At 69.6% G+C, this 53,863-nt stretch carries 58 protein-coding genes and 1 riboswitch (1 of these 59 cut by a window edge); of the genes, 18 read left to right on the top strand and 40 right to left on the bottom strand.

Going from position 1 to position 53,863, the window contains the following annotated elements; all coding sequences use genetic code 11:
• The 7 genes in view from cobM to DEIPH_RS04445 are tightly spaced (each overlapping or abutting the next) and all read right to left on the bottom strand, a layout consistent with a single transcriptional unit that may run on beyond the window.
• Positions 1-589: the 5' portion of a precorrin-4 C(11)-methyltransferase gene (gene cobM, locus DEIPH_RS04475; RefSeq protein WP_034354496.1), read on the bottom strand. Its footprint begins 179 nt before the window's first position; only the first 589 of its 768 coding nucleotides appear in the window; the start codon lies at positions 587-589; its stop codon lies beyond the left edge, outside the window.
• Complete coding sequence (cobI, locus tag DEIPH_RS04470) at positions 586-1,311, bottom strand: precorrin-2 C(20)-methyltransferase (RefSeq protein ID WP_034354493.1); 726 nt, start codon at positions 1,309-1,311, stop codon at positions 586-588. Before cobI ends, cobM begins: the two co-directional genes overlap by 4 nt.
• Positions 1,308-2,438 carry a cobalt-precorrin-5B (C(1))-methyltransferase CbiD gene (cbiD, locus tag DEIPH_RS04465; RefSeq protein WP_235183173.1) on the bottom strand — a complete coding sequence of 377 codons (1,131 nt, stop codon included), beginning with the start codon at positions 2,436-2,438 and terminating at the stop codon, positions 1,308-1,310. The genes cobI and cbiD overlap by 4 nt, the downstream gene beginning before the upstream one ends.
• On the bottom strand, positions 2,435-4,003 hold the full coding sequence (locus DEIPH_RS04460; RefSeq protein WP_034354491.1) for a precorrin-8X methylmutase: 1,569 nt from the start codon (positions 4,001-4,003) through the stop codon (positions 2,435-2,437). The genes cbiD and DEIPH_RS04460 overlap by 4 nt, the downstream gene beginning before the upstream one ends.
• Positions 4,000-4,686, bottom strand: a complete 687-nt coding sequence (locus tag DEIPH_RS04455; RefSeq protein WP_034354488.1) for a cobalt-precorrin-7 (C(5))-methyltransferase — start codon at positions 4,684-4,686, stop codon at positions 4,000-4,002. The genes DEIPH_RS04460 and DEIPH_RS04455 overlap by 4 nt, the downstream gene beginning before the upstream one ends.
• Positions 4,686-5,300 (bottom strand): cob(I)yrinic acid a,c-diamide adenosyltransferase, encoded by a 615-nt coding sequence (cobO, locus tag DEIPH_RS04450; RefSeq protein WP_034354485.1) that lies wholly within the window; start codon positions 5,298-5,300, stop codon positions 4,686-4,688. Before cobO ends, DEIPH_RS04455 begins: the two co-directional genes overlap by 1 nt.
• Positions 5,297-6,166: an ABC transporter substrate-binding protein gene (locus tag DEIPH_RS04445; protein WP_034354482.1), complete on the bottom strand. Its 870-nt coding sequence runs from the start codon at positions 6,164-6,166 to the stop codon at positions 5,297-5,299. Before DEIPH_RS04445 ends, cobO begins: the two co-directional genes overlap by 4 nt.
• Positions 6,167-6,312: 146 nt before the next feature.
• Positions 6,313-6,429: riboswitch (cobalamin riboswitch) on the bottom strand.
• A 248-nt stretch (positions 6,430-6,677) separates the two neighbouring features.
• Here DEIPH_RS04445 and DEIPH_RS04440 point away from each other — a divergent pair.
• Positions 6,678-8,021 carry an MATE family efflux transporter gene (locus DEIPH_RS04440; RefSeq protein WP_034354631.1) on the top strand — a complete coding sequence of 448 codons (1,344 nt, stop codon included), beginning with the start codon at positions 6,678-6,680 and terminating at the stop codon, positions 8,019-8,021.
• A gap of 22 nt (positions 8,022-8,043) precedes the next feature.
• On the opposite strand, the gene DEIPH_RS04435 is transcribed toward DEIPH_RS04440, so the two are convergent.
• From DEIPH_RS04435 to DEIPH_RS04420, 4 genes are read right to left on the bottom strand one after another with little or no spacing between them, the layout of a single operon-like run.
• On the bottom strand, positions 8,044-8,874 hold the full coding sequence (locus DEIPH_RS04435; protein ID WP_034354479.1) for an exodeoxyribonuclease III: 831 nt from the start codon (positions 8,872-8,874) through the stop codon (positions 8,044-8,046).
• Positions 8,875-8,898: 24 nt separating this feature from the next.
• Positions 8,899-9,477 (bottom strand): histidine phosphatase family protein, encoded by a 579-nt coding sequence (locus DEIPH_RS04430; RefSeq protein ID WP_152544792.1) that lies wholly within the window; start codon positions 9,475-9,477, stop codon positions 8,899-8,901.
• Positions 9,474-10,220, bottom strand: a complete 747-nt coding sequence (locus tag DEIPH_RS04425) for an adenosylcobinamide-GDP ribazoletransferase (protein ID WP_034354472.1) — start codon at positions 10,218-10,220, stop codon at positions 9,474-9,476. The genes DEIPH_RS04430 and DEIPH_RS04425 overlap by 4 nt, the downstream gene beginning before the upstream one ends.
• Positions 10,217-10,888 carry a metal-dependent transcriptional regulator gene (locus DEIPH_RS04420; protein ID WP_034354469.1) on the bottom strand — a complete coding sequence of 224 codons (672 nt, stop codon included), beginning with the start codon at positions 10,886-10,888 and terminating at the stop codon, positions 10,217-10,219. The genes DEIPH_RS04425 and DEIPH_RS04420 overlap by 4 nt, the downstream gene beginning before the upstream one ends.
• Before the next feature lie 140 nt (positions 10,889-11,028).
• Here DEIPH_RS04420 and DEIPH_RS04415 point away from each other — a divergent pair, with 140 nt between their 5' ends.
• The 6 genes from DEIPH_RS04415 to DEIPH_RS04390 all read left to right on the top strand — a co-directional run bounded on the left by DEIPH_RS04415 (position 11,029) and on the right by DEIPH_RS04390 (position 15,797).
• Positions 11,029-11,577: an RNA polymerase sigma factor gene (locus tag DEIPH_RS04415; protein WP_034354465.1), complete on the top strand. Its 549-nt coding sequence runs from the start codon at positions 11,029-11,031 to the stop codon at positions 11,575-11,577.
• Positions 11,578-11,742: 165 nt separating this feature from the next.
• Positions 11,743-12,018: a hypothetical protein gene (locus tag DEIPH_RS04410; protein ID WP_034354462.1), complete on the top strand. Its 276-nt coding sequence runs from the start codon at positions 11,743-11,745 to the stop codon at positions 12,016-12,018.
• On the top strand, positions 12,015-12,785 hold the full coding sequence (locus tag DEIPH_RS04405) for a LolA-like protein (RefSeq protein WP_235183172.1): 771 nt from the start codon (positions 12,015-12,017) through the stop codon (positions 12,783-12,785). Before DEIPH_RS04410 ends, DEIPH_RS04405 begins: the two co-directional genes overlap by 4 nt.
• A gap of 37 nt (positions 12,786-12,822) precedes the next feature.
• A complete protein-coding gene (locus tag DEIPH_RS04400) occupies positions 12,823-14,094 on the top strand; it encodes a DUF1800 domain-containing protein (protein ID WP_034354458.1) in 1,272 nt (423 codons plus the stop codon).
• Positions 14,095-14,163: 69 nt separating this feature from the next.
• Entirely contained in the window at positions 14,164-15,348 is a 1,185-nt protein-coding gene (locus DEIPH_RS04395) for a DUF1501 domain-containing protein (RefSeq protein WP_034354455.1), read from the top strand.
• The gene (locus tag DEIPH_RS04390) at positions 15,345-15,797 is read left to right on the top strand and encodes a hypothetical protein (RefSeq protein ID WP_235183171.1); all 453 of its coding nucleotides are present in this window, start codon (positions 15,345-15,347) and stop codon (positions 15,795-15,797) included. The genes DEIPH_RS04395 and DEIPH_RS04390 overlap by 4 nt, the downstream gene beginning before the upstream one ends.
• Before the next feature lie 72 nt (positions 15,798-15,869).
• On the opposite strand, the gene DEIPH_RS04385 is transcribed toward DEIPH_RS04390, so the two are convergent.
• The 5 genes from DEIPH_RS04385 to DEIPH_RS21010 all read right to left on the bottom strand — a co-directional run bounded on the left by DEIPH_RS04385 (position 15,870) and on the right by DEIPH_RS21010 (position 19,169).
• Positions 15,870-16,073, bottom strand: a complete 204-nt coding sequence (locus DEIPH_RS04385; protein WP_034354452.1) for a hypothetical protein — start codon at positions 16,071-16,073, stop codon at positions 15,870-15,872.
• A 63-nt stretch (positions 16,074-16,136) separates the two neighbouring features.
• The gene (locus DEIPH_RS04380; RefSeq protein ID WP_034354449.1) at positions 16,137-17,027 is read right to left on the bottom strand and encodes a GNAT family N-acetyltransferase; all 891 of its coding nucleotides are present in this window, start codon (positions 17,025-17,027) and stop codon (positions 16,137-16,139) included.
• The gene (locus tag DEIPH_RS04375; protein ID WP_034354447.1) at positions 17,024-17,932 is read right to left on the bottom strand and encodes a GNAT family N-acetyltransferase; all 909 of its coding nucleotides are present in this window, start codon (positions 17,930-17,932) and stop codon (positions 17,024-17,026) included. Before DEIPH_RS04375 ends, DEIPH_RS04380 begins: the two co-directional genes overlap by 4 nt.
• Before the next feature lie 515 nt (positions 17,933-18,447).
• Positions 18,448-18,807: an IS1 family transposase gene (locus DEIPH_RS20935; RefSeq protein WP_034354443.1), complete on the bottom strand. Its 360-nt coding sequence runs from the start codon at positions 18,805-18,807 to the stop codon at positions 18,448-18,450.
• A 257-nt stretch (positions 18,808-19,064) separates the two neighbouring features.
• Entirely contained in the window at positions 19,065-19,169 is a 105-nt protein-coding gene (locus DEIPH_RS21010; RefSeq protein WP_456072957.1) for an IS1/IS1595 family N-terminal zinc-binding domain-containing protein, read from the bottom strand.
• Between the two features lie 150 nt (positions 19,170-19,319).
• On the opposite strand from DEIPH_RS21010, the gene bshB1 reads away from it, so the two are divergent.
• A complete protein-coding gene (gene bshB1 / locus DEIPH_RS04365; RefSeq protein ID WP_034354440.1) occupies positions 19,320-20,039 on the top strand; it encodes a bacillithiol biosynthesis deacetylase BshB1 in 720 nt (239 codons plus the stop codon).
• Positions 20,040-20,048: 9 nt separating this feature from the next.
• Here the strand turns inward: bshB1 and DEIPH_RS04360 are convergent, their stop codons facing one another.
• On the bottom strand, positions 20,049-21,221 hold the full coding sequence (locus DEIPH_RS04360; protein WP_034354439.1) for an MFS transporter: 1,173 nt from the start codon (positions 21,219-21,221) through the stop codon (positions 20,049-20,051).
• Positions 21,222-21,252: 31 nt separating this feature from the next.
• Positions 21,253-21,864: a cyclodeaminase/cyclohydrolase family protein gene (locus DEIPH_RS04355; RefSeq protein ID WP_034354438.1), complete on the bottom strand. Its 612-nt coding sequence runs from the start codon at positions 21,862-21,864 to the stop codon at positions 21,253-21,255.
• A gap of 72 nt (positions 21,865-21,936) precedes the next feature.
• On the opposite strand from DEIPH_RS04355, the gene DEIPH_RS04350 reads away from it, so the two are divergent.
• A complete protein-coding gene (locus DEIPH_RS04350; protein ID WP_034354435.1) occupies positions 21,937-23,328 on the top strand; it encodes a 3' terminal RNA ribose 2'-O-methyltransferase Hen1 in 1,392 nt (463 codons plus the stop codon).
• Positions 23,325-25,856 carry a polynucleotide kinase-phosphatase gene (locus tag DEIPH_RS04345; protein WP_034354434.1) on the top strand — a complete coding sequence of 844 codons (2,532 nt, stop codon included), beginning with the start codon at positions 23,325-23,327 and terminating at the stop codon, positions 25,854-25,856. Before DEIPH_RS04350 ends, DEIPH_RS04345 begins: the two co-directional genes overlap by 4 nt.
• A 64-nt stretch (positions 25,857-25,920) precedes the next feature.
• Here DEIPH_RS04345 and DEIPH_RS04340 read toward each other — a convergent pair whose 3' ends face one another.
• Positions 25,921-26,490, bottom strand: a complete 570-nt coding sequence (locus DEIPH_RS04340) for a hypothetical protein (RefSeq protein WP_034354430.1) — start codon at positions 26,488-26,490, stop codon at positions 25,921-25,923.
• Between the two features lie 166 nt (positions 26,491-26,656).
• On the opposite strand from DEIPH_RS04340, the gene DEIPH_RS04335 reads away from it, so the two are divergent.
• Together DEIPH_RS04335 and DEIPH_RS04330 are read left to right on the top strand one after the other, a co-directional pair.
• Entirely contained in the window at positions 26,657-27,631 is a 975-nt protein-coding gene (locus DEIPH_RS04335) for an alpha/beta hydrolase family protein (protein ID WP_034354428.1), read from the top strand.
• A gap of 40 nt (positions 27,632-27,671) precedes the next feature.
• On the top strand, positions 27,672-28,730 hold the full coding sequence (locus DEIPH_RS04330) for an alpha/beta hydrolase family protein (RefSeq protein WP_034354425.1): 1,059 nt from the start codon (positions 27,672-27,674) through the stop codon (positions 28,728-28,730).
• Positions 28,731-28,778: 48 nt separating this feature from the next.
• On the opposite strand, the gene DEIPH_RS04325 is transcribed toward DEIPH_RS04330, so the two are convergent.
• Together DEIPH_RS04325 and DEIPH_RS04320 are read right to left on the bottom strand one after the other, a co-directional pair.
• Positions 28,779-29,306, bottom strand: a complete 528-nt coding sequence (locus DEIPH_RS04325) for a hypothetical protein (RefSeq protein WP_034354622.1) — start codon at positions 29,304-29,306, stop codon at positions 28,779-28,781.
• Between the two features lie 124 nt (positions 29,307-29,430).
• A complete protein-coding gene (locus tag DEIPH_RS04320; protein ID WP_034354422.1) occupies positions 29,431-30,585 on the bottom strand; it encodes a tetratricopeptide repeat protein in 1,155 nt (384 codons plus the stop codon).
• Positions 30,586-30,772: 187 nt separating this feature from the next.
• On the opposite strand from DEIPH_RS04320, the gene def reads away from it, so the two are divergent.
• From def to DEIPH_RS04305, 3 genes are read left to right on the top strand one after another with little or no spacing between them, the layout of a single operon-like run.
• Positions 30,773-31,423: a peptide deformylase gene (gene def / locus DEIPH_RS04315; protein ID WP_034354419.1), complete on the top strand. Its 651-nt coding sequence runs from the start codon at positions 30,773-30,775 to the stop codon at positions 31,421-31,423.
• 2 nt (positions 31,424-31,425) lie between these two features.
• A complete protein-coding gene (gene fmt / locus DEIPH_RS04310; protein WP_407636495.1) occupies positions 31,426-32,376 on the top strand; it encodes a methionyl-tRNA formyltransferase in 951 nt (316 codons plus the stop codon).
• Between the two features lie 16 nt (positions 32,377-32,392).
• Positions 32,393-33,007 (top strand): hypothetical protein, encoded by a 615-nt coding sequence (locus DEIPH_RS04305; protein WP_034354414.1) that lies wholly within the window; start codon positions 32,393-32,395, stop codon positions 33,005-33,007.
• A gap of 3 nt (positions 33,008-33,010) precedes the next feature.
• Here the strand turns inward: DEIPH_RS04305 and DEIPH_RS04300 are convergent, their stop codons facing one another.
• From DEIPH_RS04300 to DEIPH_RS04275, 6 genes are all read right to left on the bottom strand, one after another.
• On the bottom strand, positions 33,011-33,685 hold the full coding sequence (locus tag DEIPH_RS04300) for an endonuclease III domain-containing protein (protein WP_081790778.1): 675 nt from the start codon (positions 33,683-33,685) through the stop codon (positions 33,011-33,013).
• 58 nt (positions 33,686-33,743) lie between these two features.
• The gene (locus DEIPH_RS04295) at positions 33,744-33,941 is read right to left on the bottom strand and encodes a hypothetical protein (protein WP_034354407.1); all 198 of its coding nucleotides are present in this window, start codon (positions 33,939-33,941) and stop codon (positions 33,744-33,746) included.
• A 183-nt stretch (positions 33,942-34,124) separates the two neighbouring features.
• Positions 34,125-34,646 carry a macro domain-containing protein gene (locus tag DEIPH_RS04290; RefSeq protein ID WP_034354404.1) on the bottom strand — a complete coding sequence of 174 codons (522 nt, stop codon included), beginning with the start codon at positions 34,644-34,646 and terminating at the stop codon, positions 34,125-34,127.
• A gap of 39 nt (positions 34,647-34,685) precedes the next feature.
• Positions 34,686-35,414 carry a guanylate kinase gene (gene gmk, locus DEIPH_RS04285; RefSeq protein ID WP_034354402.1) on the bottom strand — a complete coding sequence of 243 codons (729 nt, stop codon included), beginning with the start codon at positions 35,412-35,414 and terminating at the stop codon, positions 34,686-34,688.
• A gap of 222 nt (positions 35,415-35,636) precedes the next feature.
• Positions 35,637-36,092 carry a hypothetical protein gene (locus tag DEIPH_RS04280; protein ID WP_034354400.1) on the bottom strand — a complete coding sequence of 152 codons (456 nt, stop codon included), beginning with the start codon at positions 36,090-36,092 and terminating at the stop codon, positions 35,637-35,639.
• A gap of 303 nt (positions 36,093-36,395) precedes the next feature.
• A complete protein-coding gene (locus DEIPH_RS04275) occupies positions 36,396-36,689 on the bottom strand; it encodes an Lrp/AsnC family transcriptional regulator (protein WP_034354398.1) in 294 nt (97 codons plus the stop codon).
• Between the two features lie 135 nt (positions 36,690-36,824).
• On the opposite strand from DEIPH_RS04275, the gene ahbA reads away from it, so the two are divergent.
• On the top strand, positions 36,825-37,880 hold the full coding sequence (gene ahbA / locus DEIPH_RS04270) for a siroheme decarboxylase subunit alpha (RefSeq protein ID WP_051517149.1): 1,056 nt from the start codon (positions 36,825-36,827) through the stop codon (positions 37,878-37,880).
• 53 nt (positions 37,881-37,933) lie between these two features.
• On the opposite strand, the gene DEIPH_RS04265 is transcribed toward ahbA, so the two are convergent.
• The 5 genes from DEIPH_RS04265 to DEIPH_RS04245 form a co-directional block, all read right to left on the bottom strand.
• Entirely contained in the window at positions 37,934-38,848 is a 915-nt protein-coding gene (locus tag DEIPH_RS04265) for an SDR family oxidoreductase (RefSeq protein WP_081790773.1), read from the bottom strand.
• A gap of 233 nt (positions 38,849-39,081) precedes the next feature.
• Positions 39,082-41,076: a transketolase gene (tkt, locus tag DEIPH_RS04260; protein WP_034354396.1), complete on the bottom strand. Its 1,995-nt coding sequence runs from the start codon at positions 41,074-41,076 to the stop codon at positions 39,082-39,084.
• 72 nt (positions 41,077-41,148) lie between these two features.
• On the bottom strand, positions 41,149-41,829 hold the full coding sequence (locus DEIPH_RS04255) for a tRNA (adenine(22)-N(1))-methyltransferase TrmK (RefSeq protein WP_034354393.1): 681 nt from the start codon (positions 41,827-41,829) through the stop codon (positions 41,149-41,151).
• Positions 41,810-42,367 carry a YqhA family protein gene (locus DEIPH_RS04250; RefSeq protein WP_034354388.1) on the bottom strand — a complete coding sequence of 186 codons (558 nt, stop codon included), beginning with the start codon at positions 42,365-42,367 and terminating at the stop codon, positions 41,810-41,812. The genes DEIPH_RS04255 and DEIPH_RS04250 overlap by 20 nt, the downstream gene beginning before the upstream one ends.
• A 26-nt stretch (positions 42,368-42,393) precedes the next feature.
• Entirely contained in the window at positions 42,394-42,972 is a 579-nt protein-coding gene (locus tag DEIPH_RS04245; RefSeq protein WP_034354385.1) for an MOSC domain-containing protein, read from the bottom strand.
• A gap of 310 nt (positions 42,973-43,282) precedes the next feature.
• Between DEIPH_RS04245 and tyrS the strand changes: the two genes are divergently transcribed.
• Complete coding sequence (gene tyrS / locus DEIPH_RS04240; RefSeq protein WP_034354382.1) at positions 43,283-44,518, top strand: tyrosine--tRNA ligase; 1,236 nt, start codon at positions 43,283-43,285, stop codon at positions 44,516-44,518.
• A 255-nt stretch (positions 44,519-44,773) separates the two neighbouring features.
• Here the strand turns inward: tyrS and pyk are convergent, their stop codons facing one another.
• From pyk to DEIPH_RS04210, 6 genes are all read right to left on the bottom strand, one after another.
• Positions 44,774-46,222 (bottom strand): pyruvate kinase, encoded by a 1,449-nt coding sequence (gene pyk, locus DEIPH_RS04235; RefSeq protein WP_034354379.1) that lies wholly within the window; start codon positions 46,220-46,222, stop codon positions 44,774-44,776.
• 89 nt (positions 46,223-46,311) lie between these two features.
• A complete protein-coding gene (gene eno / locus DEIPH_RS04230) occupies positions 46,312-47,580 on the bottom strand; it encodes a phosphopyruvate hydratase (protein WP_034354377.1) in 1,269 nt (422 codons plus the stop codon).
• Positions 47,581-47,744: 164 nt separating this feature from the next.
• Positions 47,745-48,827, bottom strand: coding sequence for a DNA polymerase III subunit beta (dnaN, locus tag DEIPH_RS04225; protein WP_034354374.1), 1,083 nt, complete (start codon positions 48,825-48,827; stop codon positions 47,745-47,747).
• A 390-nt stretch (positions 48,828-49,217) separates the two neighbouring features.
• A complete protein-coding gene (gene dnaA / locus DEIPH_RS04220; protein WP_051517148.1) occupies positions 49,218-50,630 on the bottom strand; it encodes a chromosomal replication initiator protein DnaA in 1,413 nt (470 codons plus the stop codon).
• Between the two features lie 40 nt (positions 50,631-50,670).
• Entirely contained in the window at positions 50,671-51,636 is a 966-nt protein-coding gene (locus DEIPH_RS04215) for a mechanosensitive ion channel family protein (RefSeq protein WP_051517147.1), read from the bottom strand.
• A 4-nt stretch (positions 51,637-51,640) separates the two neighbouring features.
• Positions 51,641-52,636 carry an SDR family oxidoreductase gene (locus tag DEIPH_RS04210; RefSeq protein WP_034354371.1) on the bottom strand — a complete coding sequence of 332 codons (996 nt, stop codon included), beginning with the start codon at positions 52,634-52,636 and terminating at the stop codon, positions 51,641-51,643.
• A gap of 62 nt (positions 52,637-52,698) precedes the next feature.
• Here DEIPH_RS04210 and DEIPH_RS04205 point away from each other — a divergent pair, with 62 nt between their 5' ends.
• Positions 52,699-52,986, top strand: a complete 288-nt coding sequence (locus DEIPH_RS04205; protein WP_034354368.1) for a hypothetical protein — start codon at positions 52,699-52,701, stop codon at positions 52,984-52,986.
• Between the two features lie 169 nt (positions 52,987-53,155).
• Here DEIPH_RS04205 and DEIPH_RS04200 read toward each other — a convergent pair whose 3' ends face one another.
• Positions 53,156-53,431: a hypothetical protein gene (locus tag DEIPH_RS04200; protein WP_034354365.1), complete on the bottom strand. Its 276-nt coding sequence runs from the start codon at positions 53,429-53,431 to the stop codon at positions 53,156-53,158.
• Between the two features lie 11 nt (positions 53,432-53,442).
• Positions 53,443-53,826, bottom strand: a complete 384-nt coding sequence (locus DEIPH_RS04195) for a DNA-processing protein DprA (protein ID WP_267134641.1) — start codon at positions 53,824-53,826, stop codon at positions 53,443-53,445.
• Between the last annotated feature and the right edge of the window lie 37 nt (positions 53,827-53,863).

The raw sequence follows: 53,863 nt of genomic DNA, 5'->3' as shown, positions 1-53,863 counted from the left end.
CCGGCTGGGTGGCGCGCTGCACCAGGGCCACCGGTGTCTCGGGCGGGTAGGCAGTCAGCAGGTCCGCCACGATTTGCGGAAGCTGGTTGCCCCCCAGGAACAGGCACAGACTGGCCCCGTGCGCCGCGAGACTGGGCAGGTTCTCCCGCTCGGGAACGGGACTCGCCCGGCCCGACACCCGCGTCAGGATGACCGTCTGGGTGACGTTGGGGCGGGTCAGTTCCGCGCCCAGCACGGCCGCGCTCGCGGTAAAGCTGCTCACGCCCGGCACCACCTCGTAGGGAATATTCAGTTCGCGCAGTGCCCGCATCTGCTCGGCGGTCGCGCCGTAGATGGCCGGGTCGCCGGAATGCACGCGGGCCACGTTCAGCCCCTCGGCCTGGGCGCGGCGGTAGAGGGCCACCTGCTCGTCGAGATGCATGCCCGCCGTGTTGAACGTCTCGGCCTCCGGGTGCGCGTGTTCCAGCACGGCTTCAGGCACCAGGGACCCGGCGTAGAGAATCAGGCGGCACTCACCCAGCAGCCGCGCGCCGCGCAGCGTGATGAGGTCGGGGGCACCGGGGCCAGCGCCGATAAAGTAGACCTTCAAGCAAACCTCCGGGGAGCCTCGCGGCGAATCAGGACGACGCTCAGGTAGCCCAGGCGTCCGGGGTCGGGGGCGGGCGCGAGCGAGGGCAGGACAACTTCCCCGTCCAGCCCCAGGCGGTGCGCGAGGGCGCAGTGTTCCGCGATGCCCAGCTCTTGCAGCAGCGCCAGCACGTCCGCCATGCGCCGCCCCACCTTCATCAGGGCCACCACGTCGTGCACGAGGATGTCGGCGCGCAGGGCCGCCATATCGTCGGGACAGGGCAGGATGAGCACCCGCTCCTTGCCCTCGCCCAGGCTGAAGCCGGTGAGGGCGGCGGCGGTGGCATAACTGGTCACGCCGGGGAACACGCGGCGCGGGAGGTCAGGGGCCTCACGGGTCAGGGCCGCCACCAAGTAGCCCAGCGTGCTGTAGGTCATCGCGTCCCCGATGGTCAGGTAGGCGACGCTGCGCCCGGCCCGCTGGTGGGCAGCTATTTCGTGGGCCAGCGCGGCGTAATGCTCCCCAATCCGCGTGTCGTCGCCGTCCATCAGAAACTCGACCTCGCGCACGCGGTCGCGGGGAAAGGGTAGGCCGTCCAGCGCGGCGAGGGCCACCGAATCGGGCGAAACGCGGGAGCGGGGGGCGTAGATGAGGTCGGCGGTCTGAAGAATCTCCAGCGCCGTGACGGGCAGCAGGCCATAGGGGCCGGGGCCGACGCCGAGGCCGTAGAAGGTACCGGTCACGCCTCCGCCTCCCCCAGCCCGGTGCCGTCCAGCGCGAAGAGGGCCACCCGGACGTGGCCTACACCGGGCGCGCGCTCATGCAGGGTGCGGGCCACCTGCCGGGCTGTTTCCTGCCAGACTTCCGGGCCGCGTTCATGCCCCGCGAGGAGCGTCACGCAGGCGTCCACGGTGTTCGCCTCCGCCAGCGCCCGCACGGTTTCCCCCTCCACCCCCAGCCCCGCCGCCACCCGCGCCAGCACGTTCATCGCCATGCCGCTGTGCCCGCTGTGGGTGTTCCAGTCGCCGTTGAGGACCTTGGCGAGCTTGCCGGGGTGCCCGGCGACGAGCAGCAGGGGGAGCGGGTGCCCGGTTTCCGCCAGTGCCCCTTGCAGCGCGTCCAGCGCCGCCCCCACGAAGTTGCTCATCTGCACGATGGCCTGCGGGGGCACGTTCAGGGTGTCCCGCGCATAGTCGCGGCCCAGCTTGCCGGGCGTGAAGACCACCGCGTCGGGGCGGGCGTGGACGGCCACGCGGGCGTAGACCTCCACCGACGCGGCGTAGGCTTCCAGGCTCATCGGCTCCACGATGCCGGTCGTGCCCAGGATGGAGATGCCGCCCAGGATGCCCAGCCGGGGGTTGAAGGTCTTGCGGGCAATCTCTGCCCCGTTCAGGCAGCCCACCGTCACGGCGAAGCCCTCGTGGCCCGCGAGGTCGAGCGCCGCCCGCCGCAGCATCTCGCGCGGTACCGGGTTGATGGCCGGTTCGCCCACCGGCACGCGGATGCCGGGGGCGGTGACGGTGCCCACGCCCTCTCCGGCGTGGAAGGTCATGTGCCCGCCGCCGTTCGGCACGACCGTCACCCACAGGGTCGCCCCGTGGGTGGCGTCAGGGTCGTCGCCGCCGTCCTTGACGACCTCGGCGTAAGCGCCCGCATCGGTGAGACGGACATTTTGCACGGGGATGTCCAGCGTCAGGTCGTCCGGGAGGCGGATGGTCACGTGCCCAGGCATCTCGCCGCGCAGCAGCAGGCGCAGCGCCGCCGCGGCGGCCGCCGTCGCCGCGCTGCCGGTGGTAAAGCCCCGCCTGAGGCCGTTGGCGGCAGGCAGCGAGAGGTCGAGGCGCTGGGTCGGCGTCATGGCGAGGCTCACGCCTCCGTCCCGGTGGGGGCAGCGGCGACGGCGGCGAGGCGATTCTGGGCCTCGATCATCAGCGCGTTCACCACACTGCTGGCCCAGGGGCTGCCCCCCCGCGTCCCCGCGTTGGTGACGCGCGGCACGCTGAGGCAGGCGCGTAGCGCCGCCTTGCTCTCGCGGGTGCCCACGAAGCCCACCGGCAGGCCGACCACCAGACCCGGCCGCCAGTGCCACTCCCGAATCAGGCGCACCGCCTCGAAAATCGCGGTGGGCGCGTCGCCAATCGCCACGATGCAGTCGTTGCCGAACTTCTCGTAGGCGCGGCGGATTCCGGCCGCCGAACGGGTGATGCCCGCCTCTCGGCTCAGCAGGTAGGTTTCGGGGTCGTGGACGCCGCACCACACGGGCACGCCCAGCGTCCGCAGCACCTCGCGCTTGAGGCCGCTCTGCACCATCGTCACGTCGGTCACGACGGTCAGGCCGCGCAAAATCGCCATCACGCCCGCTTCCGTCGCGCCGGGCGAGAAGTACAGGTCGTCCACGATGTCGGGCGTGCCCGCCGTATGCACCAGCCGTTGCATCGCGTAGCGGTCGGCGGGGTTCACGGCCGACCAGTCGCGCAGCGTCTCGATGATGTCGAAGGACTGGCGCTCGATGGGGTGCGGTTCGTAGGGGGCAATGGTTTTGCGTTCGGGAGCTTCTCCCCCGGCCAGCAGCCCGCGCACCGCCCCGTGGTGTCCCACCTGCGGCGCACCCACCTGCGCCTCGTAGCCGACCACGCCCACGCGGTACTTGCACAGCGAGCAGTTCATGTGGCCCTGGCCCTGCACGCCCTCCCGCGCCCGTTCCAGAAAGACCTGCGCGACCTTCGGATGCGGCCCCAGGTGCCCGGCGGTCAGGAACTCGGTGCCCGGCCAGCGCTGGGCGGCGGCGGCCACCGCCTCGCGCACCCGGCGGGCCAGCACCCCGTCGAACAGCAGGTAGGGCAGCACGACCACCCGCGTAAAACCCAGGCGGGCGGCGCGGGCGAGGCCGGTGGGCAGGTCGGGTTTGGCGGTGCCGCTGTAGCACACCAAACTCGCGCCGTAGCCCAGGCCCTCCTCCAGAAAGCGGGCGAGCTTATGAACGTCGCCGTTCGCGTCGGGGTCGGTGGTGCCGCGCCCGACAAGGAGGAGCAGCGTCTCGTCCCGGCGCACCTCGTGGGGAGCGGCGGCCTCTGCTTCAATTAAGCGCTCGCGGCAGACTTCCAGCAGGGCCGGGTGCAGGTCCATCGCCGCGCCGTAGTGGAAGGTGACGTGCGGGAACTCCTGGCGCAGCGCGTTCAGTTCGCTGGGCAGGTCGTTCTTGGCGTGGGTGGCGGCCAGCAGAACGCCGGGCACCAGCACGATTTCCCGCGCTCCCGCCGCCACCGCTTCCCGCGCGGCCTCATCGAGGGTGGGCGCGTTGAACTCCAGAAACCCGTGGGTGATGACTCGCCCGGGGTCAAGCGCCCGCACCCGCGCGGCGAGCTGCTCGAACTGCGCGGCACTCGCCGGGTCGCGGCTGCCGTGCGCGGCGAGGACGATGGCGTAGTCGTTCACGCCTCGCCCTCCAGCCCGGTCAGCATCGGCATCAGCGCGCGAATCAGCAGGATGCTCATGTCGGAAAAGTCGCGGCCCTCCAGCTCGGCCAGCGTGCCAGTCCATTCCGCCTCGGCGCGGGAGAGGTTCTCCCAGACCTCGACTTTGTGCGCCGGATTCGCGCCGTGGGTGAGCAGGTAAGCGGCCACGTCCTTCGGCATGAAGTCCCAGGGGCGCGGAATCACGATCGCGTTGCGCCCCGCGTGCAGCACGTCGCGCAGGTGCGTCTTGAAGGGCGTGAGGTCGCCCCGGCGGTGAAAGGTGAGGAAGGTGGTCTCGTCGAAGCACACGCGGCCTTTGCTGGCGAGCATCTGCGCGCTGGAGATGCCCGGCACCGTCTCCACCGGATGTCCGCAGGCCGTCTCCACCCGTTCCAGAAACTGAAAGCCGCTGAAGTGGATGTCGCCCATGAACACCACCACGCAAGTTTTCCCAGCGTGGTGCAGGGCGGCGACCTCCGCCAGTTTCGCCACCTGGTCGCGGTAGCCCATCGTGACGACCTGCTGGTCCCCCAGCAGCAGAGGCCGCACCACATCCACCACGGCGTCGAAGCCCGCGACCACGTCGGCGTTGGAGACGAGTTCCGCGCCGCGCCGCGTCAGGAAGTCGAGGTGGCCGGGGCCAGCACCGACACAGGTGAGCATCAGTGCTCGATGCCCGGCTGCGCGCCGATGCCCGCCTCGTAGGCGTGCTTGACGGGCTGAATCTCGCTCACGGTGTCGGCCAGCGCCACGAGTTCCGGCAGCGCGTCGCGGCCGGTGATGACCACGTGCAGCCGCGGGTCACGCGCCTTCAGGGTCGCCTCCACGTCGGGCCAGGGCACCCAACCGTATTTCAGGGCATAGGTGAACTCGTCGAGCACGATGAGGTCGTACTCGCCCGCCTCGATGGCCGCCTTCGCCAGTTCCCAGCCGTGGGCGGCCAGGCTCGCGGAGTTTTCCAGGTCGCGCGAGCGCCAGGTGAACCCGTCGCCCAGGCCCTCGTAGGGGATGCCCAGCAGGTCGAGGGTGCGGTGTTCCCCGAACTTGGCCTTCTCGTGCTTCAGGAATTGGAACATCCGGACCTTCAGGCCCCGCCCGTGCGCCCGCAGCATCAGCCCCAGCGCAGCGGTGGTCTTGCCCTTGCCCTTGCCGGTGTTGACGATGAGGAGGCCCCGGCGGCCCCGGCTCAGGTCCTCGCGCTTCTGGTGGCTGTCGCGGGCCTCCGCGAGTTCGCGCATGGCGGCCTCGCGGCGTGCCTGTGTAGCATCGTCGGTCACTTGACCGCCTCCGGGTGCAGCCAGCGAATCAGGGCGCGCAGGGCCACCGGCAGGCGGGGGCCGGGGCGCGAGAGGGCATCCCGTTCCTCGGGCGTGGGCAGGAACACGCGCCCCGCCTTCACCGCCTGAAGTCCCTGCCAGCCGGGGCGCTTGCGGGCGTCGTCCAGGCTCAGGCCAATCATCGTCTGGGGGTTAGCCTTGACAATCAGTTCGGGGTCCAGCTTGGGAAAGTCCCCGAGTTTCGCGGGCACGATGGTCTGCCCGCCCGCCTTGGTCAGCAGCGTGCCGATGAAGGAGCTGGGGCCGACGCTGTAGGGCGCGGGGTCCACCTCGTAGTAGGCGCTGACTTTCGGCAGGCCCACCACGCTCTTTTGCAGCGCGTTCAGTTCCGAGCGCATCGAGGTAATGAGGCGCGTGGCCCCGGCCTCGTGGTTGGTCAGCTTGCCCAGCACGCCGATTTTTTCGAAGACCTCGTTGTAGGTCTGAGCGGTGCCGCCGTACACGGTGAGGCCCGCCGCCGCCAGCTTCTCGGTGAGGCGCGACCCCGCCGACTCGTCGGCCAGCACCAGGTCAGGCTTGAGGGCCAGGATGGCTTCCAGATTGGGCTGGAAGGCGCTGCCGACCTTGGGAAGCTTGTCGGTGACGCTCTTGGGATAGTTGCTGAAGCGGTCCACCGCCACCAGCCGGTCGCCGGCCCCGATAGCCATCAGCGTCTCGGTGTGGCTGGGCAGCATGGCGATGATGCGCTTCGGCTCCTGGCGCAGGGTGACGGTGCGCCCCAGGTCGTCGGTAACGGTGAGGGGATATTTCGTGGCGGCGGCGCAAGGCAGCAGCGCGAGGGCCGCGAGCAGGGCGAGGTGACGCATAGAAAGGCTCCGCAGCGTGCGTGGAGGCGGCAGCAGGGGCGGGCGCACAGCGAAAACCCGCTCCAGCCGGGGCCAGAGCGGATGCAGAACAAAGCAGGCTCAGTACGTGGCCCTCTGACGGCGAGAGGTGCCTCTCACCCGCAGATGCGGGCGGGGCGTCCCTGGGGGGCATTCGGGCTTGCAGGGCGTTGGCCTGCTTACCGTTGCGCGACAGCGCCGGACTCTCACCGGACTTCCCCACTCCCAGGTAAAGACAGGATAGCAGCAAGCCTTTCTCCGGGGGGCCTGGGCCGGGGCTGGGGAGAAGTGGTCGGGAGGAGGAGCAACAGCGCCTCCCCTGTCTGTTTCAGCTTTGCCACTGCTGTCCGGGTTCCACTTTTCCGGTGGGCGGGAGAAACCGGTGCGGAGCCTGGCAACACCAGAACCGTCTGGAACCTCCCTTGCCTCCCCGCAGCAAGCTGCTCTGCCACACTCCCCTCCCACTCCTCCCCGGGGTGCTAGCGTGCCCGGCGTGTCCGCCGTTTCTGCTCCCACCTCCCCGGGCACCCCGCCGCAGGGCAGCACCCGCGAACTGCTGCGACTGGCCTGGCCGCTGATGCTCTCCAATCTCGCCTACACGGCGGTCGGCCTGACCGACACGCTGCTGATGGGCCGCCTGGGCGTGGTGGAGGTCGGGGCGGTGGGCTTTGCCAACATCTGCTTGCTGACGCTGGTGCTGCTGTTCCGGGGTGGCCTGAACACCGCCGCGACCTTCGTGGCCCGCAGCCTGGGGGCGGATGACCCGGCGGGCGTGCGCCGCTGGGCCAGCGTGTTCCTGAGCTGCGCGCTGGTGGGCGTGCCGCTGGCGCTGGTCGGCCCGGCGCTGCTGGACGGCCTGTTCGCGCTGCTGCGGCCCGGCCCCGGCATCACCGAAGTGGCCCGGACCTACGCGCACATCCGCGTCTGGGAAATCCCGCTGATGCTGCTGGGCAGCGCGGCCCTCTCGGTGATGGTGGGTCTGGGCAACACCCGCACGCCCATGCAGCTCGCCTGGCTGGTGATGGTGGTTAACGCCGCGCTGGCGGTGCTGTTCATCTTCGGGTTCGGGTGGGGGGTGGCGGGCGCGGCGTGGGCCGCCGTGGTGGCCGTGAGCCTCCAGAACGTGCTGGCACTGGCGCTGCTGCGCCGCCTGCATGGGCCGCGCTTCGGGCCGTTCGGGCTGGTGCGGCCCGCGCGGTCGGAACTGGCGCGGCTGGCGCGGGTCAGCCTGCCCGCCGGCGTCACCGAACTGGCCGAGGTGGGGGCCTTCACGGTCTTTCAAGGCATCATCTCGCGGCTGGGGGCGGTGGAACTCGCCGCGTCGCAGATTGCCAACCAGCTCGCCAGCCTGGGGTTCCTGCCCGCCTTCGCGCTGGCGTCGGCCACCGGAAGCCTGCTGTCGCGGGCGCTGGGGGCGGGTCGCCCGGACATCGCCGCCCGCATCGGCTGGCGGGGCGCGGGCATCGCCGCCGCCGTGATGGGTGTGCTGGCGCTGCTCTTCGTGGTCCTGCCTGGCCCCCTCATCGGCCTGTTCAGCCGTGACCCGGAGGTGCTGGCGGTGGGCCGCACCGTCCTGGCCGTCATGGCCGCCTATCAGGTCTTCGACGGCGTGGCGATTGTGCTGGGCGGGGCGCTGGGCGGCGCGGGCGACACGCGCTTTCGCCTGCTCGTGACCCTGGCCGGGGCGTGGCTGGTGATGGTGCTGGGCGCGGCGTGGCTGGCCCCGCGTGCGGGCGTGACGGGCGCGTGGGCGTCGGCGCTGGTCTTTATCGCCCTGGCGGCGGCCGCCTATGCCTGGCGTTTCGCGTCGGGACGGTGGCGCGGGGTGAAGTTGTGAGAGGAGGGGCAGCCGTCTTGCCTTATCCCGCTGCCCCGGCTGGGGTGGCCTCCTCCAGAAGGGTCGAGAAGGTCGCCAGCACGGGGGCGTGGTCGGAGGGGCGCTCGTGGGCGCGGGGGCCAGAGTCCACGGTGCAGGACTGGCATTCGGCGGCCAGGGCGGCGGAAACGAGCACATGGTCGATTCTCAGGCCCCAGTTGCGCGGGAAGGCCAGCCGTCCGTAATTCCACCAACTGAAGACGCGCTCGGGCTGGGGCAACAGGCGGAAAGCGTCGTGCAGGCCCAGGGCGAGCAGGTCGCGGAAGGCGGCGCGTTCCGGTTCGCTGACCAGCACCTGCCCCTCCCAGCGTTTCGGGCTGTGAACGTCGCGGTCTTCGGGGGCCACGTTGAAGTCGCCCATCACGGCGAGGCGCGCGTACTGCCGCAGTTCATCCCGCAGCCATTCCCGCACGGCGGCCAGCCACGCCAGCTTGTAAGCGTACTTCTCGGAGCCGACCGCCTGCCCGTTGGGGACGTACAGGCACACCACCCGCACGCTGCCCACTGTGGCGGCCAGCACGCGGCGCTGCTCGTCCGCGAAGCCGGGGATGCCCACCTGCACGTCCGTCAGCGGCAGGCGCGACAGCAGCGCGACCCCGTTGTAGGTCTTCTGCCCGGAGTAGGCGGCCCGGTAGCCCAGCGCCTCCAGTTCCGCCAGGGGAAAGCGGTGGTCCTCCAGCTTGGTTTCCTGAAGGGCCAGCAGGTCGGGCCGCTGCGCCTCCAGCCAGGCGAGGACCTGGGGCAGGCGCACATTCAGCGAATTGACGTTCCAGGTCGCCAGCTTGAGCGGGGGCCGCGTGGGGAGGGCGGGCATGGGGGAATGGTAGCGGCCCGCGGGTCAGGCGAGGTCGGGGGGCACGCGCAACTCTGTCAGCCACCACGCCCCGCCCGCCCGCCGCAACGTGGCGACGGTGCCCGGCCTCACCTCGGCGGCGCGCAGGCCCACCGTCAGGCGCAGGGCGGCCAGCAGCGGCCCCGCGTGGGTAAAGGCGACCACCCCGCTCGCGTCAGGCAAGGAAGCCAGCCAGCCCTCCAGCCGCATGTGAAAGGTCCGGCCTGTCTCCCCTTCCGGCGGCCCCTGGGCAGAGGCCGGGTCGGCCAGGGCGTCTATCCAGGCGCGGGACGCTTCCCCGTGGGCGGCTTCCAGTTCGGCCCAGGTGCAGCCCGCCATGACACCGAAGCTCGCCTCCGCCAGTGCCGGGACGGGCCGCGCGTGGGGAAATCCGGCCAGCGCCGCCGTCTGCCGGGCACGCAGGCTGGGCGAGGTGAAGGCCAGGGCCGACTCCGGCAGCCTCATTGCGAGGGCGAGCGCCTGACCCGCCTCCGACAGCGGCGCGTCCTCCCCGGCACGCGGATACCGGCGCTCGGCATTCGGGAGGGTCGGCGCGTGACGGACGAGGTGGAGGGTGAGCGTCAACCCCGCCCCCACGCATAAGCCCCCAGCGCCACCAGTTCCGCCGTCACCACCAGCAGGCCGTACACGTCGCCGTTCAGGCCCCCGCCCAGACGCCCGGCGGCGAAGCGGGCGGCCAGCAGCACGGCCACCAGCGCGGCCAGGGCTGCCGCCCACGCCCCCGGCAGCAGCAGGGCGGGCAGGGCCAGCCCCAGCGCCGCACCCCAGCGTCCCTCGCGTGAGCGTGCCCCCAGCGACTCCTGCCGCGCCGCCGGGTAGAGGTTCATGGGCAGCAACACCAGCAGCCGCGCGGCGACCGCCGCCACCAGCGGGGCAAACGCGGGAATCGGCGCGGCCAGCAGGCTCCACAACACCAGCAGCGCCAGCACCCCCGTCGCCAGCCCGAAGGCCCCCACATGCACGTCGCGCAGAATCTCCAGCCGCCGCTCCGGGCTTTTCATGGCGAAGAGGGCGTCGGCGCTGTCCACCAGCCCGTCGAAGTGCAGCATTCCGGTGACGGCCAGCCATGCCCCCACCGCGAGGGCCGCGCGCACCCCGTCGGGCAGCGGAAGCGGCAGCCACAGCAGCGACGCCACCAGTCCGCCCACCGCGTATCCCGCCAGGGGGTAATAGGCACTGGCCCGCGCGAAGTCGCCCTCGCGGACCTCGCGGACGTGGGGCAGGGGCAGCGTGGTCAGGAAGGTCAGGGCCAGGTGCGCGGCCTGAAGCTGCCGCCGCCAGCCGGGGCGGGGGTCGGGGGTGGTCAATCCCGGTCCCCGTGGACCTGCACCTGCGCGGCCACCGCCAGGGCCAGGGTGAGGGCCTCGCCGCCCCGCAGCGTGACGGTCAAGGTGCCCAGCGGCGCGTCCCCCTGCCGCAGCGTGACGGGCCCCCCCGGCGTCAGGCCCGCCGCGACCAGCGCCCGCAGCCCCGCCGGGTCACTGTCGGGCACGCGGGCCACGGTGGCGGCCTCTCCGGGCGCGAGCTGGGTCAGGCGGCGCTCGGCGCGGGTGGGCAGCTCGCCCGCCAGGGTGGGAATCGGGTCGCCATGCGGGTCGTGCGTGGGATCGCCCAGCCAGGCCGCGATACGTGCCTCCAGCCGCTCGGAGAGGGCATGTTCCAGCCGCTCGGCCTCCTCGTGGACCTCGTCGAGCGGCACGCCCAGCGCCCGGTGCAGAAACAGTTCCAGCAGCCGGTGATGCCGCAGCACCTCCAGCGCCACCCGCTGCCCCTCGGCGGTCAGGCTCGCGCCCTGATACGGCGCGTGGGCCACCAACCCCTGCTCGCTGAGCTTGCGGAGCATCCCCGTCACACTGGCGGGCATCACGCCCAGGGCGTCGGCCAGGGCCTGCGTGTTGACCTTGCCGCGCTGCCCCAGCAGGTACAGGTGCTTGAGGTAATCCTCGGCGGAGGGAGAGAGCGCGCGGGCCGTCATGGGAGGCAGTTTAGGTCAGGGGTCTGAGGGGAGTGGGCGGTGGGGAGTGGTGAGTGGAGGTTGCTCAGGCTTTCAAGGGCCGCCCTCTAGCCTCCGGGAACTTTTCCCCCCCTTCCCGCCTCTTACCCTGTGAGGTGGCCTTGAACGACCTGACGGACGCGCAACTGGTGCGCCTCGCCGCGCAGCCCGGACCCCACCGGGAGGCGGCCTTCGAGGCGCTGGTGCGGCGGCACGCGGGGCGGGTTCACCGGGTGGCGGCGGGGACGGTCGGGGCGGGGGCGGCAGACGACGTGGTGCAGGAGGTGTTTATCAGCGTGGAGCGGCATCTGGGGGGCTTTCGGGGCGAGGCGCAGTTCACGACCTGGCTGCACCGCGTCACGCTGAACGCCTGCCACAAGGCGCTGGCCGCCCGCCACCACCTCCCGCTGGAAGACGCCCCCGAACCCGTGGCCCCCCACAACCCGGTCCGGGCAGGCGAACAGGCCGACCTGCGTGAACGCCTCGCCTGGGCCATGCGCCAGCTTCCGCCCGAGCAGCGCGACGTGCTGACCCTGCGCGAACTGTCTGGGCTGGACTACGCCGAGATTTCGGAGGTGCTGGGCGTGGAACTGGGCACCGTAAAAAGCCGCCTGAACCGGGGCCGCGCCGCACTGCGGGCACTGCTGAGCGGAATCGGGGTGACGCCGTGAAGGGGCGGCCGACCCGCCTCAAAAACCCGTGCCGAGGCCCTTTTCTCCTCCCCCTTGACTTGCAAAGCTGCGCAGCAGAGGGGGGAGGCCGGGTGGGGGTGAACGGGCATGGCATCCCAGCAACCCCCAAAACTGTCCCCCACCCCCCAACCAAAGGCCCCACCCATGAATGACACCGAACTCGACACCCTCCTGGCCCACGCCAGAACAGAAACCCCCGCCGATGCCGGGGCCGCCGACCGCTTCCTGGCGTGGCACCGGGCAGAACAGGCGGGCACCGCTCTCCCCTCCCCCGCGCCACGCGCCCGCCCGGTGTGGTGGCCCGCGCTGCTGGGCGCGGCGGCGGTGCTGACCGGGGCGCTGGTGCTGCGGCCCGCGCCCGACCTCCCCGCCAGTGCCGCTTACGACGCCTACCAGGGCGCACTCGGGGAGGGCTGGTGAGGCGAACGCTGGGGCTAGCCGGGCTGCTGCTGACCGGCGCGGCCCACGCCGCCGACGTGGACGACCTGACGGCGGCGCTGCGGCAGGCGCGCACCCTGGCGGCACGCGGCACGGCCGAGGTGAGCGTGTTCTTTCCGCCCCGCGCCGTGCCCACCCGCACCGCCGCCACGCTGCCCGCCGTGCCCTTTCGCCCCGCCCTGCTGGCCGCGCACTTCACCGTCACGCGGGCAGACGCGCCGCCGGTCGCGGGCCGGGACGTGACCCGCTTCGACCTGGTGCCAAAAGTCGGGCAGGCCGCCCGCTGGACGCTGTGGGTGGACCGGGCCTGGAATATCCCCCTCGCCTACGAGGAACGAATGCCGGACGGCACCCTGGCCCGCCGCGCCACCTTCACGCAGGTGCAGCCCCAGGCGGTGAAGGTCAAGCGGGGCGTGCCTGCCATCCCCGCCGGTCTGCGCCCCGCCGTCCTCGCCGCGCTGCCGGGCCTGCGTCTCCCACCGGGCTTCGTGCCCACAGGCGTCAAGGTCAGGCCCGCCGGGGGCCTGGAGGTCACGCTCAGCGACGGGGCCAACGTCCTCGCGCTGGTGCTGGCCCCGCGCAATGTCCGCGCCGCGCCCGGTGTCGCCTCCCGCCGCGTGGGGGACGGGTTCGTCTGGCTGGTGGGCAACCTGCCTGCCGCGCCGCTGCGCTCGGCCCTCGCGGGCATCAAGTCGGTGGACCTCGCGGGTCTGGGAACTTTTCTGGCCCCCGCCGCCTCCAATCCCTGAAGCCTGCCCATGCCCCTCACCCCTTTCCGGAGAAGCCATGTCCCTGACCCCCTACGCCCCCAAACTCACGCCCGAGGACGCCGCGCACCTGCTGAGGCGCACCTCCTTCGGGGCCAGCGACGCGCAGATTCGTGCGCTGGCCGGTAAGGACGCCCGCGAGGCAGCCCGCGGCCTGCTGAACTTCACGGACGCGCGCGCCCCCGGCAACCCCTTCGACCCCATGCAGGGCGCGACGCCCGGCGCGGGCATCCAGCTCACGCGCGGTGCGTGGCTCTTTGAGATGATGTACGGCCCGCACCCGCTGCGCGAGAAACTGGCGCTGACTTGGAGCAACCATTTCGTCATCGGCACCGACAAGGTGCGGAACATGCCCATGCTGGCCGCCTACCTGAACCTGCTGCGGCGGCACGCGGCGACCCCCGACTTTGCCCGCTTCGCGCTGGAGATGGCGCAGTCGCCCGCCATGCTGCGCTACCTCGACAACGACCAGAACCGCAAGGGCAAGCCCAACGAGAACTTCAGCCGCGAGTTGCTGGAACTGTTCACGACCGGCATCGGCCACTACACCGAAGACGACGTGCGCGAGGGCGCGAGGGCGCTGACCGGCTGGACCTTCGAGGGCGGGCGCGGCAACCAGAAGTACCTGGAGGAACCCCGCTTCGTTTTCCGGGCGGGCCAGCACGACGCGGGCCGCAAGACGTACCTGGGTAAAACCGGCGACCTCAGCGGCGAGGACGTGGTGCGCCTGGCTGCCACCCACCCGCAAACCGCCGTGTTCGTCTCGCGCAAGCTGCACCGCGCCTTCGTGCGCGACACTCCCGACGAACGCGCGGTGGCCGCCAGCGCCGAGACGTTCCGTCGCACGAACGGCAACATTCGCGCCGTGCTGGAGGAACTGCTGTCCAGCGCCACCTTCTACGCCCCCGAGAACCGCGCGGCCATCATCCGCAGCCCGGTGGAATTCATCGTGGGCGCGGTGAGGACGCTGGGGCAGCCGAAGCTGGAAGCCAAGCAACTCCTCAACCTCGCCCAGACGGCCGGAAAGATGGGGCAACTGCTCCTCCAGCCCGACACCGTGAAGGGCTGGGACGGCGGGCGCGAATGGATCAACGACTCGACCCTGCTGACGCGGATGCAGGTCGCGGCGGCCCTGACCCTGGGCGGCCAAGCGCCCAAGCTGGAGGAGCAGCCCACGCCCCTGGCCCTGCTGGGCACCGAACGCAGCCTCCTGCGCGCCGCCCTGGACGGCCTGGCCCCCAAGCAGCGCACGTACCTGACGCTCATCAGCCCGGAATTTCAGCTCGCTTGACGGGCGTGAGGAGCAAAACTCTTCCCTTTCCTCATGCCTGACCCCTCAACCCCTCCCCCGAGGTCCCCCATGTCCCCAACCCGCCGTGAATTCCTCAAATACTCCGCCCTGGCCGTCGCCGCGACGAGCGGGATGCCCGGCTTTCTGGCGCGGGCCGCGACGCAGGCGGCCGGGTCAGGCAACACCAAAACGCTGGTCGTGATTCAACTGACCGGCGGCAACGACGGCCTCAACACCCTGATTCCGTACTCCAACGGGGCGTACTACGCCGCGCGGCCCAACATCGCCATTCCGAAAAAGGACGTGCTGACTCTCACGCCGGACCTGGGGATGCACCCGGCCCTGAAGCCCCTGATGGGCCTGTGGGACGGCGGGCACCTCGCCTGGATGGAGAACGTGGGCTATCCCAACCCCAACCGCAGCCACTTCGCCAGCATGGCGATCTGGCACACCGCCGACCCCACGCAGGCGCAGGCGGAGGGCTGGATCGGGCGCATCGCGGAGAAGATTGGCGACCCCTTCTGCGCCTCCAACCTGGGCGGCACCACGCCGCAGGCCCTGCGCGCCGCCGACTTCAGCCTGCCCAGCATCGACGGGGTGGACAACTTTCAGGTCAAGCTCCCGGCGGGGCTGGACGCCGCCTTCGGGACCATGCTGAACACGCCGCGCGCGGGTGAGGCGGCCTACCTCCAGCAGGCCACGCGGCAGATGCTGACCAACACCCGGCGGGTGCAGCAGAACGTCGGCAAGTACCGCACGGGGGCCACCTACCCGGAAGGCAAGTTCGCCGCCCAGCTCCGGGACGCCGCGCGCCTGATCGCCGCCGGGACGGGCCAGCGGGTGCTGTACGTCACGCTGGGCAACTTCGACACCCACGCCGGGCAACGCGCCGAGCAGGACGGGTTGCTGGGGCAACTCGCCTCGGGGCTGGCCGCCTTCCAGGCCGACCTGGAGGCGCAGGGCCTAGCCGACCGCGTGCTGGTGATGGGCTTTTCGGAGTTCGGGCGGCGGGTGGCCGAGAACGCCAGCGCGGGCACCGACCACGGCCAGGGCAGCGTGATGTTTGCGCTGGGGCGCGGCGTGAAGGGCGGCGTGCATGGGAGCAGTCCCGATCTGGAAAACCTCTCGCTGGGCGACATCCGGTACAAGCAGGACTTCCGGGGCGTGTACGCCGGGGCGCTGTCGCGCTGGCTGGGGCTGGACGCGCGGGGCATCCTGGGCGGCGACTTCGGCGGGCCGGGGTGGGTCGCGTGACCGGAAAGCAGGTGCGGGTGCTGGGTGCGGCGCTGGCGGGGCTGGTCCTCCTCACGGCCCCCGCCACCCTCGCCATGCCCCGCTACCGCCTGATTGCCGCCCACCAGCTCGGCTACGACCGGGACGACCCGCTGTGGGAACTCTCGCGCACGGTCATGCCCTGCACCACCTGCCACCTGCGGCCCCAGGGCGGACAGGGCTGGAATGCCTTCGGCGATAGCCTGCGCGCGGGCTTCCGCGCCGAGCCGGGCGCGAAGTTTGCCGATGTCCTCTACTCGGTTCTGAAGGCCGACGCGGACGCCGACGGCGACGGCTACCCCGACGCCCTGGAGTTCTACGCGCGGACCCTCCCTGGCGACCCCCAGAGCCACCCCGCGAAGCCTGTAGCCCAGCTTCAGGCCGAGTTCGAGAAGGCAGGCGGGATGGCGCAGTACGCGCCGAAGAAGTAGGTATCTGCCCCCACCCCGGCAAGCAAAAACCCCCGCCGGGGCGGGGGCATGTATTGATAGGGGAAATAGCCTTCAGGCGGCGAGTTCGGCCTGAATCACCTGGAGGCGGCGCCCGCCCGCCAGTTGCTGCACGATGGTATGCCGCAGCGCGTTCGCATTCTCCAGGCCCAGGTCCTGGACCAGCCGGACAAAGTCGATGCGCTCGTAGGGGCGCTCCGCCTCGGCCTGGGCGTAGAAGAAGTAGGAAACCAACTCCTCGAATGTCAGCGGGGACATGGCCTTAATATACTCTTTATCTCTGAACGTTTCCTGACAGAGCGGGGCTGCGGGGGACGCCTCTCAGAGCGTTCTTTCCCAGGTCACCCACATGGGTTCAGGGACGTAGCCGAGCAGGGTATTCACGCGCAGCATCGGCAGATTCAGCACCGTGCCGCCGGTTCCAGCCCGCGTGAAGCCCGCCGCCCTGGCCCAGCCCAGCGCGTGAGCCTTGAGCGCGGTGGCCACCCCCTGCCCCCGGTGGGCGCGGGCGGTGACAGTCTGCTCGCTCTCGACCTCCTGCCCCCGCAACTTCAGCCGGGTGCTGGCGACGAGTTCGCTGCGGTAACGCATCACGAAGGCGGCTTCCTCGCGCTGCACGCCCGTCCGCAGGTCCCCGGGGCTGAGGGGGTCGGGCGTGGTCGTGGGGTTGCGGGAGGCGTCCTGCACCCCCAGGGTGTAGAGCGCGTGCAGGGCGGCCCAGTCCGCCTGCGGTGCGGCGGTGCTCAGGCGTTCCGGCTCATACCCAGCGAGGTAGAGGCGTTCTTCCAGCCGCGCGAAGGGCGCAGGGTCAAAGCGCGTCAGGTCGAGGTGCGCGCCCCAGGACTGCCAGGCGTTGCGAAAGCCCGCCACGTGAAAAAAGTGCATCGTCTCGGGCCAGTCCTCGCGCGTCACGCCGAGCAGGCGGCGGTATCCGGCAGGCAGGCGGGTCAGCAGGGCGAGATAAAGCGGGGTGAAGGCAGCCGGGTCGCCAGCCAGGTCGAGCCGCAGCGTGTCCGGCACAGCGGGGCCGAAGGGCGACAGGGACGCGGTAGCCACCACCTCTACCCCACGCTCCGCGACGAGGCGCACGCGGGCCGGGTCATCCAGAACGCGGAAATGTTCCGGCGTATAGGTCCACTGCCTCCGTACCCCGGCCGTCACCAGGCGGGCAACAGCGGGCGCGTCGGCAGCCCGGAAGGGACGGACGTTCATGCCTCCCGCTCGAAGGCGATCCAGTCGGGTTCGATGTTGGCCCCCAGGCGGCGCAGCACACCCAGGTAGGCTGCGTCCCGCGCGCTGCCGGCCGCGTTCAGAAAGCCCAGCCCCTGCTCCCCCAGTTGCCGTGCGACCCGCGCCAGCAGCGCCGTTGCTATGCCCCAGCGGCGGTGCTCCGGGTGGACCATCAGCACGGCATTCCAGGCGTCCAGGCGCGACTGCTCCGGCAGGGCCAGACCCACGACCTCTCCCGCCTGTCGGGCCAGAAAGGCGGCGTCCCAGAGGGCGTCCTCCTCCGGCAGCGTGTGGGCGGCGGGGGGAATGGTGGGCGGCGCGCTCACCTGGTCGGCGCGGGTGCGGGTGTACAGGGCGGTCAGGCGTGGATCGCCCTGGTACGGCGCGGCGGGTTCCAATGTATAGCCCCGCGCGCCCAGGCCCGCCTCCAGCCGGGACGTGTCGGCCGACCAGCCCTTCAGGTGAAAGCCCCCGCCGAAGGTGCGGTGAACCTCGCGGAAGCCCAGGGCGGGGAGGTCAGGCCAGGTGGGGAGGTAATCCTCGCGGACACTGGTCCACAGCCGGGCACGTCCAGCAGCGCGGGCCTGCGCGGCCAGATGCGCCAACAGCGCGGTCGCCGTGCCGTCCTCGCGGTGATCGGGGTGCAGATGCAGACCCACCCAGGCGTGCGCCGGGTGAACGTCAGGAAGCTGGGAAGTCCCCAGGCCGACCGGCTGACCATCCCTCCCGGCCATGACGTAAGCCCCGGGGCTGCGGGCGAACGCCGCCGCCAGCTGCCCTCCCGCCTTGTGGAAGTGGGGTTCCTGTGTGCTGTTGTGCAGCAGCGCGGCGAGTGGGGCGTCGGCAGCAGTGGCCGGCTGCACGGTGAGAGGGAGAGAAACAGACATACCGGCATGGTGCGTGAAGCAGGGGAACGGACGCGAATCGGAGCTTTAGGCCATTTGGCCTAAACGTGTATATGCGTCCACCTGTTCGGCCCTCACTCCGGCCCCGGCCGCTTCGGGAGAATGCACGCCGACTCATACTCAGGTCACATTCACATACCCGATTGACAGGATTACGCTCATGCCGTATTCTGGTGTTACCGGAATGGGAGCGTCGTGGTACGCTCGTCCACCTGACCGGCGGGACCCAGCAGTGGACCCAACCTTAGATTCAGTCAGTGCCCCCGCCGAAAGAAGGTGGGGGCACGTGCTTTGCGCACAGGCTTCGGCCTCTGGCAGAGGGATTAAGGGTGAACCGGTAGCCGTAGACGCGGCAGAGCTACCGCTGCCTCCCGGTATGGGCATGACCGTTTTTGATGGTGTAAACGCCACCGCAGGCTGGGCAATCAGGACCGTTCATACTTCATTGAACGCCCCTCATACCTCGAAATCCACCAACTCAGAGTGGGTCGTGGCTTTTAGGGTAATGACAGGTTGTAGCGGTGGAGGAAGAGCCAAATAAGGGTTTCGAAGTTGACCTGACTGCGGGCGAACGACAGACTTTTGCGCACCAGATGGGCCAATCTCAGCCGGAGGGTGGCGTTGAAGCGTTCGATGTGCTGGGTTCCCCCGAGGCGGTGCAAAGCCCCGAAGACTACACTCCGGTATTCCCGCAAGCCATCGGTGTGACAGACAGCGTCAAGGTAGGGCGTGGGGAGGCTTTGCCAGAGTCCAAAGGCGCCTGGTGCGTCTCGCTGCCCGATGAAGCACCCGACGATCCGTCGGGTGGTCCGGTCCATCGCCAACCAAATCCAGAGCCGCCGGTCCTGACGACCCACGAAGGTGCATCACTCCTCGCACGCCAGCACCAGCGGCGCTGGTGCTGGCGTGCTCAGGCTTTTTTTGCTGGTTCGTCAGCTTGTTGGAAGCTGTGCTGGACGCTCTTCCCCAGCTTCATCAGGTGCAGCCGGAACCAGGAGCGACTCACCCCCGTGACCCGACAAATGCCTCGGTGGGAGATGCGTTCAGTCAGCAAACGGTCCACCAACGCCTCGGTTTCCGCTGAAATCCGGTGTTGTGGAGGGTGGAGGGTGAACTAGTGACCGCAGACCCGGCACAGGTAGCGCTGCCTCCCAGTATGGGCATGGCCGTTTTTGACGGTGGAGACGCCACCGCACGCTGGGCAATCAGGACCGTTCATGCTTCATTGAACGCCCCTCATGCCTCGAAAGCCACCACCTTGCGGGTGCATAATTTGACTTCCCCTGCATTCCACGCTATCCTTTTTGACATCACCGCCTGAAAAGGCGGCTTTTTTATTGCCCCTCCGCACCCGGCTATCCTGCGGGGCATGAGTGGACCCTTTCGCACCGTCTATGGAACCGTGCAGCCTCTCGACTGGCTGTGCCTCGCGCCTCACCCGGACGATGCGGAAATTGGAGCAGGCGGCACGCTGATTCGCCTCGCGCGGGAGGGGCGAACGGTGGGCATCCTGGAACTGTCGCGCGGCGAGCGGGGCACCCAGGGAACGCCGGAGGAGCGCGAGGCCGAGTGCGTGGCGGCAGCGGGCATCCTGGGTCTGGCGTGGCGGGGGCAACTCGGGCTGCCGGACGGAGAACTGGTGGATACACCACGGGGAGCGGCGGCGCTGGCGGCGGCCCTACGTGCCGTGCGGCCACGCGTGCTGGTGGTGCCGCACGACCAGGACCGGCACCCGGACCACTTCGGCAGCTTTCACCTCGCGCGGCGGGCGCTGCACCTCGCGGCGCTGCGCAAAGCCGATCTGGACGGCGAACCCCACCGCGTGTCCCGGGTGCTGCTGTACCAGGGAAACGCCGACATCCGGGCGGACCTGCTGGTGGATGTCGAAAGCGTGCTGCCCGACTGGGAAGCCGCGATTCGTGCCCACACCAGCCAGTTCACCGGCGCGCACGTGTCCGAGACGGTGACGCCCGAGATCGTGGAACGCCGCCGCGCCCGCCTGATGTACTGGGGCACCATGGCGCGCATCCGGTATGCGGAGGCTTTCGGAACCACGGAACCGCTGCTGGTGGACCCCGCCACGCTGTAAGTGCCCCCCTCACTCTGGATGGGGCGCCGCGCGTGAGACGGCCCGGCCCGGCCAGAGGTAGTACGCCTCGGTCAGCAGGAACACCGCCGCGCCCAGCGTGAACACGCCCGCCTGACCGAACCTGGCCCAGGCGAGGCCGCCCAGCAGGGGACCGGCGGCATACCCCAACGCCTCGACGGCCATGACGGTGCCCCAGGCCGCAGCCCGGTGCCCGGCCGGCAGGACGCGGCCCACCAGGCCGTTCCACCCGGCGATAAAGGCGCCGTAGCCCAGGCCCAGCAGCGGCGCGAGCAGCCACAACCGGGCCTCCAGCCCCGGCAGGGCCGCCACCCCAAAGGTCAGGGCCAGCAGCAGCAGCCCCGGCGTCAGGACGCGGCGCGGATGTGTCCGGTCTGCCAACCGGCCTGCGCCCCACAGGCATGCCCCAAAGGCCACCAGCGCCAGCAGCCCCGGCCCCAGCAGGTCCCCCAGCCCCAGCCCCAGCCGCGCGAGCAGCGGATAGAACAGGGTCACCAGCAGGCCCGGCGCGAGCGTCTGCGCGAAGGCGGCGGGCAGCAGCACCGCCACCCGTGCCCAGCCCTGCCAGATGTTCCCCGCAGGCGCGGACACGCCGGGCAAGGGGGACAGGTGCAGCCGCAGCAGGCTGAGGGCCAGCAGCAGGGCCGCGCCCTGTGCCCCGAGCAGCAGGGTCCAGCCGGTTTCGGGCCGGGCCTGGAGCAGCGGCCCGACCCCCAGCACGCCGCCCAGAATCGCGGGGGCCACGCTGAGGCTGGAGACGGCCAGCGCCCGCGCCGCGTACCCGGGCCGGGCCAGCGCCTGCGAGGTACTCATCAGGCCCGGCCACAGCGCCGCGTAGGTCACGCCCCACAGCGCGCAGCCCAGCACGCCCCAGACGGGTGACGGGGCCAGGCGCGTGCCCAGCACGACCAGAAAGCCCAGGCCGCTTCCCAGGGCCAGCACCCGGCCCAGGCCCCAGCGTTCGGTCACCAGACCCACCGGCCCCTTCGCCAGGGCGTCCGCGAGGTAGTGGACCCCGACCATCGCGCCGATGACCGCCGTGCCCAGCCCCAGCCCCGGCCCGGCCACCGGGAGTGCCGACACGAAAAAGCCGCTGCGGACCAGTTCGCTGGTGAGCAGCAACGCCAGCAGGCGCAGCATCACCAGGGGCCGGGTCCAGAGCATCAAGGCCGATTGTACGGGGCGGGTGGGTGTCTCAGCCCGGCAGCCGTTCGCGCGTCCGCCTCAACGTTTCCGCCGCCAGGTGCCGGCCCCGGGCCTCCAGGCTGTCCCGTTCGGCCTTCAGCGTCTCCTGCTCTCCTGGCGCCATGTGCGGCAGGTTGATCTCTACCGTCAGGAGCGCGGCGTGCAGGGCACCTTCCAGAATCGCGGCCCCCGCGCCCACGTCGCTCGTGACTTCGGCGTGGACCTGCGGGACGAGTAGCCCGGTGAGGCCCAGCACCTCCACCGCAGTCCGGGCCAGGTGGAGCGGCACCTGTATCGCCGCCCGGCCCGCCTGGTTCAGCGCCGCAGCCCGCTCCTCGCCTTCGGGCAGACGGGTCGCCTGGACGTAGGCCTGGAACGCCCGCACGTCCTCGTCGGCCAGCGCCTGAAGCCGCCCACGCAGGCCGGTCAGGGCAGAAAGGAGAGGCCGCAGCGCCTCTGCCGCCGCCCCGTTCTTCCTCAGGGTGATGTTCAGCGCCATCTCCAGCAGCGCCGTGCCGAAAGCCCCTGTCAGCGCCGCCGTGGAGCCGCCGCCGGGCGTCGGGGCACCGCTCGCCGCCGTCTGGAGAAGTTCCTGGGCCGGACGTTGCCACAGCGAGGCCATGCCCGCACTCTACCCTCCTGCGCCATCCTGCCGACGTGCGCGGCGGCCCGCAGCGCTACCCTGCCGGGCAGGATGCTCCTCACGCTGACCACCACGCCCCACCCCGACCGGCCCTTTCCGGCGACCGACCTGGGTTTCCTGCTGCACAAGCACCCGGACCGCGTGCTGGAACGTGAGCTGCCGTTCGGGCGCGCGACCGTCTTCTATCCCCAGGCCACCCCCGAGGTCTGCACGGCGGCCCTGCTGCTGGAGGTGGACCCGGTGGCCCTCTCGCGCACCACCCGCCCCGGCGAGGGTGCCCCGCTGGAACCCTACGTGAACGACCGGCCCTACGCGGCGGGCAGCTTCCTGGCGGTGGCCCTGCGCGACGCCTTCGGCACGGCGATGACCGGGCGCAGCCAGGAGCGGCAGGCGCTGGCCGACACGCCCCTGCCCCTGGTGGCGGAATTGCCCTGCGTCGCCGCACGTGGCCCCGCTGGCCTCCCCGAGCGGCTGTTCGGCCCCCTCGGGTACGCGGTGGAGACGGGGCCGATTCCCCTCGACCCGCTGTTTCCCGAGTGGGGCGAGCGGCCCTATGTGCGCCTGCGCGTGTCGGGGACGGTGCGGCTGTGCGACCTGCTGGCGCACCTGTACGTGCTGCTCCCCGTGCTGGACGGCCGGAAGCACTATTACCTGAACGAGGCCGAGGTGGAAAAGCTGCTGCGGCACGGCGCGGGCTGGCTGGACACCCACCCGGAACGTGATCTGATCGTGGGGCGGTTCCTGCGGTTCCGCGAACTGGTGCGTCAGGCCGAGGCCACCTTCACGCCCGAAGCGTCAGAAGAGGAGGCCCCGCGCGACCCCCACCCCCGCCTGCACGACGCCCGCCTGGACCGCGTGGCCGAGGTCTTGAAGGCCAGCGGCTCGGCCCGCGTGCTGGACCTGGGCTGCGGCGAGGGCAAGTTGCTGCGCCGCCTGGTGGAGGTGCCCAGCTTTCGCGAACTCGTCGGCGTGGACGTGAGCGCCCGCGCGCTGGAGCTGGCTGCCGACCGGCTGCGCCTGAAGGAACGTCCCGAACTGGAGGGGCGGGTGCGCCTGCTGCACGGGAGCCTCGCTTACCGTGACTCACGCTTGCGCGGCTTCGATGCCGCCGCCCTGGTCGAAGTCATCGAGCACCTCGAACCGCACCGCCTGGACGCCCTGACCGCGAACGTCTTCGGTGACGCCCGCCCCCGCACGGTGGTCATCACCACCCCCAACCGCGAGTACAACGCGGTCTTTGCGGAGAAGAACAGGGGCGAGGCCGCCGGAATGCGCCACGCCGACCACCGCTTCGAGTGGACGCGGGCCGAGTTCCGCGCCTGGGCCGGGGCCGCCGCGAGCGAGTCCGGCTACGCGGTGCGGTTCGAGGACGTGGGGGACGTGCACGCCGAATATGGGCCGGTGACGCAGATGGCGGTCTTTACGCGGGGGGAGGAAGCATGACCGAAATCAGGCTCCCCGAACTCGCCCTCGTCGCCCTGGTCGGCGCGTCGTCGGCGGGCAAGAGCACCTTCGCCGCGCGGCACTTCGAGCCGACCGAGGTGCTGAGCAGCGACTTTTTCCGCGCCCTGGTCAGTGACGACGAAAGCAGCCTGGAGGCGACCGGGGACGCCTTCGACAGCCTGTTTTTCGTGGCCGGAAAGCGGCTGGCGCGCGGGCGGCTGACGGTGGTGGACGCGACCAGCGTGCGCCCCGACGACCGGCGGCGGCTGGTGGACCTCGCGCGCCAGCATGACGTGTTGCCCGTCGCCATCGTGCTGGACCTGCCCCGCGCCGTGCTGGAGGCCCGCCACGCCGCCCGTCCCGACCGCGACTTCCGCCCCGACGTGATCGGACGGCAGGTCAGCGAACTGCGCCGCACCCTCCGCGGGTTGCAGAAGGAAGGCTTCCGCCACGTCTGGGTGTTACGGTCCGGGGAGGCGGTGGACGCGGCGCAGGTGTCGCGCGTGCCGCTGTACACCAACCGCCAGGAACTGAGCGGCCCCTTCGACTTCATCGGGGACGTTCACGGGTGCCTGCCGGAGCTGCGCGACCTGCTGGCAAAACTCGGTTACACGCTGGGGGAGGGCCACGCCACGCCCCCGCCGGGCCGCACCGCCGTCTTCGTGGGTGATCTGGTGGACCGGGGGCCGGACAGCGCGGGTACCTTGCGGCTGGTGATGAACATGATCCGCTCGGGCGCGGCCCTCTGCGTGCCCGGCAACCACGACGAGAAGCTGAAGCGCGCGCTGGACGGCAAGGCGGTCAAGGCGCTCCACGGTTTAGATGGGACGCTGGCGCAGCTGGAGGAGGCGGGACCGGAGTTCCGGGCGGAGGTGCGGGCCTTTCTGGCCGGGCTGGTGAGCCACCTCGTGCTGGATGGGGGGCGGGTGGTGGTCGCCCACGCGGGCTTGCCCGAGCGGTACCAGGGCCGCGCGTCGGGCCGGGTGCGGAGTTTCGCGCTGTACGGCGACGTGGACGGCAGTCAGGACGAACGGGGCCTGCCGGTTCGCCGCGACTGGGCCGCCGATTACCGGGGGCAGGCTTACGTGGTGTACGGCCACACGCCGGTCGCGCAGCCGCACTGGGTGAACCGCACGCTGAACATCGACACCGGCTGCGCGTTTGGCGGTGCCCTCACCGCGCTGCGTTACCCGGAAATGGAACTGGTCAGCGTCCCCGCCCACGCCCAGTACGCCGTCCCCGCCCGGCCCCTCGCGCCCGCCGGGCCGGAGCCGGATGGGGAGGGGCTGGACCTCGCCGCCTTCTTGAAGGGGGGCCGCATCGAAACGCGCACCTTCGGCGGCATCCTGGTGAAGGAGGGCGAGCGGGCAGCCGCAATCGAAACCTTCTCGCGCTTCGGCGTGGACCCGCGCTGGGCCGTGTACCTCCCGCCGACGATGAGTCCGGTGGAAACCAGCAGTCGTGCAGGCTTTCTGGAACACCCGGCGGAAGCCTTCGCGTACTTCCGGGGGCAGGGGCTGTCTCAGGTGGTGTGCGAGGAGAAGCATATGGGGTCGCGCGCCGTGCTGGTCCTGGCACGGGATGAGGCGGCGGCCCGCACCCGCTTCGGGGTTCCAGAAGGGGCAGGGTCCATCTTCACGCGCACCGGGCGGCCCTTCTTCCAGCCGGACTGGGAGGCGGACGTGCTGACCCGTGCCCGCGCCGCCGTGACCACAGCGGGCCTGTGGGAGACGCTGGACACGGGCTGGCTGGTGCTGGACGCCGAGATTCTGCCCTGGAGCCTGAAGGCCGGAGAACTGATCCGGGGGCAGTACGCGGCAGTCGGGGCGGCGGGGAATGCGGCCCTGCCCGCCAGTGTGACCGCGCTGGAAGCCGCCGCCGCGCGTGGGGTGGACGTGGCGGGCCTGCTGGACCGCACCCGCGAACGCGCCCAGGACCTCCGCGCCTACAGGGATGCCTACCGCGCCTACGTGCACCGGGTGGAGGGGCCGCACGACGTTCAAATCCGCCCCTTCCACCTCCTCGCCTCCGAGGGCCAGGTTCACACGGAGCGCGACCACCTCTGGCACCTGGAGACGCTGGGGCGACTCGCGGACGCCGACCCGCTGCTGTTTGGCCGCACCGCGTACCGCCTCGTCACGCTGGGGCCTGTATCTGGGGGAATGGGCGCGAGCGAGGCCGAGGCGGCCGCGTGGTGGGAGGCGCTGACCGCCGCCGGTGGGGAAGGCATGGTCGTGAAGCCGCTCGCCTTCCTCGACCCCGACCGGCGCAGCCTGCAACCCGCCGTGAAGGTGCGGGGCCGCGAGTACCTGCGGATCATCTACGGCCCGGAGTACACCCGCCCGGAGAACCTCGCCCGGCTGCGTACCCGCGCCCTGGGGGCCAAACGTGCCCGTGCCCTGCGTGAGTTTCACCTGGGACTGGAAGCCCTCGCGCGCTTTGTGGACCACGCCGGAACCGCCCGCGTCCACGAGAGCGTGCTGGGCGTGCTGGCGCTGGAAAGCGACCCGGTAGACGCGCGGCTGTGAGGGAACAACGGCAACAGGCGGGCTGAAGCCCTGTGCAGCTTCAGCCCGCCTGTGCGCGCGGGGTTTACAGCCCGGCGTCACCGTTCACGAACTGGCCGCCGTGACGGCGCACGGCCTCCTCCAGCACGTCCTGCGGCACGTTGTCGTCCACGGCGACGGCGCGGCCACCCTCGTTCAGGCTGGCCTGCATCCGGTCGTAGTGGGTGTCTTCCACCTCAGAGCTGGAGGTGGTGCGGGTCATGCCGTCACCAGTCTCGTCCACGCCCGCCGCGCCGCCGATACCGCCGACCGCCGCGCCCACGCCGCTGCCCAGGGCGGTCATGCCCAGGATGACCGGCAGCGCCAGGCCGCCCGTCGCCACGGTGGCCGCCGTGCCGATGATGCCCGCCGCCGCACCGGTCAGCGCGCCCGCCACGGTGCCCTTGACGGCCCCAGCCCCGGCGTCTTCCGCCGTGCCGCCGCCCAGGTCACCCGCGTACTCGGTGGTCGTGGTGGTCGTCTGGGTGGTGGTCGCCGGGGCCGCACGGCGGTTCAGGTGCAGGGTGCCCACCTCGGGCTGGACGGCCCCCTGCTGCTGGAGGTCGGCAATGAAGGCGTCGGCCGCGGCCACCGTGGGAAACAGAATGTGTCGCATGGGTCACACTGTCCCGAATCCGCCTCCTCGCCAGATGAGGAGACGGGCAAGGTGGATTTGAAAGCCGGGGGGGTGGGCCGGGGGAGCCTGGCCCAACCGGGAGAGGCCGGCCCACATGGTGGGGGGGCATCCCTTGTGTGGGCGGCCCGCCCACTAGCCTGGGCAGATGAAGTCCCGCGCGCTGCTGCTCCCGGTTCTGCTGCTCGCCTCCTCCCCGGCGCAAACCCAGTCGGCGGCGGCCCTGGCAGCGGTGGACGCCGCGCAGATGAGCATTCCCGCCGCCCGCGAGAAGGCCTACCCCGGCAGCAAACTCACGGTCGTGCGGACCCTCAGTCCCGGCGCGAACTATTCGCGGCAGGTCGTCAGCTACCTGTCCGACGGCCTGAAGATCGATGCGCTGCTGACCGTGCCGAACGGCACGCCGCCGCAGGGCGGCTGGCCGGCCATCGTCTTCAACCACGGCTACATCCCGCCCAACGTGTACCGCACCACCGAACGCTACGTCGCCTACCAGGATGCCTTTGCGCGCGCGGGCTTCGTGACCCTCAAGAGCGACTACCGGGGCCACGGGAGCAGCCAGGGTGAGGCGCTGGGCGGCTACTACGCGCCCGGCTACACGACGGACGTGATGAACGCGCTGGCGAGTCTGAAAAAAGACCCCCGCGTGAACGCCGCGCGCATCGGCATGTGGGGGCATTCGATGGGCGGCTTCCTGACCCTGCGCGCCCTGGTGATCGACCCCGGCATCAAGGCGGCGGTGATCTGGGCGGGCGTGGTCGGGGACTACGACCAGATGATGAACGGCTGGCCGCACAAGGCCCCCGCTTCCATCCCCCAGCGCGTCCTGAACCTGCGCAAGAAGGCGGTGGAGAAATACGGCACGCCCGCCCGCAACCCCAGCTTCTGGAACAAACTCAGCGCCAACAGCTACCTGGGGGACCTGCGCGCGCCCATTCAGCTCCACATCGGCACCGCCGACGAGGACGTTCCCGTCAGCTTCCACGAGTCGCTCTCCCGGCAGCTCAAGGCCCTGGGCAAGCCCGTGCAGAGCTACGTCTACCCCGGCGACAACCACAACCTCAGCCGCAATCTGAACACGGCCCTGGCGAGGAGCGTGGCGTTTTTCAAGGCGCGGCTGTGAGGGGGGCGGCCAGCAGCCCGGGGGCCGTGGGCGACCCCGCATGAGGCGGCTCCTCCAGCTCGTGCTGCTTCTGCTGGTGGCGGGGGGAGCCTACCTCGCCGTCACGCCGCCGGAGAACCTGCCTTTCCGGGTGCCCTGGCAGCCTACCCAGCCCGCCCCGACTGGGGAAAGGCGTGCTCCCACGCCCAGCACCACCCTCCCCACCACCCCACCGGGCGAGGTGACGGACGCGGCGCTTCAGGCGTTCGTGGCGCGGCAGCCCATCAGCATCCAGGCGCTGCGAGCGCGGGCGTACCCCGGCAGCCGGCTGACGGTCGTGCGGACCCTCAGTCCCGGTGTGAACTACACACGGCAGGTCGTGAGCTACCTGTCCGACGGGCTGAAGATCAATGCGCTGCTGACGGTCCCGAACGGCATACCGCCGCAGGGCGGCTGGCCCGCCATCGTCTTCAACCACGGCTACATCCCACCGGACGAGTACCGCACGACGGAGCGGTATGTGGCCTATCAGGACGCCTTCGCGCGGGCGGACTTCGTCACGCTCAAGAGTGACTACCGGGGCCACGGCGACTCGGAAGGCGAGGCGCGGGGCGGGTACGACGACCCCGGCTACACGGTGGACGTGCTGAACGCCGCCGCCAGCCTGAAACAAGACACGCGCGTGAACGCCAGCCGCCTGGGTCTGTGGGGGCACAGCATGGGCGGGCAACTGAGTCTGCGGGCCATGCTGGTGGACCCGGACCTCAAGGCCGCCTCTCTCTGGGCGGGTGTGGTCGCCAGTTACGACGTGCTGGCGACCGACTGGAACCGCGCGCCGGGCGAGGAGAAACGCGTGCTGGACCCCCTCAACCGCCAGTCTCTGCGGGCGCTGAGTCCGAATGCGTCTCTTGAGGACCTGAACGGGCGGCCCATCCAGCTTCACCACGGCACCGCCGACCGGGACGTGCCCTACAGCTTCCAGAAGGCGCTGGCAGACGACCTGCGCGCCGCTGGCCAGAGCGTGGAGGCCTACCGCTATGAGGGCGACAACCACAATCTCAGCCGGAACCTGGGGCTGGCGCTGCGGCGGAGCGTGGCGTTTTTCAAGGCGAAGCTGTAGGCCAAAAAAGAACGCCGCCTCACGGGCAGCGTTTCGGGGCGCTGCACTTCAGCGGCTGAGGTCGTACCCCGTGACCTTGCCCGCCGGACTGGGGTTGGTGCTGCTGAGGGGAAAGTTGCGGTTGTAGAGGTTCCAGCCGCGCTCCACGGTCATCGCGGGCGTGACCTCCTCGCCGCTTCCCGGCAGCTTGACGGCGGGAATGTCCCCGCTGAAGGTGCTGTAGATCAGCCACTGGCGGTTGCGCGCGAACCTTTCCCCGACGTTGTAGGTCCCCGTGTTGTTCGTATCGTTGTACACGATGACCTGGTAAGCCCCCGCGACCGCTGGCACGTTCGGCAGGTCAAAGCCGAAGGCCCAGGTCCCGGAGCCGGCGGGCACCACGTTCTGGGGCTGGTTGCCGTCGTTGGTGACCGCGTTCGGAAAGCCGGTGCCGACCAGCGCGAGCCGCAGGTGCGGATTCTCGCCCCAGTCACCGCTGATGGTGCCGCTGAGATCGTAGGCGTCGGGAGCCTTCACCTCACGCGAGCCGCACGCCGCGAGGAGGAGGGGAAGCAGCAGCAGGGGAGTCAGGCGCATGACTCCAGCGTAGGCGTTGAGGCTGACGGGCGGGTGAAGCCGCATGAGGCTGCCCCGGCGGAAAGGAGCCGGGGCGCAGCCGGTTCGCCGCGCCCCTCTTTCAGCCTGTTTCCTGCCCTGGCGCCTACTTGCCCTGCTGTGCCAGCCGCAGGAAATAGGCGCTGCTCTTGTCGCCCGGGTCAAGCTGCACGGCCTGTCCGTAGGCTTCCGCCGCTCCGGCGTAGTTCCTGGCCTCATACCGGACGCGGCCCAGCCACGCCCACGCTTTGGCGTACTGCGGATTCTGACGGGTGGCGTCAAGGAAGCCTGCCTCGGCCACCGCCCTGTCGCCTGCCGTGTACTTCGCGTAGGCGTTGCGGAAGGTCTGCACGGTCTTCAGCCCGTACTGCTGGCCTTCCTGCGCCAGCGCGAGGTTGTAACGGTCACTGGCGGTCGCGCCGGGCAGAGCCGCTGCCCCCTGGTAGGCGGTGAGTGCGGCCTGCGCGTTGCCCAGGTCCAGGGCCAGGCGGCCCGCTTCCCGCCATGCCTCGGCGAAGTTGGGGGCGGTGCGGGCCGCTTCCTGAAAGCCCGCCAGCGCCGCAGCCTTGCGCCCCGCGTCGAGTTCGACGTAAGCCCGGCTGAAGGCGCGGGTCGCGGCGGGACCGTAACGGCCCGCGTTCTGCGCGAGGTTCTGAAAGTACGTCAGGGTCTTGTCGCCGGGCCGGAGTTGCAGGGCGCGGGCGTAGAGGGTCTGGGCCTGCGGGTAGTTTCCGGCTTCCAGGGCCGTGCGGGCGGCCCAGGTCGCGCAGTCCACATTCTGGGCGTCCAGTTCCAGGCAGGACGCGAAGAAGCGCGCGGCCTGATCGGGCTGGTTGCGGGTATAGGCCGCGTAACCCAGGTTGTACTGCACGGCGGCGGCGGCCCGGGCCTCGGCACTGCCCGCTGCGGTCGGCACGGCGCGGAAATACGCCGCCCAGGCGAGTTCCGCCTGGCGCCAGAACCCGACTTCGGTGTAGATCTGCGCGCGCAGTTTCAGGAAGTCCGCGTTGCCCGGGGCCAGTTGCACGGCCTGTTCGGCGGCGTCGGCGGCCTGCTTCCACAGCACCTGATCGATGCTGGCGCTCCCCCGGGGGTAGGTGCGGCGGGCCTGCTCGGCCAGGTCACGGGCCTGGGCGGCGGCCTGTTCCGCCGTCTGCTGCGGCGCGGTCACCTGAGGCGCGGTCGTCGGTGGCGTCGTCTGTGCGGTGGCGAGGCTGCCCAGCAGGGCGGCGGTCAGGATCAGGGCGGAACGGGTCAGCATGAGTCCTCCTCTATCGTCCGACCCTAGGGGGGCACGGTGGGGGCCGCGTGAGAACAAGGATCGGGAAACCCTCACCTGGGGCTGGCCCCACGATCAGCTCTGCCCGGCAGCTCTGTCCGGCAGTTCTGCCCGGTGGAAGGTGGGCCGCTGCCTGCGCCGCGGGGCGGGCCTCTGGTAAAACGGTGGCATTGTGAAGGCTCCCCGCGTGTATCCCATCCGCCTGTACGGCGATCCCGTGTTGCGCCGCAAGGCCAGGCCCGTGCAGCCGACCGACACCCTGACCGTGCCCGGCTTCTCTCCCCAGAGCGTGCGCGAGGTCGCCGATACCCTGCTGGAAACGATGTTCGAGGCGCGCGGCGTCGGCCTGGCGGCCCCGCAGGTGGGGCTGCCGGTGCGGATGTTCGTGGCCGTCGAGTACGAGGATGACGAGGAGGAAAACGAGGGCGGGGACGCGCCGCTGCGGTCACGCGTGCTGCGCGACTTTGTGATGCTCAATCCGGTCATCAGCGTCACCGACAAGAAAAAGGACCGCTCCTACCAGGAGGGTTGCCTCAGCATCCCCGGCATCTACGAGGAAGGCGTGCCCCGCGCGCGGGCCGTGCAGGTCCGGTACACCGATCTGGACGGGCAGCAGCGCACGCTGGAGGAGGGCGATTACCTCGCGCGCGTCTTTCAACACGAGGTGGACCATCTCGACGGCGTGTTCTTCCTCGACCGCCTGCCCCCGGAAGTCACCGAGGATCACCGCCGGGAGCTGGCCCGGATGCAGCGTCAGGCCAAGGCGTACCTGAACGACCTGGCGGGGGCCGAGAAGTTGCGGCGGGAGCAGGAAGCTTGAGCGTGCCCGGCGCGCCGCGCGTGGCCTTTTTCGGCTCGCCCGCCTTCGCGCTGCCTGTCCTAGAGGCCATTCGCGAACGCTTCGGGGTCGTGCTGGTCGTCGCGCAGCCCGACAAGCCGGTGGGGCGGGGCCTGAAGCTCACGCCGCCGCCCGTCGCGGCCCGCGCGGCAGAGTGGGGGCTGCCCCTCGCGCAACCGGGGAAACTGCGGGGCAATGCGGCCTTTGAGGCGCAACTGCGGGAAAGCGGCGCAGATGTGGCCGTGACCTGCGCCTACGGCAAGATTCTTCCCGCCTCGCTGCTGGCCGTGCCGCCCCACGGCTTCCTGAACACGCACACCAGCCTGCTGCCCGCCTACCGGGGGGCGGCCCCGATCCAGTGGGCGCTGATCCGGGGCGAGGCGGTCACCGGGACGACCGTCATGCAGACGGACGTGGGCATGGACACCGGGCCGGTCCTGCTGCAAGAGGCGCTGCCCGTTGCGCCGGAGTGGACGAGTGTGGAACTGGCCGACGCCCTGAGCGCCCAGGCCGCGCGGCTGATCGTGGAAGCCCTGGCGAACCTGCCCGCCCTGACGCCCACACCGCAGGACGAGCGAAGGGCCACCCACGCCCCGATGCTGACCAAGGAGGACGGCTTCGTGCGCTGGCAGGAGAGCGCGCGGGCGGTCGTGAACCGTTACCGGGGCGTGGCGGCCTGGCCGCAGACGACCGCCTTTCTGGGGGGCATCCGCCTCAAGCTGGGCGGCCTGAGCGCGGGAGAGGGCCGGGGCCAGCCCGGCGAGGTGCTGCGGGTGGACGGGGAGGGGCTGACTGTCGCCTGTGGTGAGGGCGCGGTCCGGATCCAGACGGTGCAGCCGGAAGCCCGCAAGGCGCAGGCCGCGCAGGTCTGGGCGCAGGGCGCGGGGATCACGCCGGGCACCCGCTTCGACCCCTGGGAACCGCCCTCCGCCTGAGGACGTATCCGGGTCCGTGAACCCCGCCTTCCCGTTGACCCTCGAATTCAAGTTCAGCCTCCTGACCGAACTGCGCGTGACCGACGCGAACGGGACGCTGATCGGGATCGTCAAGGAAAAGTTCTTCAGCATCCGCGACGAGGTGCGGGTCTACGCCGACGAGGCCCGCCAGGTGCAGACGCACGCGATCCGCGCGCAGGGCCTTATGGCGGGGGCGCTCGACTGGCGTGCCCGTCGCCTGATTCGCCGGACGGACGGTTCGGAGGTCGGCGCGCTCCAGGCCCAGGGCCTCCGCACACTGTGGGGCGCGAGCTACGAGCTACTCGGCCCGGACGGCCACCCCGAGTTCACCATCCGCGACGACCACCCCTGGATGAGTGTGGTGGAAGGCGTGATCGGCGCGGTGCCCTTTGTCGGCGACCTCATCGCGGTGGGCTTCGATTACCTGGTGAATCCCACCTACACGGTCACCGACGCCGCCGGGCAACCCGCGTTGCGCGTCCGCAAGCGCCGCAGCTTCTTCTCTCGCCGCTTCGTGGTAGAGGAGCTGCGCCCGGTCCGCCCCGAGGAGGCGGAACTGGTCACGCTGGGCCTGGTACAACTGGTGCTGCGCGAGCGGGAGCGGGGCTGAGGTTCAGGGCTTCGCCGGTTTCTCGCTGAAACTCGGCACGTGGTTCCCGTACAGCGCAAAGGCGTCGCAGCGTTCGCGCAGCACGCAGGCGGGACACTTCGGGCGCGCCCAGGTGCAGACCTTCTGCCCGTGCCGCAGCAGGTTGATATGCAGTTCGTATAGCAGGGGTGGGTCGGGCGGCAGCAGCTTCAGCAGCGCCCGGTGGGCCGCCTGCTCGCCCATCCGCGGGATCACACCGACGCGCGTGGTGACCCGGTGGACGTGGGTGTCCACCGGAAAGACCGGACGCGCGTAATTGAACAGCAGCACCAGCGAGGCGGTCTTGACGCCCACGCCCGGCAGATCGGTGAGCCACTTCAGCGCGTCCTTGACCGGCAGGTCCGCCAGGAAATCCAGATCGTACCCGCCACGCTGCTCGCGGATGGCCCGCAGGGTGGCCTGGATGCGCGGGGCCTTGCTCTCCGGGTAGTTGCTGCGCCGGATCGCGTGGGCGATCTGCTCGGTCGGGGCCTGGATAATCGCGTCCCAGTCGCCCAGTTCGCGCAGCTCGTGATAGGCCGCTTCCTCATCCTGGTGGGTCGTGCGCTGCGAAAGGATCGTGCTGATGAGTTCGTGCATCGGCTCACGGCGGGGCACCAGGGGACGCTCGCCATATTCGGTGTGGAGCTGCCCGAACATCCAGCCGAGCAGTTCAGCCCGCTCCGGCTCGGGGCGGGCTGCGTTCAGATCCAGCCGTTCAGTCACGGGTGGTCGTGGGCAGGTCGGCGCCCGGTCCCGGCACCTCGTCGCGGCCTCCCTCGGCGGGCTGGTCTTTGGCGGCGGGGTCCTCGTTGGGGGCCTGACCACGGTCTTCCCCGGGAATCGGGTGGCTCTGGCCCTCGGCGGGCGAGGTGTTGGCCGGGTCGTAGCCCTTCTTCTGCGGATCGTCGGTCATGGCCCCAGCCTGCCCTTTCTCCCCGTCACGGCGGGCGAGACGCAGGTGAAGGGGCGTTTAGAGGCGGAGGGGCAATAAAAAAGCCGCCTCTTCAGGCGGTGATGTCAAAAAATATAGCGTGGAATGCAGGGGAAGTCAAATTATGCAGGCGAAAACAACAGGGGAAGAACTCCTCCCCTCCCCTCATCCCGCTTGCAGGGCTGCCCAGGCCCGGCGAAAGACGTTCAGGCTGCCGCTGTCGTACAGCACGACGCGGACGGTCAGGTCGGGGTGGGTGGACAGGACCTCGCGAAGGGTCCGCAGGGCGACCGTGGCCGCCTCCTCTTTCGGGTAGCCGTACACTCCCGTACTGATCGCGGGCAGGGCCACCGAGCGGCACCCGTTCTCCACGGCCAGCCTCAGGCTCTCGCGGTAGGCTCCGGCCAGCAGTTCCGCTTCACCGTGGGTGCCGCCGCGCCAGATGGGGCCGACGGCGTGAATGACGAAGCGCACGCCCTGCCCCTCCAGCCGGAACGCCGGGGTGATGACCGCCGTCCCGGTCGGGGTGCCGCCGATTCTGCGGATGGCGCGCAGCAGTTCCGGCCCAGCTGCACGGTGAATCACGCCGTCCACGCCGCCGCCGCCCGCCAGCTCCTTGTTCGCCGCCGTCACGACCGCGCAGGTCCATTCCTGTCCGATGTCTCCCTGCACCAGTTCCAGTGGCATGGCGGCAGCGTACCGCGCCGGGCCAGCGCACGGGGAGCCTCAGCTCTCGACCACGCGGGCCAGGTCCTCCGGGGTCAGGGCCGTACTCCGCACGGTGTCGGCCAGCCGGAGCGCCTCCCGGTCCGCCGCCGTCCACTCGGCTTCCGGGCGCAGGCGGGCATGTTCGGCGCGTTGGACGGCCTGGAGTTCGCCCACGGCGCGGTCCAGATCGTCATTGACCACCACGTAGCGGAAGGCGTGCGCCTGGGTGATCTCGTCACGGGCACGGGCGAGCCGCTTCTCGATGCGTTCGGGCGTCTCGGTCGCGCGGCCCGTCAGGCGGCGGCGCAACTCGGTCAGGCTGGGCGGCATGATGAACACCAGCACCGCTTCCTCGCCCATCCGGCCCTTGACCTGCATGGCTCCCTCGACCTCAATTTCCAGCACCACGTCCTGCCCACGCGCCAGCGCTGCCTCGATGGGCTCGGTGGGCGTGCCGTAGTGGTTCCCCACAAACTGCGCGTGTTCCAGAAAGCCGTCCTGCCGGGCCTTCTCCAGAAAGGCTTCCGGCGTCACGAACACGTAATCCACGCCGTCGCGCTCGCCCTGCCGCGCCTCCCGCGTGGTCCAGGAGGTCGAATAGAACACGTCCTGCCCGGCCAGCCAGCGCTCGCGCAGCGTGCCCTTACCGACGCCCGACGCGCCCGTGATCACGATCAGGAGGCCCCGGCGGGGCCGGGAAGAGGAAGCGGCAGTCTGCGGGGCGGAATCGGGCGAAGCAACCATCATTCCCGATAGCATACGGCCCGGCACCGCAGAAGGCAGAAGGCGGGGCAGGGGACGGCTGACCCGTCTCCCCCGCCCCGCCCTTGAGTGGTCCTCCCGACGCCGCCCGGTTCCCGGCCAGCCCGCCCTGTCGGCAGGCTGGCCGTCTACAACGCTCAACCCGGAACTTGTTCCACTCGCGTCCGTCCAGCCTGAACCCGGAACGCCCTGATTCCCTGTCCCGACTTACTTGCTCTTGGCCTTGGCGCTGCTCCGGGTGCCGCTGCTCTTGGTTCCCCGGGCGCGGCTCTTGCCGAGCGCCTGGCCCTTCTCGTAACTGGCCTGCATCTTCTTGCGCGTCTCCTCGGCCAGCGCCTTGAAGTCCACCAGGCCGGCTTCAATGTTCTCGGCGGTGGGCTTGGGCGTTCCGGTGCGGCGGGACGTGGCCAGTTCCGCATTGGTCTGCTCGAACCACTTCTCGAAGGCGGGCGTGACCTCGAACAGCATTTCCTTGGCATCACGCTGATAGGTGCCTTCCGCACCCCGGCGGCTGAATGCCTTGGGCATCGTGAACCGTTCGGGCAGGTACGTCGCGTCGAACTTGCCTTCGCGCACCGCCTCACGGAACATCTTGACAAAAGCGTCACTGCGCTGCGGATTGCCGAGTTCATGAATCTGTTCGCTGAGCTTCCTGTAAGCCATATTGACTCCTCCGGTAAACGAGTATGAATCCCGCTGGGTCAGTCTGTAAAGGCACCCCCCTTCTTGCTTCCAGTCGGCCCGTCTACGCTCTGCCCGCCCGTCTCTAGCTTTTTCGGCCTGCGGCGGCTCTTGGGGGCGGCGAATCTTCGGCTTCGGTCCGGTACTTTTCAGGCAGAACGGGAAACGTCACGCTCCGCGCTGGATAACTGACCTGCACGAGGCAGAGAAGGGAGGTTCCGAATCAGAGACCTGTCCCTGCCACTTCCCGGAAAAGCCGGAATATAGGGGCGGGATGCCCCAGCCTCAGGACGGTCGGCTCTCGTCCAGGCCGACGCCGAAGCCCTGGTCGAGCAGCGCCTCGCTGTAGGTGCGGAAGGCCAGCATGGTCTGCGTGCGGATGATGCCGTCCACCTTCCGCAGATGCCCCGTGACCACGTCGTCGAGGTCGTCGTAGCGGTCGAGTTTCAGCACCGCCACGATGTCCCACTCGCCGGTCACGCTGTAGACCTCGCGCACCCCCGGCACTCCCGCGAGCGCTTCGGCGGTTTCCTGAATACGCTGCCTCTCTGCCTGCACCATCACGATTGCGGTGACCATAGGGGCATTGTGGCCTATGGAGGCCAGCAGCTTTCAGCCAAAGCTCTCTCCTGTTGACGGCTGACCGCCGACCGCTTCCCCCTGACCGTTCGTTCGGGGACGTTCTGCCGCGCGGGGCGGGCGTATCGTGGCGGCATGACTGCCCCCGCTCCGACCCCCACGCAGGTGACGCCGCGTGAGCAACTGCTCAACCGTATTCAGAAGGACATCCCCATCGTGCAGCGCCCCTACCGCGTCGTTGCGGAGGAAGTCGGGCTGACGGAAGCCGAGGCCCTGGACATTCTGCGCGAGGTGAAGGCGGAAGGCGTGCTGCGGCAGGTCAGCGCCATTTTCGATACGCGCACCCTGGGCTACAAGTCCAGCCTGGTCGCCGCCGTGTACGACGAGGACCAGCTCGACGCGGGGGCAGAGACCGTGAACCTTCACCCCGGCGTCAGCCACAACTACAAGCGCAACCACGACTTCAACCTCTGGTACACCATCGCCGTGCCGCCCGAGAGCGACCTCGAAGCGCACGTCCAGAAGCTGCACGAGCAGAGCGGCGCGCGCGTGACGCGCCTGATGCCCACCCTGTACCTGTTCAAGATCGGCGTCGAGTTCGACATGAGCGGCAAGGAAGACTGGAACGCCAAGGCCAAGCCCCAGTACACCAACGCCGACCGCAACGTGGGCTATAGCGTCACCGACCTCGACCGCGCCTTCGTGCTGGAGTTCCAGAAGGACCTGCCCGTGACCGAGGAACCCTACGCGGACGCCTGCGCCGCGCTGGGCCTCACCATCGACGAGGTCGCCGCGCACGCCCAGAAGATGAAGGAGGCCGGAGCCTTGCGCCGCGTCTCCGCCGTGTTTCGCCACCAGAAGGCGGGCTTCACCTTCAACGCGATGGGCGTGTGGGCCGTGCCCCAGGAGGACGTGGCGGAAGTGGGCCGCCAGATGGCCGAGTTCAAGGCCGTCTCCCACTGCTACCTGCGCCCCACCTACCCCGAGTGGCCCTACACCATCTTCACGATGGTCCACGGGCGCAGCAAGGAAGAGGCGTTCGGCAAGATCGCCGCGATTGAACAGGAGGTCGCGCCCGGTATCGACCACGCCATCCTGTACTCGACGAAGGAATACAAGAAAATCCGGCTGGAGTTCTACAAGCCGGAGTTCTATGAATGGGCGCGGGAGAACCTGGGCACGGAAGCGTAAAAAGCCGTCAGCCGTCAGCAGATTTGCTCTTGCGGACGGCTGACGGCCAAAAGTTACCCGTTCACGATCTCCCCGCCGTTCGGATGAATCACCTGCCCCGTCACGTAACTGCTGTCCTCGGAGGCGAGGAAGACGAAGGCGGGCGCGACCTCGGCGGGCTGGCCGGGGCGCTTCAGGGGCACGTCCTGGCCGAAGCTCTCGACCTTTTCCCGGTCGAAGGTGCTGGGGATCAGCGGGGTCCAGATCGGCCCGGGGGCCACGGCGTTCACGCGGATGCCCTGTTCGGCGAGCGCCTGGCTGAGGCTGCGGGTAAAGGCGACGATCGCGCCTTTGGTGGCGGAGTAATCGAGCAGCTGCGGGCTGCCCTTGTAGGCCGTGACGCTGGCCGTGTTGACGATGGCCGCGCCCTTTTGCAGGTGCGGCAACGCCGCCTGCGTCAGGTAGAACATGGCGAAGATGTTGGTGCGGAAGGTCCGTTCCAGCTGCTCGGGCGTGATGTCGGTGAGGCTCGGCTGCGGGTGCTGCTCGCCCGCGTTGTTCACCAGCACGTCCAGGCGCCCGAGCTGCTGCACCGTCTGCTGCACGGCCTGCTGCGCGAACTGCACGTCGCCCACGTCGCCGCTGATGGCGAGCGCGCGGCGGCCCTCGGCCTCCACCATCCTCACCGTCGCCTGCGCGTCCTCGTGCTCGTCGAGGTACACGACCGCCACGTCGGCCCCCTCCCGCGCGAAATGCACGGCCACCGCGCGCCCGATGCCGCTGTCGCCGCCCGTCACCAGGGCCACCTTGCCCTCCAGCTTGCCGCTGCCCCGGTAGTCGTCGCGGATGGTGACCGGCTTCAGGTCCATTTCGGTCTGGTGGCCGGGTTGCTCCTCTTGCGTCTGTCCCGGGACCTGCTGCGGCAGATTCTCGGTGGAGGCGCTCACGGGCTGGCTCTGCTGGTTCCGGTCCTTCTGCTGGTCTGCCATGCGGGGCACTGTCACACGGCAGATCAGCGGCCAACGCCGTCCAGCTTACATCTTTCAGGGGGTATGAAGATGGGGGCCGGCTTGTGAAAGGCCCCCCCGGCCTCTGAAAACTCGGCCTTTACTCTTGTAGTCTTGGGGTCTTGGGAACAGGACCCTTGGCACCCGTTCCCCGCCAGCGGCACCACGGCAAGCGCCCACCCCCGGGAGGAGGTGGGCGCTTCTGGGAACCACGGTCAGAGGATGCTCTTGACCACCTTCACCACGTTCGGCACGCTGAAGCCGAACTTCTCGAACAGCACTTTGGCGGGGGCGGACGCGCCGAAGGTGTCCATGCCGATCACCGCACCGTCCTGGCCGACCCACTCGTACCAGGGCTGCTTGCTGGCGGCCTCGATGGCGACGCGCTTCACGCCGGGCGTCAGCACGCTGGCCTTGTAGCTGGCGTCCTGCTCGCGGAACACCTCCATGCAGGGCATCGAGACGACGCGTGCGCTGATGCCTTCGCCCGCCAGTGCCTCGGCGGCGTCCAGGGCCAGACTGACCTCCGAGCCGCTGGCGATCAGGATCACCTGCGCGCCTTCCGTCTCGCGGATCACGTAGGCGCCCTTCTTCACGCCCGCGTGGTTGCGGGGCAGCACCGGGAGGTCCTGGCGCGAGAGGGCCAGCGCCGTCGGCCCCTTGCCGTACTCCAGGGCCATCTGCCAGGCCGCCGCCGTCTCGTTGGCGTCGGCGGGGCGGATCACGTGGGCACCCGGCACCGCGCGCAGCATGGCGAGCTGCTCGATGGGCTGGTGGGTGGGGCCGTCCTCGCCCAGGCCGATCGAATCGTGCGTCAGGACGTAGGTGACGGGCTGCATCTGGATCGCCGAGAGGCGGAAGGCGGGCTTGAGATAGTCCGCGAACACCAGGAAGGTGCCCACCAGCGGGCGCGGGCCGCCGTACAGCGCCAGACCGTTGGCGGCGCAGGCCATCCCGAACTCGCGCACGCCGAAGTAGATGTTGCGGCCCTGGTAATGGCCGGGAGCCAGCACGCCGCCGTCCTTGATGGTGGTCTTGGTGCTGCCCGAGAGGTCCGCGCTGCCGCCCATCAGGCCCGGCACGACCTTCGCCAGCGCATTGATGACCTCGCCGCTGGCATTGCGGGTGGCGATGGCCTTGCCGCCCACCTCGTAGGAGGGCAGCGCCTCGGCCAGGTTGGCGGGCAATTTGCGCTCCAGCAGGGCCATCACCTCGGCCCCCAGCTCGGGGTACTCGGCGCGGTAGCGCTCCATCATGGCCTGCCAGTCGGCTTCCCACTGCGCGCCGCGTTCGGTCGCGTCCATGTGGGCGCGGACCTCATCGGGCACCGTGAAGGGCGGGTACTCCCAGCCCAGCGCCGCCTTGGTTTCCCGCACGCCCTCCTCGCCCAGCGGCTCGCCGTGCGCCTTGCTGGTGCCCGCGCGGGGGCTGCCGAAGCCGATCACGGTACGGACCTGGATCAGGGTGGGCTGGTCCTTGTTCGTCTGCGCCTGCCGGATCGCGTTTTCGATCTCGGCCAGGTTGTTGCCGTCCTGCACGCGCAGCACTTCCCAGCCGTAGGCGCGGTAGCGTTCGGCGGTGTCCTCGTTCACGGCCTCGAAGGTGGCGGTGTCGAGCTGCACCTGATTGTCGTCGTGCAGCCAGATCAGCTTGCCCAGCTTCAGGTGCCCGGCCAGCGACGCGGCCTCGTGGTTCACGCCCTCCTGAAGGTCGCCGTCTCCCAGGATCGAGTACACGTAGTTGTCGAAGACCGGGAAGCCCTCACGGTTGTACTGCGCGGCGAGGTGATGCTCGGCCATCGCCATCCCGACCGTCATCGCCGCGCCCTGCCCCAACGGCCCGGTGGTCGCGTCCAGCCCCTTGGTGTGGAAGAACTCGGGGTGGCCGGGCGTCTTGCTGCCCCACTGCCGGAAGTTCTTGAGGTCCTCGAGCGGCATGTCGTAGCCGGTCAGGTGCAGCAGCGAGTAGATCAGCATGCTGGCGTGCCCCGCCGACAGCACGAAGCGGTCGCGCCCCGCCCACTCGGGATTTTTCGGGTTGTGATGCAGGAACTTCTGCCACAGCACGTAGCCCATCGGGGCCATGCCCAGTGGCGCGCCGGGGTGGCCGCTGTTGGCCCGCTGCACCGCGTCGATCGCCAGCGTCCGGATGGTGTTCACGCCCAGTTGATCAAGACCCTGTTGATCGACACCCTGTTGTTCGGCACTCATGGGCATCAGTGTACCGGGCAGGGGTGAGGGGCAGCGCGGGGCTGTCTTCAGGCGGCCCGGAGCGGCGCGGGGTTAGGGCTGGAGAAGGTCCCAGGCGGCGCGGGCTGTCTCCAGCTCGGTCTGGGCGGTGCGCCCCGGCGCGGCCAGCGGCGTCAGCCGGGTGAGGTCGGCCTGCACCTGTCCGCGCAGCACGCCTGATCCCTCCCGCAGCAGGTGGGGACCGTAGCGCAGCGCGGCATTCAGGGGCAGGCCCGCGTCCGCGTAGACGGGGTCAGGCCCGTCACGGCGTTCCAGGCGCAGCACCGGATAGGGCCAGTACCCCGGAATCAGGCGCTCGGCGGCCAGGTGGTAGCCCTGCTCGCGTGCCCAGACCCGCACCGGCCAGGGCGAGTCGTTGGGCTGCACCACCAACGCGGGCGGCAGCCTCTCCCCCGCCCGGCGTAGGATGCCCGCCACCGTCCCCGCGCCCATCCCGCTGACGCTGGCGCTGTCCACCTCGCCGGGCGCCAGAGGTGCGAAGCCGTCCCCGGCCCGCACCTCGATGTGGCCCTCCAGCCGGGCGCGGGTCACGTTCCGCCGGGCCAGCTCCAGCGGCCCCGGATTCAGTTCCACGACCACGCAGCGCCCCGCCCGGCCGGACTGGATCAGGCGGATGGGCAACTTCGCGTGGTCGGAGCCGATATCCGCGTGAGCCTCGGCCCGGATCAGGGCCAGCACCGCCTCCAGGCGGGCGTCAAGGGTGGGCGTCTTCACCGGGCCTCCCCTCTTCCACCCGCTCCGGGGTCTGTCCCCGCAGCACCACGCTGTAGGCGCCCACGGCCAGAATCACGGCGGCGACGGCCGCCCCGTAGGGCAGGATTTCGGTGCCGCCGGTCCATTCCAGCGCCACCGCGAAGAAGTTGACGGCCAGCGCCGTGATCACCACGCCGATCAGCTTCTGCTTGAGGTCGTCGAAGGTGCGGACGTGCAGCCAGGCGGGCACGTTGCGCAGTTCCCCGATAAAGAGGGCCTGGAGGCCCAGGCTGATGATCAAGAGCGCCACCCCCACCAGCAGCGTGTCGGCCTGCTCGACGGCGGCGACCAGCAGGTGCTTGGTGGTGTCTTCCTCGCCCAGGTGCCGGAAGGCGTCCCCGAGGGTGCGGTACGCCTGTCCGATGGCCGCGATGAACAGCACCAGGCTGAAGACGAAGGAACTCAGCACGCCCAGTTCCACGATCAGCCGCGTGAATCCGAAGGCCCGCGCCAGCGTGCGCGAGGCGGAAGGAGCGGCAGGCGGACGGGAACGGCTCACCCGCCCAGCATACGGCCAGCCTAGGGTCAGCCCCGGCCCGCCGTGCCGGATTCCAGAAACACCACCGGGTCGCCCACCCGGATCACGCCGCCCGAGATCACCCGCGCCGTCAGCCCACCGTGCCCGCGCACCGCGTTGTAGCCGCCCTCGCCCAGCGTCTCCTCCATCCGCGAGCAGGGATGGCATTCGCCGGTGCCCTCCAGCACGACCTCACCCACCCGGAAACGGGCGTCCTTGAGGGCCAGCAGCGGAAGGCCGCCGATCAGGAGGTTGCGGCGCAGCAGTTCGGGCGTGATCTCCTCCAGCCCGGCGAGCGCCGCGATCACAGGCAGATGCTCGGCCTGGAGCAGCGTGACCTGACGCCGTCCGGGGCCGCCGGGAATGGGCGTGGCCGCGCCGGGCACCGGAACCTCGCCCGGTTCGCCAGTCAGGGCGCGCAGTCTGGGCGGGGCCACCTTCCCGTGATCCCCGATCACCCCGACCAGCGGATGAAGCTCGGCTTCCGGCACGCTCCGCACCGGGGCGCGGCGGGCCTCGCGCAGCCCGATCCATTCCAGGCGGCCCGCGCGGGGAAAGGTGGTCCGCAGCTCATGGAGACTCTTCACCCGGACAGGCTACGGCAGGGCACGTCTCTTGCTAGAGCATTGGGCAGAATTACGGCCCTCGGGGGAAAGCACCCCAAGTGCCTCCATTCTGCCCAATGCTCCTGTCAAATCCACTCGCTTCGCTCGGCCAACGAATGCGGAACCCCGCCGCATTCTTATGGCAAATGCTCTAGACTGCCGGGCATGAGGCGTCTGACCCGACGTGCGTATAGACCCCGCCGCTGAGGTGGGAGGGTCAGGCCTGAAATCCAACCCCGAGGCGGCGCAGCTTGCGAGAAGCGAGTGCGCCGCCTTTCTCTTTGGAGTCACCATGAATGAAATTCGCCGGAACCTGCCTGTAGACGAACAGCTCGCCCTCCTGAGGCGCGGCGTCGTGGACCTCGTGACCGAGGACGACCTGCGCCGCAAGCTGGAGACGGGAAGGCCCCTGCGCGTCAAACTCGGCGCGGACCCCACCCGCCCGGACCTGCACTTGGGGCACGCCGTCATTCTGCGCAAGATGCGGCAGTTTCAGGACCTGGGCCACAAGGTCATCATGCTGATCGGCGACTTTACCGCCATGATCGGCGACCCCAGCGGCAAGTCCAAGACCCGCCCGCCCCTCACGCTGGAAGAAACGCGCGCCAACGCCCAGAGCTACCTGGACCAGTGCAAACTGATCTTGCGCGACGACCCCGAAGTGCTGGAACTGCGCTTCAACGGCGAGTGGCTGGAGCCGATGGGTTACGCGGACGTGATCCGCCTCGCCAGCCGCTACACGGTGGCCCGCATTCTGGAACGCGACGACTTCACCAAGCGCCTGAATGCCGGAACGCCCATCAGCGTCCACGAACTGCTCTACCCGCTCACCCAGGGCTACGACAGCGTGGCGCTCCACGCGGACGTGGAACTGGGCGGCACCGACCAGCTGTTCAACAATCTGGTGGGCCGCGCCCTGCAACGCGATTACGGCCAGGACGCGCAGGTCGTGATGACGCTGCCGCTGCTGGTCGGCCTGGACGGCACCGAGAAGATGTCCAAGAGCCTGGACAACTACATCGGCCTGACCGACGAACCGCACCTGATGTTCGCCCGGTTGATGAAGGTGCCCGACCCGCTGCTGCCCAACTACTTCACGCTGCTGACCGACCTGCCGCAGGACCGGATCAACGAACTGCTGGCGGGGCACCCGGTCGCCGCGCACCGCGAACTCGCCCGCGCGGTGGTCGCCTGGCTGCACCCGGACGCCGATCTGGACGCCGCCGAGGCCCGCTTCAAGGCCGTGGCAAAGGGCGGCATCCCCGAGAACATCCCCACCGTGACGGTCCCCCGCGAGGAACTGGGCGAGGGCGGCAGCGTCAGCATGGCCCGGCTGGTGGTGCTGGCGGGCCTGGAACCCAGCAACGGCGCGGCCCGCAAGCTGATCGGGAACCGGGGCCTGAAACTGGGCGGTGAGACGTACATCGCCGCCCAGGGCAGCCTGAGCCTGGAAGACCTGTCCAGAGAGGGCGGCGCGGTCATCCAGAAGGGCAAGGACCGCTTTGCGCGGCTGGTCCTGGGGTCCTGACCCACGCCGGACCTGCTCGGGCCTTCCTGGCCCTGCTGGAAGCCGCCCGAGCAGCAGGAAGTGGAGAAGTTTTACACAGGAAGCTGTGGACAAATGCTCCGGCTGTGGAGAACGTGCTGAACGCGGTTCAATCTGTCGGTGCCAGAAAGTTATCCACATCCCGGGTGTGGAAAAAAGTGCTCCCTGTGGATAAAAATAAGTTCGGCCCCGGACAGTCATTGCCGGGGCCGAACCTTTTAAAGCTGACGTGAAGACTTAGACGCGGACGCTCAGGTCTTCCTCACGCAGCCGCTCGACGCGGAGCATGTTGGTGGTGCCGCGCACACCGAAGGGCACGCCTGCGGTAATCACGTAGCGGTCGCCCACATCGACCAGCCCACTTTTCTTCAGTTCGTCGTTGGCAATCCGGACCATGTCGTCGGTGTCGTGGGGGTCCTCGCTGAGCATAGGCACGACGCCCCACAGCAGGGCCATCTGGTTGCGGGTCTGCTCGTTGGGGGTCAGGGCCAGGATCGCCAGCGGCGGGCGGTTCTTGGCGACGCGGGCGGCCGCGCCCCCGGTGCTGGTAAAGGTCACGATGGCCGGGGCCTCCAGCTTCTCGCCGATGGAGCAGGCCGCGAACGCGATGGCGTCCTGTGCCAGCTCGGTGTCCACGACGACCTGCCGCTGCATCAGCTCATAGTGTTCGCTGGACTCGGCCTCGCGCGCGATGCGGTCCATCATGGCGACCGACTCGACCGGGTACTGGCCCGCCGCCGACTCGGCGCTCAGCATCACGGCGTCGGTGCCGTCATAGATCGCGTTGGCGACGTCCGACGCCTCCGCGCGGGTGGGCCGGGGCAGGTTGATCATGCTTTCGAGCATCTGCGTGGCGGTGATCACGGGCTTCCCGGCCTCGCGGCACAGGCGGATCAGGCGCTTCTGGATGGTCGGCACCTGCTCGGGGCGCATCTCGACGCCCAGGTCGCCGCGCGCCACCATGATGCCGTCGACTTCCTTGAGGATGTCCTCGAAGCGGTCCACGGCCTGCGGCTTCTCGATCTTGGCCATCAGCTTGGCCCGCGACCCGAACCGGGCGAGGTAGTGCCGGGCCAGCAATAGGTCGTCGCGCGAGCGCACGAAGCTCAGCGCCACCCAGTCCACACCCAGCTGCGCGCCGAATTCCATGTCCTGCACGTCCTTGTCGGACAGGGCGGGCACGGTCAGGTCGGCCTGGGGCACGTTGATCCCCTTGTTGTTCTTCAGCACGCCGCCGATCACGACCGTCGTCAGGATGTCCTGGCCGCGCACCTGCTCCACCTTCAGGGCCATGTTCCCGTCGTCGAGCAGCAGGACCATGCCGGGATGCACGTCCAGGGCCAGCCCCTTGTAGGTGCTGCTCACCCGCTCGGCCGTGCCCTCCACGTCGTCCATCGTGATGGTGAATTTCTGCCCGGCTTCCAGCGTCACCGCGCCTTCCTGAAAGCGGCCCACCCGGATTTTCGGTCCTTGCAGGTCTTGCAGGATGCCGATCGTCACGCCCTTCTGGGCGGCGAGTTCGCGCACCATCTGGACCGTCTGGCGGTGGTCCTCGTGGTCCCCGTGGCTGAAGTTCATGCGGACCACGTTCAGCCCGGCGTCGATCATCCGCCCCAGCGTCTGCGGAGCGCGGCTGGCCGGGCCGATTGTGGCGACAATTTTGGTTGCCCTATCAAAGTGTTTCATGTGTGGAATCCCTTCCAAGAAAGCGTTCAGCGCTCAGCCGTCAGCTTTCAGGTTTTGCTGATCGCTGATGGCTGAAAGCTGACGGCTTCCTACCTCAGCGCCTTGCGGCCCGGATACACGGCCCGGTCGCCCAGCCCGTCCTCGATCCGTAGCAGCTGGTTGTACTTGGCGATGCGGTCCGAGCGGCTGGCGCTGCCGGTCTTGATCTGCCCGGCGTTGGTGGCGACGGCGAGGTCGGCGATGAAGGCGTCCTCGGACTCGCCCGAGCGGTGGCTGATGATGGTGCCGTAGCGGCTGCGCTTGGCGAGTTCGATGGCGTCCATCGATTCGGTCAGCGTGCCGATCTGGTTCACCTTCACCAGAATCGCGTTGCCCACGCCCATATCGATACCGCGCTGGAGCCGCTCGGGGTTGGTCACGAACAGGTCGTCACCCACGAGCTGCACCCGGTCCCCCAGGCGCTGCGTGAGGAGCTGCCAGCCGTCCCAGTCGTCCTCCGCCAGGCCATCCTCGATGCTCACGATGGGATACCGGCTGGTCCAGTCGGCCCAGAAGTCCACCATCTCGGCGGTGGAGAGGGTGCGGCCCTCGCTCTCCAGGTGATACTGACCGTCCTTGTACAGCTCGGTGACGGCGGGGTCCAGCGCGATGCAGATGTCCTTGCCCGGCTCGTATCCGGCCTTCTGGATGGCTTCGAGCAGGACTTCCAGGGCCTCCTCGTTGCTCTTGAGGTCCGGCGCGAAGCCGCCCTCGTCGCCCACGTTGGTGTTGTAGCCGCGCCCACTGAGGACCTTTTTCAGCGCGTGGAAGGTTTCCGCACCGTAGCGCAGCGCCTCGCGGAAGGTCGGGGCACCGACCGGCATCACCATGAACTCCTGGAAGTCCACCGAGTTGTCGGCGTGCGCGCCGCCGTTGATCACGTTCATCATCGGGACGGGCAGCGTCTTGGCGTTGCTGCCGCCCAGGTAGCGGTAGAGGGGCACGTCCAGTTCGTTGGCGGCGGCGCGGGCCGTGGCGAGGCTGACCGCCAGGATCGCGTTGCCGCCCAGGCGGCCCTTGTTGGGTGTGCCGTCGAGGTCGAGCATTGCGGCGTCCACCGCGCCCTGGTCGGCGGCGTCCAGGCCCACCACGGCGGGGCCGAGCGCCTCGTTCACGTTCTGGACGGCCTGTTGCACGCCCTTGCCCCCGTAGCGGGCGCCCCCGTCACGCAGTTCCAGCGCTTCGTGCGTGCCGGTGCTGGCCCCGCTCGGCACGATGGCGCGGCCCGAGAAGCCGCTGTCGAGGAAGACCTCGGCTTCCACGGTCGGGTTCCCACGCGAGTCCAGCACTTCACGGGCGATGACTTTCTCGATGTTCATGTGCTTGCCTCCCAGAATCTCAGACCCACGCCCCTCTCGCGGAGTTCGGCGGCAGTAGGTGTAGCCCGGACACTATAAGCGCCCCTGGCCCGGGGCGGATGCACCCGGTCTAAGCCGGAGCGCGGTGATCCCGCAGATGGCCCGTGCGGCGCACAGAAGGCCCCTTAAACGCGCAGCGTGACCATGACCGCCATGTACCCGCCCCCCCCGCTCGCGCGGAAGATCGCGGGGCTGGTGGAGCCGGAGAACAGCAACTCGGCGTCACCCTCGATCGGTCCCAGGGCATCCAGCACGTGCCGGGCGTTGAACGCGAGGCTCATCGCCGGCTCACTGCCGCCCTGCACCACGTCGAGCGTGTCCTGCGCGCGGCCGTAATCGCCCTCGGCGGCGAGACGCAGCTTGCCTTCCGACACCAGGAACTCGACGCGATTGTTCGCGTTCTTGTCGGCCAGCACGGCCACGCGGTTCACGGCTTCCTTGAGGGCGGTGGCGGGCAGCGTCACCTGAAGCTTGATGTCCTTGGGAATCACCCGCTCGTAGTCGGGGAACTCGCCGTCGAGCAACTTGAGGTTCATGCGGACGCGGTCGGTGGTCACGCTGAGCAGGCCCTCGCCGTAGGTGAAGCGGGCCTCGCCGTCTTTCAGCACCCGGATCAATTCGTCGGCGCTGCGGGCCGGGACGATCAGATTCTTGCCGTCACCGCTGGCCGGAAAGTCGCGGATGGCGACGCGGTAACCGTCCGAGGCGACCACGCGCGCCGCTTCGGGCCGGTGTTCCAGCTTGATGCCCCGGAAGACCGCCTGAAACGCCTCGTTGCTGGCCGCGTAGCGCACGCTGCTGAAGGCCCGGGCAAGTTCGGCAGCGTCGAGGCTCACGTCGGCGTGGGTGGGGAACGACAGCGGCGGATACGCCCCGAGATCTCCCGTCTGGAGCTTGAAATCGCTGCCGCCCGCACGCACGGCAAGTTCGTTCCCGCTGAGTTCCAGTTCGACCAGTTCCCCGCCCAGATTCCGAACGACCTGCGCGAACAGGTGAGCGGGAACCACGAAGCTCTGCGGGTCCTGCACCTCGGCGGGCACGAAGCACGACAGGTCGATTTCGAGATTGGTCCCACTGAGGGTCAGGCCCGCGTCGCTGGCCTCGACCTTCAGGGCAGTGAGCAGCGGATTGCTGCTGCGGCTAGGGATGACACGTTCCAGAAGGCCGAGACCTTCACTCAGGGTTTTCTTGGTGACATGCGCTCTCATGTTCTTCCTTTCCGTTCCCTCTCGGGAATGTCCCTATCTTTTACCTGTCTTCTAAACTTAAAAAAATAGTAGTAGTAATAGTAGGGCCTGTGGAAACTGTGGATAAGTGCCCCCAAGCCCCTCCAGGCGCGGAAAACTTATCCACATGGCCCCTGTGGATAACCGGCAAAACCTGTGGATAACCTGTGGATAACTTGGGGGGTTATCCACAGGTCCCGGAGCCTGTGGATAACTGGGGTACTTTTCCACAATTTTATCCACAGAAATCGGCGAGTTATCCACAGGTTTTTGGGGTTTTCCACAACCTTATCCACAGATCGTGAAACTTGGCACACTGTTTTGGAACGGATTTTGGAACTTATTCTGCTGTCTGAAGAAAAAAGGGTGAAGTTACGCACTGTTTTCCTCATCTTCCACATCTTTCAGCTCACTGCGGAGAGCATTGACGGAGGCCAGCAGGTCCCCATCCTTGCCCAGCAGTTCTGTCACCTTGGCGACGGCGTGCATCACCGTCGAGTGGTCGCGCCCGAAGAACTGGCCGATTTCCGGCAGGGAATGGTCGGTCAGGTCGCGGATCAGGTACATCGCGATCTGCCGGGGCACCACCACCTCGCGGGCGCGCCCCGAGCCGCGAATCACGTCGGGGGGCATGTTGAAGTGCGCGGCGACCTGCCGCAGCACATCCATCATCTCGACCTTGACTGCCTGCGGCGCGAACACGTTGCTGAGCGCCTTGGCGGCCACCGCACGCGAAAAGGGCACGTTGTTCAGGCTGGAAAAGGCCACCACCCGCATCAGGGCGCCCTCCAGCTCGCGGATGTTGCTGGTGACCTGCCGCGCGATCAGCTCCAGCACCTCCTGGGGAATATCGATGCGGTTGTGTTCGGCATTCATCTTCAGAATCGCCACGCGCGTCTCGTATTCCGGCGACTGGATGTCGGTGATCAGGCCCCACTCGAAGCGGCTGCGCAGGCGGCCTTCGAGCGTCTGGATGTCCTTGGGGGGCCGGTCCGAACTCAGGATGATCTGCTTGTGGTTCTCGTACAGCGCATTGAAGGTGTGAAAGAACTCCTCCTGGGTGCGCTCCTTGCCCGCCAGGAACTGGATATCGTCCACCAGCAGCAGGTCCACGCTGCGGTAACGGTTCCGGAACTGCGTCATCTTGTCGTCGCGGATCGCGTTGATCAGGTCGTTGGTAAAGGACTCGGTGGAGACGTACTCGATGCGCTTTTCGGGAAAGCGTTCCATCATGTAGTGCCCGACCGCGTGCATCAGGTGCGTCTTGCCCAGCCCCACGTCCCCGTAGATGAAGAGGGGGTTGTACGCCTTGCCGGGAGACTCGGCCACGGCCAGCGCCGCCGCGTGCGCCAGGTTGTTGTTCGGCCCCACCACGAAGTTTTCGAAGGTGTACTTGGGATTCAGGCTCTTGCGGTTCTCGGCGGGCAGAGGGGCAGGCGGGGGACGGCTGCCCGGCCCCGGGGGATGGCCCGGCGCGGGGGCGGGCGGCGGGTCCTGCGGGAGGATCATCGCCTCCTGCACGGCGGGCAGCACCTGGAAACTCACCTGCGGGTCCTGCGCGCCCAGGCTCCTGAGGGCGTCTTCCAGCAATTCCAGGTAATGTTTGCGGAACCACTCCTGCGCGAAGGAATTGCGCACACCCAGCACCAGCGAGCCGTCCTGCACGCCCAGATTCCTGACCGGGGCGAACCAGGTGTGATACTCGACTTCCGAGATATTTTTGCGGACGTACCCCAGCACGTCCGCCCAGATTTCCTGCGTGATAACGCGCACCTCCCCCTTCATGCGGGCCGCTCGATCTTGCGCGGCCAGCATACCACCCCCCTCAGGCGCTCTCTTCCCCCGCTGGAGAAGGGCGCCCCCTGTCCTCGCGCGGCGCCCCAGCCTGCGACCCAGGCGTGGTCGGCGCTGGGGCGGGCCAACCTTCCAGCGTCATGCTCACGGGCCTGAGCTGCACCGGGTCGAGGGCGACGCCCTGTGGCGGGCTGAGATTCACGCCCGCCTCTCGCAGCCGGGCATTCACCGCCGTCAGCACCTGGTCGGTGGAGGTGGCCACGTCGCGGCGGTGGGGCGGATCGACCCAGTAGCGCAGGCTCAGCGTGACGCCGCCGGAGGTGAGGTCCGTCACGACCACGCTGGGGGGCGGGTTCTGAGCCAGGCCCTCCACGCCCTGTGCCGCAGTGACCATCAGCTGCCTTGCTGCTTCCAGATCCACGCCGTAAGGCAGCGTCAGGGACACACTCACGCTGCGCTGGTCGAAGGCCGTGTTCACGGTCACGCGGCCCGTGTAGAGGTCGCTGTTGGGAATGACCACCTTGCGGTTGTCGTAGGTGCGGACGACCGTGGCGCGCATCTGGATGTCCTCCACGGTGCCCTCGGTCGTGCCGCTGATGATCTGGTCGCCGATGTGAAAGGGCCGCGTGATCAGCAGCAGCAGGCCCGCCAGCAGGTTCTGAAAGATGTCCTTGAACGCGAAGCCGATGGCGACGCTCCCAAAGCCCAGCGTACTGAACAGCGTGGCGGCATTGAGGGTGGGAAAGACCACCGTCGCGGCCACCAACACGCCCACCGTCAGCACCACGCCGCCCAGCACCTGCCCCAGCGCCCGCCCCACATTAGGCGACTGCCCCGCCTGCCGCAGAACCCGGCGCAGCAGGGCCACCAGCGCCTTTGAGAGCAGCCAGAACAGCGCGAAGATCACGAGTGCCAGCAGCACGTTCGGCAGCGACGCGACCACGCTCCGCGCGATGTTGACCGTGCGCGCCCAGATCAGGCTCAGGCCGGGATTCATGGGGTCACCCGTCCTGCTGCGCCGCCAGCGCCTCCGCCTCGCGCTCGCGGGTCAGGAAGGATTTTTGCGGGGTCCCCGCGCTCCAGTCCCCGGTGTCCCGCGCGGTCGTCAGCGGGTCGCTGAGGGTCAGACCCGCCGCCCGCGCCCGCTCGCTGCTCATGTCCATCAGGCCGCCCTGCTCGCTGCCCACGGGCAACCAGACGGGGAGGTCGTGCCAGCCGAGGCCCTGGGCCTCCAGTGTCTCCGCGTCCACCCACACGGGCCGGGCGTCCGCTCCGGTCGCCTCCTGCACCACGTCCACGAACTCGCGCCAGCTCAGACGCGGTCCGGCCAGGTTGAAGACGCCCGGCACGTCCTCCTCCAGCACGGTCCGGACGAAACGGGCGAGATCGCGGGCGTCGATCACCTGCACGAAATCGGTGCCGTCACCAGGGGCCAGGAAGTCGCCCCCCGCCGCTATCCGGTCGATCCAGTAGGTGTAGCGCCCGGTGGGATCGAAGGGGCCGGCCACGATCTGCGGGCGCAGGATGGTCGCGCGCGACCCGAAGACCTCCCCCACGATCCGCTCGCAGGTCACCTTCAGCGGGCCATACGTCTCGCCCGTCACCTCGGTCACATCCTCGGCGGCGGCGGGCAGCAGGGGGTCGTCCTCGCGGATGGGGTGGCGGTTCTGTTCGGCGTACACGCTGCCGGTGCTGATGAAGACGTACCGGTGAACGGCGTCCCGCAACGTCTCCGCACTTGCCCGCACCTGCCGGGGCGTGTAGCCGCTCACGTCCACGCAGGCGTCCCAGGTGCACTCTGCGAGTGCTGTGAGGCCTGCCGCGCCCTCGTTGCGGTCCCCCTTGAGGCGTTCCACCGTGTCCGGCAGCTCGTCGGGCGTGCGCCCGCGCGTCAGCACACTGACCTGGTGGCCCGCTGCCAGCAGCGCCTCCACGATATGCCGCCCCAAGAACTGCGTTCCGCCCAGCACCAGCACCTTCAGCCCCTGTTTGGTCATGCCGCAGCATCCCACGCGCGCGGACAGCCCGCCTAGACTGGGCTACAGGTAGAGTGGGCCGCATGAAGGTGCGTTTCACGTCTGGCAGGGTCCGCGTCCGCCTCGACGATCTGGAGGTCGCGGCGCTGGGCCGGGGGGAGAGCCTGACCGCCCACGTGGCCTGGCCGGGCGGGGGCTGGGTCCTGACCCTCGGTCCCGTCTCGGACGGCGTGGCCGGGGAGGGCGGGGCGCTGACGGTGGGGCTGCGGGCACGGCTGCCAGAGTTGCTGGAAGATGCGCGGGAAGGCGTGACTCTGCCCGGTCCGCCCCGTGTGGACGTGGAGAAGGACTACGGGCCGCAGCACGCCTGATAAGAACTCCGATGGGGCCGTTGGCGGAGTGGTTCCATCCGAGGCGAGAAGGAGAACGGATGGGTTCCGGGAGCTGGATCGACTTCCGGCGCTGTCCCGGAAGGAATCGGACGGAATCCGTCTGAGGCCTGGACCTCTCCCCTCCCCTGCTGTCTCCTGGTCGGGGGAATCAGGGCAGCAGGAGCGGGCGCGGGGGCCGGCGCTGTTCCCAGTCCGCCAGGGCCGCCGCGCCCGCCTGCGTGAGGACGTAGGCTGCCCGCGTGTGCCCGCCGCCACCCTCCCGCGCGATCAGGGTGCGCCCCTCCAGGCCCTTGAGCGTCACGACGCTCAGCCGCCTCCCGGCCAGGGTGTAGTAGGGGCCGCGGCCCGTCTGCCGGACGTGCATGACCAGTGCGGCCCCCTCCCGCAGGGCCGTCAGCACCCGGGCTTCGGCGTCGTTCAGCATCGCCCTCTCCACTACCGCCGCGCCCAGCGTCCGCCGACCTCCTCGGCCAGGCCCATCAGGTGCAGCATCACCAGCGCGGTCTGGAGGTCGGGCAGCGCGAGGCCGGTCGCCGCTTGCAGGTCGTCGAGTGTGGCGGGCGTGGAGAGGGCGGCGTAGGCGCGGGCCTGCTCGGGCGGGAGGTCGGGTGTGGGCGCGGCGGGAGCCTCCCCCCAGCCCAGCTCGTCCAGGATGTCCTGGGCCGTCTCGGTCAGCACGGCGCCCTCACGCAGCAGGCGGTGCGGTCCGGCGGCGCGGGGGTCTCCGGCGCGACCCGGCACGGCGAAGACGGTGCGCCCGCATTCCAGCGCGTGCGTGGCGGTAATCAGGCTGCCGCTTTTGAAAAGCTCCCTGGTTATAGTACAAAGGTTGCACATACTCCTCCCAGAATAAAAA

The organism is Deinococcus phoenicis, assembly GCF_000599865.1.
In the GTDB taxonomy this organism is placed as follows: Bacteria; Deinococcota; Deinococci; order Deinococcales; family Deinococcaceae; genus Deinococcus; species Deinococcus phoenicis.
Note: the sequence above shows the minus strand (reverse complement) of the source record. Positions and strands in the feature narration are given on the sequence as shown.

What these genes read in the sequence shown, in the direction of transcription:
- eno (WP_034354377.1), bottom strand. Translation starts at nt 47,580, where the DNA reads ATGAACATCGAGAAAGTCATCGCCCGTGAAGTGCTGGACTCGCGTGGG.
- DEIPH_RS04345 (WP_034354434.1), top strand. Translation starts at nt 23,325, where the DNA reads ATGACCGAAATCAGGCTCCCCGAACTCGCCCTCGTCGCCCTGGTCGGC.
- DEIPH_RS04320 (WP_034354422.1), bottom strand. Translation starts at nt 30,585, where the DNA reads ATGCTGACCCGTTCCGCCCTGATCCTGACCGCCGCCCTGCTGGGCAGC.
- DEIPH_RS04295 (WP_034354407.1), bottom strand. Translation starts at nt 33,941, where the DNA reads ATGACCGACGATCCGCAGAAGAAGGGCTACGACCCGGCCAACACCTCG.
- DEIPH_RS21010 (WP_456072957.1), bottom strand. Translation starts at nt 19,169, where the DNA reads ATGAACGGTCCTGATTGCCCAGCGTGCGGTGGCGTCTCCACCGTCAAA.
- DEIPH_RS04205 (WP_034354368.1), top strand. Translation starts at nt 52,699, where the DNA reads ATGAAGGTGCGTTTCACGTCTGGCAGGGTCCGCGTCCGCCTCGACGAT.
- DEIPH_RS04380 (WP_034354449.1), bottom strand. Translation starts at nt 17,027, where the DNA reads ATGAACGTCCGTCCCTTCCGGGCTGCCGACGCGCCCGCTGTTGCCCGC.
- DEIPH_RS04435 (WP_034354479.1), bottom strand. Translation starts at nt 8,874, where the DNA reads ATGCCCGCCCTCCCCACGCGGCCCCCGCTCAAGCTGGCGACCTGGAAC.
- DEIPH_RS04410 (WP_034354462.1), top strand. Translation starts at nt 11,743, where the DNA reads ATGAATGACACCGAACTCGACACCCTCCTGGCCCACGCCAGAACAGAA.
- DEIPH_RS04330 (WP_034354425.1), top strand. Translation starts at nt 27,672, where the DNA reads ATGAGGCGGCTCCTCCAGCTCGTGCTGCTTCTGCTGGTGGCGGGGGGA.
- DEIPH_RS04375 (WP_034354447.1), bottom strand. Translation starts at nt 17,932, where the DNA reads ATGTCTGTTTCTCTCCCTCTCACCGTGCAGCCGGCCACTGCTGCCGAC.
- dnaN (WP_034354374.1), bottom strand. Translation starts at nt 48,827, where the DNA reads ATGAGAGCGCATGTCACCAAGAAAACCCTGAGTGAAGGTCTCGGCCTT.
- bshB1 (WP_034354440.1), top strand. Translation starts at nt 19,320, where the DNA reads ATGAGTGGACCCTTTCGCACCGTCTATGGAACCGTGCAGCCTCTCGAC.
- DEIPH_RS04455 (WP_034354488.1), bottom strand. Translation starts at nt 4,686, where the DNA reads ATGCTCACCTGTGTCGGTGCTGGCCCCGGCCACCTCGACTTCCTGACG.
- DEIPH_RS04385 (WP_034354452.1), bottom strand. Translation starts at nt 16,073, where the DNA reads ATGTCCCCGCTGACATTCGAGGAGTTGGTTTCCTACTTCTTCTACGCC.
- DEIPH_RS04265 (WP_081790773.1), bottom strand. Translation starts at nt 38,848, where the DNA reads ATGGCAGACCAGCAGAAGGACCGGAACCAGCAGAGCCAGCCCGTGAGC.
- ahbA (WP_051517149.1), top strand. Translation starts at nt 36,825, where the DNA reads ATGACTGCCCCCGCTCCGACCCCCACGCAGGTGACGCCGCGTGAGCAA.
- DEIPH_RS04300 (WP_081790778.1), bottom strand. Translation starts at nt 33,685, where the DNA reads ATGTTCGGGCAGCTCCACACCGAATATGGCGAGCGTCCCCTGGTGCCC.
- pyk (WP_034354379.1), bottom strand. Translation starts at nt 46,222, where the DNA reads ATGAAACACTTTGATAGGGCAACCAAAATTGTCGCCACAATCGGCCCG.
- DEIPH_RS04445 (WP_034354482.1), bottom strand. Translation starts at nt 6,166, where the DNA reads ATGCGTCACCTCGCCCTGCTCGCGGCCCTCGCGCTGCTGCCTTGCGCC.
- dnaA (WP_051517148.1), bottom strand. Translation starts at nt 50,630, where the DNA reads ATGAAGGGGGAGGTGCGCGTTATCACGCAGGAAATCTGGGCGGACGTG.
- DEIPH_RS04210 (WP_034354371.1), bottom strand. Translation starts at nt 52,636, where the DNA reads ATGACCAAACAGGGGCTGAAGGTGCTGGTGCTGGGCGGAACGCAGTTC.
- DEIPH_RS04200 (WP_034354365.1), bottom strand. Translation starts at nt 53,431, where the DNA reads ATGCTGAACGACGCCGAAGCCCGGGTGCTGACGGCCCTGCGGGAGGGG.
- DEIPH_RS04290 (WP_034354404.1), bottom strand. Translation starts at nt 34,646, where the DNA reads ATGCCACTGGAACTGGTGCAGGGAGACATCGGACAGGAATGGACCTGC.
- DEIPH_RS04355 (WP_034354438.1), bottom strand. Translation starts at nt 21,864, where the DNA reads ATGGCCTCGCTGTGGCAACGTCCGGCCCAGGAACTTCTCCAGACGGCG.
- DEIPH_RS04340 (WP_034354430.1), bottom strand. Translation starts at nt 26,490, where the DNA reads ATGCGACACATTCTGTTTCCCACGGTGGCCGCGGCCGACGCCTTCATT.
- gmk (WP_034354402.1), bottom strand. Translation starts at nt 35,414, where the DNA reads ATGATGGTTGCTTCGCCCGATTCCGCCCCGCAGACTGCCGCTTCCTCT.
- DEIPH_RS04325 (WP_034354622.1), bottom strand. Translation starts at nt 29,306, where the DNA reads ATGCGCCTGACTCCCCTGCTGCTGCTTCCCCTCCTCCTCGCGGCGTGC.
- DEIPH_RS04395 (WP_034354455.1), top strand. Translation starts at nt 14,164, where the DNA reads ATGTCCCCAACCCGCCGTGAATTCCTCAAATACTCCGCCCTGGCCGTC.
- DEIPH_RS04280 (WP_034354400.1), bottom strand. Translation starts at nt 36,092, where the DNA reads ATGGCTTACAGGAAGCTCAGCGAACAGATTCATGAACTCGGCAATCCG.
- DEIPH_RS04350 (WP_034354435.1), top strand. Translation starts at nt 21,937, where the DNA reads ATGCTCCTCACGCTGACCACCACGCCCCACCCCGACCGGCCCTTTCCG.
- DEIPH_RS04215 (WP_051517147.1), bottom strand. Translation starts at nt 51,636, where the DNA reads ATGAATCCCGGCCTGAGCCTGATCTGGGCGCGCACGGTCAACATCGCG.
- DEIPH_RS04335 (WP_034354428.1), top strand. Translation starts at nt 26,657, where the DNA reads ATGAAGTCCCGCGCGCTGCTGCTCCCGGTTCTGCTGCTCGCCTCCTCC.
- DEIPH_RS04400 (WP_034354458.1), top strand. Translation starts at nt 12,823, where the DNA reads ATGTCCCTGACCCCCTACGCCCCCAAACTCACGCCCGAGGACGCCGCG.
- tkt (WP_034354396.1), bottom strand. Translation starts at nt 41,076, where the DNA reads ATGAGTGCCGAACAACAGGGTGTCGATCAACAGGGTCTTGATCAACTG.
- tyrS (WP_034354382.1), top strand. Translation starts at nt 43,283, where the DNA reads ATGAATGAAATTCGCCGGAACCTGCCTGTAGACGAACAGCTCGCCCTC.
- DEIPH_RS04360 (WP_034354439.1), bottom strand. Translation starts at nt 21,221, where the DNA reads ATGCTCTGGACCCGGCCCCTGGTGATGCTGCGCCTGCTGGCGTTGCTG.
- DEIPH_RS04420 (WP_034354469.1), bottom strand. Translation starts at nt 10,888, where the DNA reads ATGACGGCCCGCGCGCTCTCTCCCTCCGCCGAGGATTACCTCAAGCAC.
- DEIPH_RS04275 (WP_034354398.1), bottom strand. Translation starts at nt 36,689, where the DNA reads ATGGTCACCGCAATCGTGATGGTGCAGGCAGAGAGGCAGCGTATTCAG.